The sequence below is a fragment of the Pseudomonas sp. GW823-FHT05G12 genome, assembly GCF_058795575.1.
Genome location: NZ_CM179501.1, coordinates 5,168,316 through 5,225,986, shown reverse-complemented (window position 1 = coordinate 5,225,986; position 57,671 = coordinate 5,168,316). Strand labels below are relative to the sequence as shown.

The window sequence follows — 57,671 nt, the reverse complement described above, 5'->3', positions numbered from 1 at the left end:
ACTTTGGTCTTGGGCAGTCCTCTCAGATAGGCATTTGGCAGCGGCAGTACTACAGTGGCAGTCCTGCACCCTCTACTGCCATCAAGCCAAGAAAGCCAATCGACGTGTCGAAGAAGATCAAGCCTGCCAAACCCACCGATACCAATGATGATCAGAAGTCTCGAGATCAGCTGATGGCTGAACTTGAGTACCTGCGCATGGAGAATGCTGTCCTAAAGGAGCTCAAGGCTCTGCGCGAGGAAAAGGAACGAACACGCGGGAAAAAGTCCTGATCGTTTCCAAACTCAAGCGCAGGTTTCCTTTGCCTGACCTCCTTCAGTTGGTCGAGCTGGCGCGCAGCACCTTCTACTACCAGCTCAAAGCTCAGCAGAAGCCAGACCGACATGCTGAGCTCAAGGCATTGGTGCATCGCGTCTATCACGAGTAGAAACGGCTTTATGGTTATCGCCGTATCGCACTCGTAATCAGGAAGGAAAAGCGGGTGAACAAGAAGGTCATTGAACGGCTGATGGCTGAGCAGGGATTGAAATCAGTAGTGCGCCCCAAGAAATATCGCTCCTATCGAGGTACCGTCGGCAAAGTGGCAGCGAATGTACTGGAGCGAAATTTTGTCGCTCAACGCCCAAACCAGAAGTGGGTGACTGACGTAACCGAGTTCAAAGTAGCTCAACAGAAGCTCTATCTGTCGCCCGTGATGGATTTGTACAACGGCGAAATCGTGGCCTACGAAATGGCCAGCCGCCCGTGCTATAGCCTGGTTGGGAACATGCTTGGCAAAGCGCTCGATTGCCTGGGAGAGAAACCGAAGCTCGTGCTGCATTCGGATCAGGGATGGCATTACCAGCAGGCGCAATACCGCCGTAAGCTAAGCGAATGCGGGGTAAAGCAGAGCATGTCCCGAAAAGGCAATTGCCTGGACAACGCGGCCATGGAAAGCTTCTTCGGCACGCTGAAATCTGAGTTTTTCTACCTGAAGCGTTTCGAGAGCATTGATGAGCTGAGAGCGGGTCTGGATGAGTACATTCACTACTACAACCATGATCGCATCAAGCTGAGGCTCAATGGCCTGAGCCCTGTGGAGTACAGGGCTCAGGCTGCAGCTTAAAACTGTCCAACTTTTGGGGGGCAGTCCAGGATAGGCGCCGGGCTTGAATCTGGTGCCATTCCTGTGGGAGCGGGCTTGCCCGCGAAGAGGCCGGAACAGGCTGAAGAGTAGTTACTCTTCCTTGCCCTTGTTCCGCACAGCCCGCTGCAGCTCGCGGTTGGAATCGCGTTCGCGCATGGTGTCGCGCTTGTCGAATTCCTTCTTGCCCTTGCCCAGTGCGATTTCGCACTTGATCAGGTGCTTGCTCCAGTACAGCGCCAAAGCCACACAGGTGTAGCCTTTTTGCGCCACGGCCGCTTCCACGCGCTCGAGCTCGCGCTTGTTCAGCAGCAGCTTGCGGGTGCGTGTAGGGTCGGCGATGACGTGGGTGCTGGCCGTGGTCAGCGGGGTGATGTGGCTGCCGAACAGCCAGGCCTCACCGTCCTTGAGCAGCACGTAGCTGTCAGTCAGGTGCGCCTTGCCGGCTCGCAGGCTTTTTACTTCCCAGCCGGACAGGACCAGCCCGGCCTCGAACTTGTGTTCGATGAAGTAATCGTGTCGCGCTTTCTTGTTTTGCGCGATGGTCCCGGTCGGATGTTTTTTTTGCTTAGCCATAGGGGCGGCATTATAGGCAAGTCCGCGCGTCGTCCGCTATGGGATTTCGGTGTGCTTGAGCCACTGGAATGAATACCGGACAATACAAACCCTGTCATACGCACAGAACCTGTTTTCGGCACGCTGCGAAGCGCCGCCACCCAGCCTTGGAAGTGACGCCTGGATGACTACCCATATTCAACGCTCCGCCCTGCTGCCATACCCCGCCCAGGCGCTTTACGATCTGGTCAACGATGTGGCCAGCTACCCTGAATTTTTGCCGTGGTGCTCGGCCTCGACGGTGATCGAAACCAGCGATACACACATGCGTGCCAAGCTCGAAGTGGCCAAGGGTGGCATGAGCCAGCACTTCGTGACGCGTAACGTGCTGGTGCCGGGGCAGTCCATCGAAATGAACCTCGAAGAAGGGCCGTTCACCCAGCTGCATGGTGTTTGGGTGTTCAAGGCGCTGGGTGAAAAAGCCTGCAAGATCAGCCTGGACCTGTCCTTCGATTACGCTGGGCCGATTGTGCGCGCCACGTTGGGCCCGCTGTTCAATCAGGCGGCCAACACACTGGTCGATGCGTTCTGCCAGCGTGCCAAGCAATTGAATGCCTGACGGATAAGGCGCAAACAAAAAGCCCGGACCAGGTCCGGGCTTTTTTGCATCTGCTGTTCCCGCTTAGCGGGTTTCCAGCGGTGCCGGGGTCGGGACCGGGGTGGTCTCGATGGTGTCGATCTCGCGCTGGATGGACTCTTCGGTCGAACCAGGCTTGGCCGGTTTTTCTTCAGGTTGCGCTGCCGGCTGTTCGGTCTGGCCTGGCTCGGTGGCCGGGCTGACGGTGGTGTCGCTGCTGCCGCCGAGGATTTCCTGATCGCGGCTTACGCCTGGCATGAAGTCGCCAGACAGGCTGACCAGTTGATCGCTTTCGTTGAAAAATACACTCATGCGTTCTTGCTGGCGCTTACCGCCACCAGGCTGCAGGCTGTACAGGTAATCCCAACGATTGGTGTTGAAGGTGTCCTGAATAAGCGGGTTGCCCATGATAAACCTTACTTGCCGGCGGGTCATTCCCGGGCGTAATTGGTCTATCATGTCTTGCGTGACGACATTGCCCTGCTGGATGTCGATTTTGTAAACCCCGGGAAACGAGCAACCGGCGAGTGCGAGCAGTCCCACTAGGGTGAGGCTGGTTAGCAAGAGCTTGGTGTTTTGCATCGGTGGGCGACTTCCACTATCTTGGCTGGACAACGTAAACCCCGATCATACCCGTATTAAGAGAAGCTGCGAAGCAGCATCGGCGAGAAAGCTGACCATGGTTGAAAATAGCGAATTGCGCAAAGCCGGTCTCAAGGTGACCCTGCCTCGAGTCAAGATCCTTCAGATGCTCGACTCTACCGAGCAGCGTCACATGAGTGCAGAGGATGTCTACAAGGCGCTGATGGAGGCTGGCGAGGATGTAGGCCTGGCCACCGTCTATCGCGTGCTGACCCAGTTCGAGGCGGCGGGTCTGGTGGTTCGCCACAACTTCGACGGCGGTCATGCAGTGTTCGAGCTGGCCGATGGCGGTCACCACGACCACATGGTGAACGTGGATACCAGTGAAGTCATCGAATTCATGGATGCCGAAATCGAGAAGCGCCAGCGCGAAATCGTGGCCGAGCATGGCTTCGAGCTGGTGGACCACAATCTGGTCCTGTATGTGCGTAAGAAGAAGTAACGGTTTTTCGTTATGGATAGCAAAGGCGACCTTCGGGTCGCCTTTGTGCTTTCTGGGGCTGAAAGATGTGTTGTCCGTGCCGGCCTCTTCGCGGGCGCGCCCGCTCCCACAGGTACACCTCAGGTTTCAGATCCTGTGATCACCCAGTGGGAGCGGGCGTGCCCGCGAATCGTCCTGGAAAAGCAAGGCTCAGGCCTTGCCGCTCACCACCATCTTGCGTGCATGGGCCAGGGACTCCTTGGTCAGGTCGATCCCGCCGAGCATCCGCGCCACTTCTTCCACGCGCTCACGCTTGCCAAGGCTAGCCACGGCGGTGTGGGTGGTGTCGCTGTTGCGCACCTTGTGCACGAACAAATGGTGATGCCCCTGCGCCGCCACCTGCGGCAGGTGGGTCACGGTCAGTACCTGGCCGCGTTCGCCCAGGCGCCGCAGCAGTTGGCCGACGATTTCTGCCGTTGGCCCGCCAATGCCCACGTCGACTTCGTCGAACACCAGGGTAGGAATGCGCGAGGTCTGCGCGGTAATGACCTGGATCGCCAGGCTGATACGCGACAGTTCGCCACCCGACGCCACCTTCGCCAGGGCCTTGAGCGGCTGGCCAGGGTTGGCACTGACCAGCAGTTCGATCTGCTCCAGGCCATGGGGTGACAGTTCGGTGCCTTCGTTCGCTGTCAGTTCGATGCAGAAGCGCCCGCCAGGCATGCCCAGGCGCTGGATTTCCTGCTCCACCGCGCCTGCCAGCTGCTGCGCTGCTTGCTGGCGCAGGCCGCTGAGTTCGCGTGCCTTCTCTTTATAGTGCTGGGCGTAGGCGGCAAGCTCTTCGCCCAGCCGCTCGATCGACTCGTCACTGGCGTTAAGGCCTTCCAGCTCCTCCATCAGTTGCTGTTGCAGGTGGGGCAGTTCGGTGGGGTGCACCCGGTGTTTGCGCGCCAGGGTGTAGATGGTGTCCAGGCGCTCCTCCAGGGCTTGCAGGCGCATCGGGTCGGCGTCGAAGTTGTCGAGGAAGCGGTTGAGTTCGCCCACGGCTTCCTCGACCTGAATCTGCGCGCTGGCGATCAGGTTGGCCGCTTCGCTCAGCGCCTTGGGCGAGTTGGTGGCGGCACCCAGGCGGTTGAGGCTGGAGGTGAGGGCGCTCAGCACATTGCCCGAATCACTCTCGCTGCACTGGTCGATGACCTGGCGGCAGATGCCGAACAGGGCTTCGGCGCTGGTCAGGTTCTTGTGTTCCTGCTCCAGCTGCTCCAGTTCGTGCTCGCCCAGGCCGAGGTTGTCCAGTTCTTCCAACTGGTAACTGAGCAACTGGTGGCGGGCGCGCTGCTCGTCGCCCGAGTTGGACAGGCGCTCCAGCTCCAGGCGGGTCTGGTTCCAGCGCTTGGCTGCAAGCTGTACCTGGCGGGCCAGGTCGACGGCGCCGGCATACTCGTCAAGCAGGCGACGGTGGGTGTCGGTCTTGAGCAGGGACTGGTGCTCGTGCTGGCTGTGGATATCGATCAGCAGTTCGCCCAGCGCCTTGAGGTCGCCGAGGGGGCAGGGCGTGCCGTTGATGTAACCGCGGCTGCGGCCTTCGGCGGTGATCACCCGGCGCAAGATGCACAGGCCTTCGTTGTCCAGGTCGCGCTCGGCCAGCCAGGCGTGCGCTTCGGGAATGTCCACCAGGTCGAAGGTGGCCAGGATGTCCGCCTTGTCGGTGCCGGGGCGCACCACGCCGCTGTCGGCACGGTCGCCCAGGGCAAGGCCGAGGGCGTCGAGCATGATCGATTTGCCGGCGCCGGTCTCGCCAGTGATGACGGACATGCCACGGGCGATTTCGAGGTCGAGGTGCTCGACGATGGCGTAGTTGTGAATGGACAGGTGCACCAGCATGGGGTCGGCTCCCGGAAATCAGGTCTGGTTATTTATACAGTACTTTTTTCGGGCCTGCCAATGCCCCTTCGCAGATTCTGTTGCAGCCTTGAAAACCACCTTGCCCCTTGAACCTGGTTTTTCCGGCCCCATATAGCCGACATCCAAGGCGAGCCTGGCTCGCAGTCCACAAAATTGCGCAGGAGAGACCCCATGGCTGATGAGCAGCTGAACGAGAAAGACCTTAACGTGGAAGAAACCGGTGCAGGCAATGCAGCTGATACCCGTGTTCTGGAGCTCGAGGAACAGCTGGCCGCAGCCAAGGACCAGGCGCTGCGCGCCGTTGCCGACCTGCAGAACGTACGCCGTCGTGCCGAGCAGGATGTGGAGAAAGCCCACAAGTTCGCCCTGGAGAAGTTCTCCAGCGACTTGCTGCCGGTGATCGACAGCCTGGAACTGGCCCTGGCTCACTCCAGTGCCGACGATGAGCACGTCAAGCAGATCCGCGAGGGTGTCGAGCTGACCCTGAAGATGTTCCAGGACACCCTCAAGCGCTACAACCTTGAAGCCGTCGACCCGCACGGCCAGCCGTTCAACCCTGAGCACCACCAGGCCATGGCCATGCAGGAAAACGCCGAGGTCGAGCCAAACAGCGTGTTGAACGTGTTCCAGAAGGGTTACCTGCTGAACGGCCGCCTGCTGCGCCCCGCCATGGTGGTGGTCAGCAAAGCGCCGAGCGCGGCGCAACCCTCGATCAATGAAAAGGCTTGAAATCCTTCGGGGCATCCCCATCTAGGTGTCAAGCCTTCAAGTATTACCGCAGTTGGCCAAAGTAGTCGCTGCTACCAAATTCAAGTTTCGGGAGAGTTAACATGGGTAAAATCATCGGTATCGACCTGGGGACCACCAACTCGTGCGTCTCCATTCTGGAAAACGGTAACGTCAAAGTCATCGAAAACGCCGAAGGTGCGCGTACTACCCCTTCGATCGTGGCCTACGCCAACGATGGCGAAATCCTGGTTGGCCAGTCGGCCAAGCGCCAGGCGGTCACCAACCCGCACAACACCCTGTTCGCAGTGAAGCGCCTGATTGGCCGCCGCTTCGAAGAAGATGTCGTGCAGAAAGACATCAAGCTGGTGCCGTACAAGATCGTCAAGGCGAACAACGGTGACGCCTGGGTCGAGGCTGCTGGCAAGGAAATGGCTCCGCCGCAGATCAGCGCCGAAGTCCTGAAGAAAATGAAGAAGACCGCCGAAGACTACCTCGGCGAGCCAGTCACCGAAGCGGTCATCACCGTTCCGGCCTACTTCAACGACAGCCAGCGTCAGGCTACCAAAGACGCCGGCCGCATCGCTGGCCTGGACGTAAAACGCATCATCAACGAGCCGACTGCCGCTGCACTGGCTTACGGTATGGACAAGGCCAAGGGCGACCACACCGTCATCGTTTATGACCTGGGTGGTGGTACCTTCGACGTTTCGGTCATCGAAATCGCCGAAGTCGACGGTGAGCACCAGTTCGAAGTACTGGCTACCAACGGCGACACCTTCCTGGGTGGCGAAGACTTCGACATGCGCCTGATCGACTACCTTGTCGACGAGTTCAAGAAAGAGTCGGGCATGGACCTGAAGAACGATCCTCTGGCCCTGCAGCGTCTGAAAGAAGCCGCAGAAAAAGCCAAGATCGAGCTGTCGTCCGCTCAGTCGACCGACGTCAACCTGCCGTACATCACTGCAGATGCCACCGGTCCTAAGCACCTGAACGTGAAGATCTCCCGCGCCAAGCTGGAGTCGCTGGTCGAAGACCTGGTCAAGCGTACCATCGAGCCTTGCCGCATCGCCCTGAAAGACGCCGGCATCGACGCCAGCAAGATCGACGACGTGATCCTGGTCGGCGGTCAGACCCGTATGCCGCTGGTGCAGAAAGAAGTGGCCGACTTCTTCGGTAAAGAAGCGCGCAAGGACGTCAACCCGGACGAGGCCGTCGCCATGGGCGCTGCCATCCAAGGCGCGGTACTGGCCGGTGACGTGAAAGACGTCCTGCTGCTGGACGTAAGCCCGCTGACCCTGGGTATCGAAACCATGGGCGGCGTGATGACCGCGCTGATCGAGAAGAACACCACCATCCCGACCAAGAAGTCGCAGGTGTTCTCGACTGCCGACGACAACCAGAGCGCCGTGACCATTCACGTGCTGCAAGGTGAGCGTAAGCAGGCTGCGCAGAACAAGTCGCTGGGCAAGTTCGACCTGGCTGACATTCCGCCAGCACCGCGCGGCGTGCCGCAAATCGAAGTGACCTTCGACATCGACGCCAACGGCATCCTGCACGTAGGTGCGAAAGACAAGGCCACCGGCAAGACTCAGTCGATCGTGATCAAGGCCAACTCCGGCCTGTCGGACGAAGAGATCGAGCGCATGGTGCGTGACGCCGAGGCCAACGCCGAGGAAGACCGCAAGTTCGAAGAGCTGGCTGCTGCCCGTAACCAGGGTGACGCGCTGGTACACTCGACCCGCAAGATGGTCGCTGATGCAGGTGACAAGGTTACCGCTGAAGAGAAAACCGCCATCGAGGCCGCCGTTGTTGCCCTGGAAGCCGCTGTCAAAGGCGACGACAAGGCTGCCATCGACGCCAAGGTTGAAGAGCTGTCCAAGGTCTCTGCCCCGGTTGCCCAGAAGATGTACGCCGAGCAGTCGGCTGAACAGCCTCAGGGTGGCGCGCAGCAGGCCGAGCCGGAAGCCAAGCACGATGACGTGGTTGACGCCGAGTTCGAAGAAGTGAAAGACAACAACAAGCAGTAATCCCTGCATGTTGTCGGCCGGTTCACCGTCGTTTGCCGGTGAGCTGGTAGGATGTCGCCGCGCGGGGGCTTGCTCCCGCGTTGGCGTATCTGGAATTCGAGAATTTTTACAGCATCTGTCAGCGGCTCTTGAGGGTCGCACGCGGGTGCTGATGGCGTGGCGCAGATGCCACACGCCCAACAAGGTGCAAATGACCTATGTCCAAGCGTGATTATTATGAGGTCCTGGGTGTCGAGCGCGGCGCCACTGAAGCGGACCTCAAGAAGGCTTACCGCCGTTTGGCGATGAAGTACCACCCGGACCGCAACCCGGGCGATAAAGAATCGGAAGACAAGTTCAAGGAGGCCAACGAGGCCTACGAAGTGCTGTCGGACGCGAGCAAGCGTGCGGCCTTCGACCAGTATGGCCATGCAGGTGTCGACCCAAGCATGGGTGGCGGTGGTGCCGGCTTTGGTGGTGCCAACTTCTCCGACATCTTCGGCGATGTGTTCAGCGACTTCTTCGGCGGCGGTGGTCGCGGTGGCGGTCGAGGCGGTGCCCAGCGCGGCAGCGACCTGCGCTACACCCTGGAGCTGAACCTGGAAGAAGCGGTGCGTGGCACCACGGTCAGCATCCGCGTGCCCACCCTGGTCAACTGCAAGCCTTGCGACGGTTCCGGTGCCAAGAAGGGCTCGACCCCGTCGACCTGCCCGACCTGTGGCGGCATCGGCCAGGTACGCATGCAGCAAGGCTTCTTCTCGGTGCAGCAAACCTGCCCGCGCTGCCATGGCCAAGGCAAGATCATTACCGACCCGTGCACTTCGTGCCATGGTGAAGGTCGTGTCGAGGAATACAAGACGCTGTCGGTCAAGGTGCCGGCAGGTGTCGATACCGGCGACCGTATCCGTCTGTCGGGTGAGGGCGAGGCCGGTACTCATGGTGGCCCGACTGGCGATCTGTACGTGGTGATCAGCGTGCGTGAGCACGAGATTTTCCAGCGCGACGGCAAGCATTTGTACTGTGAAGTGCCGATCAGCTACACCGATGCTGCCCTGGGTGGCGAGCTGGAAGTGCCGACCCTGGATGGTCGCGTGAAGCTGAAGATTCCGGAAGGCACCCAGACTGGTAAGCAGTTCCGTCTGCGTGGCAAGGGCGTTGCCCCGGTGCGTGGTGGTGGTGCGGGTGACCTGCTGTGCCGTGTGGCCGTAGAAACCCCGGTCAATCTCAGTCGCCGTCAGCGCGAGCTGCTCGAAGAGCTGCGTGATTCGCTGGAAGGTGACAGTTCCCACTCGCCCAAGGCCAGCGGCTGGTTCGATGGTGTGAAGCGCTTCTTCGGCGATCTCTGACAAGGAACAGGTTATGCGACGTATTGCAGTGATGGGCGCGGCGGGGCGGATGGGCAAAACCCTCATCGAAGCCGTGCAACAAACCCCGGGCGCGGGGCTGACTGCGGCGATCGATCGCCCTGACAGCTCGTTGGTCGGGGCTGATGCCGGAGAGCTGGCGGCACTTGGCCGAATTGGCGTGCTGTTGTCCGACGACCTGGCCAAGGTTGCCGACGAGTTCGATGTGCTGATCGATTTCACTCACCCCTCGGTGACCCTGAAAAACCTCGCGTTCTGCCGCAAGCACGGCAAGGCGATGATCATCGGCACGACCGGTTTTACAGTCGAAGAGAAGCAGTTGTTGGCGGAGGCCGGCAAGGACATTCCAATCGTGTTCGCCGCCAACTTCAGCGTGGGTGTCAACCTTAGCCTCAAGCTGCTGGATATGGCTGCGCGGGTGCTGGGCGATGATGTCGATATCGAAATCATCGAGGCGCACCACCGGCACAAGGTCGATGCGCCGTCGGGTACTGCACTGCGCATGGGTGAAGTGGTTGCCAATGCGCTGGGCCGTGATCTGCAGGAAGTGGCCGTGTATGGCCGTGAAGGGCAAACCGGCGCGCGTGATCGCAAAACCATCGGTTTCGCCACCGTGCGTGCCGGCGATGTGGTGGGCGATCACACCGTGTTGTTCGCTGCCGAAGGCGAGCGCCTGGAAATCACCCACAAGGCCTCCAGCCGCATGACCTTCGCCAAGGGTGCCGTGCGTGCGGCGCTGTGGCTGGACGGGCGTGAGCCGGGGCTGTACGACATGCAGGATGTGCTTGAGCTGCGTTAAGCCGTGAGTGTGGTGTGGGCTTCTTCGCGGGCTTGCCCGCTCCCACAGGTGCGGCGTTGCTCTTGGGCTGGTGCGATCCCTGTGGAAGCGCACCAGCCCGCGTAGAAGCCAACACAGATGTCAGTCTGTCGCATTGATGTGTTTTAGAGACACATCCACGGTAGACCGAAAACACACTTTTCTGTAAGCTACAGCTTTAGTGTGTCCACTAAAAGCGCGCAGCGAATTGAATTCAGCACATGAAAGCGGGGTGACGTGTCCATACGTCACTCCGCTTTTTTGCAACCTGCGATCGCCCTTTCATGCTTGATTTACGGGAGGTCTTCTTGACAAAGCCAGCCATACTCGCCCTTGCCGACGGCAGTATTTTCCGCGGTGAAGCCATCGGTGCCGACGGTCAGACCGTTGGTGAGGTGGTATTCAACACCGCTATGACCGGCTACCAGGAAATCCTTACAGACCCTTCCTACGCGCAGCAAATCGTTACCCTGACCTACCCGCACATCGGCAACACCGGTACTACCCCGGAAGACGCCGAGTCGAACCGCGTCTGGTCCGCAGGCCTGGTCATCCGTGACCTGCCGCTGCTGGCCAGCAACTGGCGTAATACCCAGTCGCTGCCTGAGTACCTCAAGGCCAACAACGTCGTCGCCATCGCCGGCATCGACACCCGTCGCCTTACCCGTATCCTGCGTGAAAAGGGCGCCCAGAACGGCTGCATTCTGGCGGGTGACAACATCAGCGAAGAAGCTGCCATCGCTGCTGCCCGCGGCTTCCCGGGCCTGAAGGGCATGGACCTGGCCAAGGTCGTCTCCACCAAGGAACGTTACGAGTGGCGCTCCAGTGTGTGGGAGCTGAAAACCGACAGCCACCCGACCATCGACGCTGCCGACCTGCCGTACCACGTGGTTGCCTTCGACTATGGCGTCAAGCTGAACATCCTGCGCATGCTGGTGGCCCGCGGCTGCCGCGTGACCGTGGTACCAGCCCAGACCCCGGCCAGCGAAGTGCTGGCACTCAACCCGGACGGCGTGTTCCTGTCCAACGGCCCTGGTGACCCTGAGCCGTGCGACTACGCGATCCAGGCGATCAAGGAAATCCTCGAAACCGAGATTCCGGTATTCGGCATCTGCCTCGGCCACCAGCTGCTGGCCCTGGCTTCCGGCGCCAAGACCGTGAAAATGGGCCACGGCCACCACGGTGCCAACCACCCGGTCCAGGACCTGGATACCGGTGTGGTCATGATCACCAGCCAGAACCACGGCTTCGCCGTTGACGAGGCGACCCTGCCGGGTAACGTTCGCGCCATTCACAAGTCGCTGTTCGACGGCACCCTGCAGGGTATCGAGCGTACCGACAAGAGCGCGTTCAGCTTCCAGGGCCACCCTGAAGCGAGCCCGGGCCCGACCGACGTCGCGCCTCTGTTCGATCGTTTCACCGATGCCATGGCCAAGCGCCGCTGAGCATCCTGCTTCAAGGCCCCGGGCCGGCACCTGCCGCGCCCGGCAGCGCCTGACCCAGATTGTTCAAAGCGGCTTGCCGACTGACCCCGGATTTGAGTGACCACCATGCCAAAACGTACAGACATCAAAAGCATCCTGATTCTCGGCGCTGGCCCGATCGTGATCGGCCAGGCCTGCGAATTCGACTACTCCGGCGCCCAGGCCTGTAAAGCCCTGCGCGAGGAAGGTTTCCGCGTCATCCTGGTGAACTCCAACCCAGCCACCATCATGACCGACCCGGCCATGGCCGACGCCACCTACATCGAGCCGATCAAGTGGCAATCGGTGGCCAAGATCATCGAGAAAGAGCGCCCGGACGCCGTCCTGCCGACCATGGGTGGCCAGACCGCCCTGAACTGCGCCCTGGACCTGGAGCGCCACGGCGTTCTGGAGAAGTTCGGCGTGGAGATGATCGGTGCCAACGCTGACACCATCGACAAGGCCGAAGACCGTTCGCGCTTCGACAAGGCCATGAAGGACATCGGCCTGGAGTGCCCGCGCTCCGGTATCGCCCACAGCATGGAAGAGGCCAATGCGGTCCTCGAGAAGCTCGGCTTCCCATGCATCATTCGCCCGTCGTTCACCATGGGCGGCACCGGCGGCGGTATCGCTTACAACCGTGAAGAGTTCGAAGAAATCTGCACCCGTGGTCTGGACCTGTCGCCGACCAAAGAGCTGCTGATCGACGAATCGCTGATCGGCTGGAAGGAATACGAGATGGAGGTGGTCCGCGACAAGAAGGACAACTGCATCATCGTCTGCTCGATCGAAAACTTCGACCCGATGGGTGTGCACACCGGTGACTCGATCACTGTTGCCCCGGCGCAGACCCTGACCGACAAGGAATACCAGATCATGCGCAACGCCTCGCTGGCGGTGCTGCGTGAAATCGGTGTGGAAACCGGCGGTTCCAACGTCCAGTTCGGCATTTGCCCGAACACCGGCCGCATGGTCGTCATCGAGATGAACCCGCGCGTGTCGCGTTCGTCCGCCCTGGCTTCCAAGGCCACCGGCTTCCCGATCGCCAAGATCGCCGCCAAGCTGGCCATTGGTTACACCCTCGACGAGCTGCAGAACGACATCACTGGCGGTCGCACCCCGGCGTCCTTCGAGCCGTCGATCGACTACGTCGTCACCAAGCTGCCACGCTTCGCCTTCGAGAAATTCCCGAAAGCCGACGCCCGCCTGACCACCCAGATGAAATCCGTGGGTGAAGTCATGGCCATCGGCCGTACTTTCCAGGAATCCCTGCAGAAAGCCCTGCGCGGCCTGGAAGTCGGCGCCTGCGGCCTCGACCCGAAAGTCGACCTGGCCAGCCCGGAAGCCGCCAGCATCCTCAAGCGCGAACTGACCGTGCCGGGTGCCGAGCGTATCTGGTATGTGGCTGACGCCATGCGTTCGGGCATGACCTGCGAAGAAATCTTCAATCTGACCGGCATCGACATGTGGTTCCTGGTGCAGATGGAAGACCTGATCAAGGAAGAAGAGAAGGTCAAGACCCTGGCCCTGTCGGCAATCGACAAGGACTACATGCTGCGCCTCAAGCGCAAGGGCTTCTCGGACCAGCGCCTGGCAGTGCTGCTGGGTATCACCGACAAGAACCTGCGTCGCCACCGCCACAAGCTGGAAGTGTTCCCGGTGTACAAGCGCGTCGACACCTGCGCCGCCGAGTTCGCCACCGACACCGCCTACCTGTACTCCACCTACGAGGAAGAGTGCGAGGCCAATCCGTCGACCCGCGACAAGATCATGATCCTGGGTGGCGGCCCGAACCGTATCGGCCAAGGTATCGAGTTCGACTACTGCTGCGTACACGCCGCCCTGGCGCTGCGTGAAGACGGTTACGAGACCATCATGGTCAACTGCAACCCGGAAACCGTCTCCACCGACTACGACACTTCCGACCGCCTGTACTTCGAGCCGTTGACCCTGGAAGACGTGCTGGAAGTCTGCCGCGTCGAGAAGCCGAAGGGCGTGATCGTTCACTACGGCGGCCAGACCCCGCTGAAGCTGGCCCGCGCTCTGGAAGAAGCTGGCGTGCCGATCATCGGTACCAGCCCTGACGCCATCGACCGCGCCGAAGACCGTGAGCGCTTCCAGCAGATGGTTCAGCGCCTGAGCCTGCTGCAGCCGCCAAACGCCACCGTGCGCAGCGAAGAAGAAGCTATCCGTGCTGCGGGCAGCATCGGCTACCCGCTGGTCGTGCGTCCGTCCTACGTGCTGGGCGGCCGGGCCATGGAGATCGTCTACGAGCTGGACGAGCTCAAGCGCTACCTGCGTGAAGCGGTACAAGTGTCGAACGACAGCCCGGTACTGCTCGACCACTTCCTCAACTGCGCCATCGAGATGGACGTGGATGCGGTGTGCGACGGCACTGACGTGGTCATCGGCGCGATCATGCAGCACATCGAGCAGGCTGGCGTACACTCCGGCGACTCGGCGTGCTCGCTGCCACCTTACTCGCTGAGCAAGGAAGTGCAGGACGAAGTCCGCGTTCAGGTCAAGAAAATGGCGCTGGAGCTGGGCGTGGTCGGCCTGATGAACGTGCAGCTGGCCCTGCAGGGCGACAAGATCTACGTGATCGAAGTCAACCCGCGTGCCTCGCGTACCGTACCGTTCGTGTCCAAGTGCATCGGCACGTCCCTGGCGATGATCGCAGCCCGTGTCATGGCGGGTAAAACCCTGAAAGAGCTGGGTTTCACACAGGAAATCATCCCGAACTTCTACAGCGTGAAGGAAGCCGTCTTCCCGTTCGCCAAGTTCCCAGGGGTTGACCCGATCCTCGGCCCTGAGATGAAATCGACCGGTGAAGTCATGGGTGTCGGTGACAGCTTCGGTGAAGCCTTCGCCAAAGCCCAGATGGGGGCCAGCGAAGTGCTGCCGACTGGCGGTACCGCGTTCATCAGCGTGCGTGATGACGACAAGCCACAAGTGGCCGGCGTTGCCCGCGACCTGATCGCCCTGGGCTTCGAAGTGGTTGCCACTGCCGGCACCGCCAAGGTTATCGAGGCGGCTGGCCTGAAAGTGCGCCGTGTGAACAAAGTGACCGAAGGTCGCCCTCACGTGGTCGACATGATCAAGAACGACGAAGTGTCGCTGATCATCAACACCACCGAAGGTCGCCAGTCGATCGCCGACTCCTACTCGATTCGTCGCAATGCGCTGCAGCACAAGATTTACTGCACCACTACCATTGCGGCTGGTGAAGCCATCTGCGAAGCGCTGAAATTCGGTCCGGAAAAGACCGTTCGTCGCTTGCAGGATCTGCATGCAGGACTGAAAGCATGAGCATTACCAAATACCCGATGACCGTCCAGGGCGCTCGCGCCCTGGAAGAAGAGCACCTGTTCCTGAGCAAGACCGAGCGCCCGCGCCTGAGTCAGGCCATTGGTGAAGCGCGTGAGCTGGGTGACCTCAAGGAAAACGCCGAATACCATGCCGCCCGTGAGGAGCAGGGCATGGTCGAAGCGCGTATCCGTGATATCGAAGGCCGTCTGCAGAATTCGGTGGTCATCGATGTGACCACCATCCCTCACACCGGCAAGGTGATTTTCGGTACCACCGTGGTACTGGCCAACACCGAAACCGATGAAGAGGTGACCTACCAGATCGTTGGCGAGGATGAAGCTGACGTGAAGCAGGGCAAGCTGTCGAGCGGCGCACCCATTGCCCGTGCCATCATCGGCAAGGAAGAAGGTGATACTGTCGTCGTCAAGACGCCTAGTGGCACGGTCGAGTACGAGATTGTCGAAGTCAAGCACATCTGACCGACGCCTGCGGGCGCCATCCCTCGAGGGGATCCTCTGGCAACTGGCCCAGGTTTTTTGGGTCGGTGGCCTGTGGGTGTTCCATGTGGGGCTGGTGCCTGCGCTCAAGGTCAGTGGCCTGGCCCCGCTGCTGGTGCAGGATATCGCCGGGCAGATCGACCGCTGGTTGATCGGCGTGGCGTTGCTTGGCTTGTTGACCCAGCTGGCAGTGCTGGCGAGGGTGGACGGCCTGGCGGCCTGGTGGCGGCAGTTCCGCGGCCAGATGCTGTTGCTCGGCTTCGGGGCCTGCGTGGGGTATTACACCTTGCGCTACGGTATTTCCGTGGGCGAGCGCTGGCAGATGTTCTGCTTCCTGGTGCTGGGCTTTTCCGGCATCGTGCTGGTGGCCCAGCCGGTACCGGTCAGGGCGCGTTCACCGCGCCACTGATCGGAGCTACCGTTACTTGTAACGGTGGATGTTGGACAGCTGCTTGTTCGGCTGTGGGTTCTTGCGGTAGATCAGGGCTTTCTTGCCGATGGTCTGCACCAGCTCGGCACGGCCGGCCTTGCACAGCTCGGCGATGGTCTCGGCGCGTTCTTCGCGGTCTTCCGAGCGAATCTCGACCTTGATCAGCTCATGGTCGACCAGTGCGCGCTCCAGTTCGGCGATCACGCCTTCATTCAAACCGTTGCCAGCAACGATCAGGACCGGCTTCAGGTCATGACCAATGGACTTGTATTGCTTCTTCTGCTCGTTATTGAGCGGCATAATCTGACCCTTTCCGTCTGATTCTGTAAAATTGACCGGCATTTTACCCGAGGGCCACCGGCTCCGCCCAGTCAATCACGACGCATATCATCGAGGTGCCCCGTGGTACAACGTTCCAAAAGCAGCGCAAACTGGCTGCGAGAGCATTTCAACGACCCTTTTGTGAAGCAGGCGCAGAAGGATGGGTATCGCTCGCGTGCGAGCTACAAACTGCTGGAGATCCAGGAGAAGGACCGCCTTATCCGCCCAGGCATGAGCGTGATCGACCTCGGCGCGGCCCCTGGTGGCTGGTCCCAGGTGACCAGTCGTCTGATTGGTGGCCAGGGTCGCCTGATCGCTTCCGACATTCTGGAAATGGACTCGATCGCCGACGTGACCTTCATTCAGGGTGACTTCACCCACGACGAAGTGCTGCAGCGCATTCTCGAAGCGGTCGGCGATTCGCATGTAGACCTTGTGATTTCCGACATGGCCCCCAATATGAGTGGTACGCCCGCGGTGGACATTCCGCGTGCCATGTTCCTCTGCGAGCTGGCCCTCGATCTGGCGACCCGCGTACTCAAGCCCGGGGGCGACTTCCTGATCAAGATTTTCCAGGGCGAAGGTTTTGACGTGTACCTGAAGGACGTGCGCAGCAAGTTCGACAAGGTGCAAATGCGCAAGCCGTCGTCGTCACGGGACCGTTCCCGCGAGCAATACCTGTTGGGCAGGGGCTTCAAAGGGTAATGAAAGGTGTGAAGCGGGGTGGTCGATAGTTAATTCCAATCGGCCACTGCGTCAGGATCGTCCGAACTTCGTGTAGTCTAGCTTTCACAAAGGGTTACAGACGGTGCCTGCGGCTGCGTAGGTAATGTAGTAAGTTAGGGCGATGAATATCATGCGAGGCACGGCTGCGTCGTGCGCCGGCCTCAGAGGGTAGCTAATTGAACGACATGGCAAAGAATCTGATCCTGTGGTTGATCATCGCAGCTGTCCTGGTGACAGTGATGAACAACTTCTCCAGCCCTAACGAGCCGCAGACCCTCAACTACTCCGACTTCATCCAGCAGGTCAAGGATGGCAAGGTCGAGCGTGTGACCGTCGATGGCTACATCATTACTGGCAAGCGCACCGATGGCGACAACTTCAAGACTGTGCGCCCGGCCATCACCGACAATGGCCTGATCGGCGATCTGGTCGACAACCACGTGGTCGTTGAAGGCAAGCAGCCTGAGCAACAGAGCATCTGGACGCAGTTGCTGGTGGCAAGCTTCCCGATCCTGGTGATCATTGCCGTGTTCATGTTCTTCATGCGCCAGATGCAAGGTGGCGCGGGCGGCAAGGGCGGGCCGATGAGCTTCGGCAAGAGCAAGGCACGCCTGCTGTCCGAAGACCAGGTCAAGACCACGCTGGCTGACGTTGCGGGCTGCGACGAGGCCAAGGAAGAGGTTGGCGAGCTGGTCGAGTTCCTGCGCGATCCGGGCAAGTTCCAGCGCCTGGGTGGCCGTATCCCGCGCGGTGTGCTGATGGTCGGCCCACCCGGTACCGGTAAGACCCTGCTGGCCAAGGCCATCGCGGGCGAGGCGAAAGTACCGTTCTTCACCATTTCCGGTTCGGACTTCGTGGAAATGTTCGTGGGTGTCGGTGCCAGCCGTGTGCGCGACATGTTCGAGCAGGCCAAGAAGCACGCCCCGTGCATCATCTTCATCGACGAAATCGACGCCGTTGGTCGCCATCGTGGCGCCGGCATGGGCGGCGGTCACGACGAGCGGGAGCAAACCCTCAACCAGTTGCTGGTGGAGATGGACGGCTTCGAGATGAACGATGGCATCATCGTCATCGCCGCCACCAACCGTCCGGATGTGCTCGACCCTGCGCTGCTGCGCCCCGGCCGCTTCGACCGCCAGGTTGTGGTTGGCCTGCCGGACATTCGTGGTCGTGAGCAGATCCTCAAGGTGCACATGCGCAAGGTGCCGATCGGCGAGAACGTCAACCCGGCGGTCATCGCGCGGGGCACCCCAGGCTTCTCCGGTGCCGACCTGGCCAACCTGGTCAACGAGGCTTCGCTGTTTGCCGCGCGTTCCAACAAGCGCCTGGTCGAAATGAAAGAGTTCGAGCTGGCCAAGGACAAGATCATGATGGGCGCCGAGCGCAAGACCATGGTCATGTCCGAAAAGGAAAAGAGAAACACTGCCTATCACGAGGCCGGCCACGCCATTGTCGGTCGCCTGGTGCCTGAGCACGACCCGGTCTACAAGGTTTCGATCATCCCGCGTGGTCGTGCCTTGGGTGTGACCATGTTCCTGCCGGAAGAAGACCGCTACAGCCTCTCCAAGCGTGCGCTGATCAGCCAGATCTGCTCGCTGTATGGCGGCCGTATCGCCGAGGAGATGACCTTGGGCTTCGATGGCGTGACCACTGGCGCGTCCAACGACATCATGCGCGCCAGCCAGCTCGCTCGTAACATGGTGACCAAGTGGGGCCTGTCCGAGAAGCTCGGCCCGCTGATGTATGCAGAGGAAGAGGGCGAGGTGTTCCTCGGCCGCAGTGCCGGTAGCCAGCATGCCAGCGTGTCCGGCGAGACTGCCAAATTGATCGACTCCGAGGTGCGCAGCATCATCGATCAGTGCTATGCCACTGCCAAGCAGTTGCTGATCGACAACCGCGACAAGCTCGAGGCGATGACCGAAGCGCTGATGAAGTACGAGACCATCGATGCCGATCAGATTGACGACATCATGGCTGGGCGCACACCACGTGAGCCACGTGATTGGGACGATGACAAGCACTCGGGCACGCCTGCGGCCCAGGATGAGCGTCCGGAATCGCCAATCGGCGGCCCAGCGGCTGAACACTAAGGGCATCTATGAGCTCAGTGCAGTACCCCACCCGGTTGCCTTGCGGCAACCGGGTTCTTGATTTGTCGCATACCCATGTCATGGGTATTCTCAATATCACCCCCGATTCCTTCTCCGATGGCGGTCGTTTCAGTCAGCGCGACGAGGCCCTGCGCCACGCCGAAGCGATGGTTGCCGCCGGCGCAACGCTGATCGACATCGGTGGCGAGTCCACGCGCCCGGGTGCGCGTGCAGTCTCGGTGACCGAGGAGCTGGAGCGTGTGGCGCCAATGGTCGAGGCCATCAATAGTCGCCTCGACGTGGTCATTTCGGTCGATACCTCCACGCCTGCTGTCATGCGTGAAGCCGCGCGCCTGGGGGCCGGGCTGATCAACGACGTGCGGGCCCTGGAGCGCGATGGCGCCCTGGACGCTGCGGCGGATACCGGTCTGCCGGTGTGCCTCATGCACATGCGTGGCGAGCCAGGCAACATGCAGGACGATCCGCAGTACCAGGACGTGACCGCCGACGTCACCCGTTATCTTGAACAGCGGATGGCCGCCTGCGCAGCAGCGGGCATCGACGCTGATAGAATCATCCTTGACCCAGGCTTCGGTTTCGCCAAGACACTGGCGCACAATCTGAGCCTGTTCAAGCACATGGAAGCGCTCTATCGCCTTGGGCGCCCACTGCTGGTGGGCGTTTCACGAAAGAGCATGATCGGCCTGACGCTGGAACGTCCGGTCGGCGAGCGCTTGTACGGCAGCCTTGCGCTGGCGGCGTTGGCCATGACCAAAGGGGCGAGCATCCTTCGGGTACATGACGTGGCCGAAACCGTTGATGTGGTACGCATGATCGCTGCGGTGCAAAACGCCGAATAAGAACATTGGAGTCCCTATGAGCAGAAAATACTTTGGTACCGACGGCATTCGTGGCCGCGTCGGCGAATACCCGATCACGCCTGACTTCATGCTGAAGCTTGGCTGGGCGGCCGGCATGGCCTTCCGCAAGCAAGGCCATTGCCGCGTGCTGGTAGGCAAGGACACGCGTATCTCCGGCTACATGTTCGAGTCCGCACTCGAAGCCGGCCTGTCCGCGGCAGGTGCCGATGTGATGCTGCTCGGGCCGATGCCGACACCGGCCATCGCCTACCTCACGCGTACCTTCCACGCCGAAGCCGGCATCGTCATCAGTGCCTCGCACAACCCGCACGATGACAACGGCATCAAGTTCTTCTCGGGTCAGGGCACCAAGCTGCCGGACGAGGTCGAGCTGATGATCGAAGAGCTGCTCGACCAACCGATGACCGTTGTCGAGTCGGGCAAGCTGGGCAAGGTTTCGCGTATCAACGATGCCGCCGGCCGCTACATCGAATTCTGCAAGAGCAGCGTGCCGAGCAGCACCAGCTTCGAAGGCCTCAAGCTGGTGGTCGACTGCGCCCATGGTGCTACCTACAAGGTTGCGCCCAGCGTATTCCGTGAGCTGGGTGCCGACGTGACCGTGCTGCATGCGCAACCGGACGGCCTGAACATCAACGAAGGTTGCGGCTCGACACACATCGAATCGCTGCAGGCCGCTGTACTGGTCGGGCATGCCGATCTCGGCATTGCCTTTGACGGTGACGGCGATCGCGTGCTGATGGTCGACCACACGGGCGCCATCGTCGACGGTGACGAGCTGCTGTTCATCATTGCTCGCGACCTGCAGGAACAGGGCAAGCTGCAAGGCGGGGTGGTCGGTACGCTGATGAGTAACCTGGGCCTGGAGCTGGCGCTCAAGGACCTGGACATCCCGTTTGTGCGGGCCAAGGTCGGCGACCGTTACGTCATGGCCGAGCTGTTGGAGCGTGAATGGCTGGTCGGCGGTGAAAACTCCGGTCACGTCGTGTGCTGCAACCACACCACAACGGGCGACGCGATCATTGCCGCGCTGCAGGTGTTGATGGCGCTCAAGCGCCGGGGCGAAACCCTGGCCCAGGCCCGTCAGGCCCTGCGCAAGTGCCCGCAGGTGCTGATCAATGTGCGCTTTGGCGCCAGCAAGGTCGACCCGCTGGAGCACCCCGCCGTCAAGGAAGCCAGTGCCAAGGTCACCGAAGCGCTGGCGGGGCGGGGGCGTGTGCTGTTGCGCAAGTCCGGTACCGAGCCGTTGGTGCGGGTCATGGTTGAGGGCGAGGACGAAAGCCAGGTGCGGGCCCATGCTGAAGCGCTGGCCAAACTGGTCGGCGAAGTTTGTGTCTGAAGGCGCTTGCCAGCGCAGATCTGGTTGGGTAAGATCTGCGCCCACTTTGACCGACGAGGTAAAGCATGCGTCGCCCTATGGTAGCTGGTAACTGGAAAATGCACGGTACCCGCGCTAGCGTCGCTGAGCTGACCAAAGGCTTGAGTAATCTCGCCTTGCCGAGCGGAGTGGAAGTCGCCGTATTTCCACCGGCCTTGTTCATCAATCAGGTGATTGATGGCCTGGCAGGTAAAGAAATTACTGTCGGCGCACAGAATTCTGCTGTACAACCCGAACAGGGTGCGCTGACCGGGGAAGTTGCTCCCGAGCAGCTGGTTGAAGCAGGTTGCAAGTTGGTGTTGATTGGCCATTCGGAGCGTCGCCAGATTATTGGTGAAACCGACGAAGTGCTCAATCGCAAGTTTGCAGCAGCCCAGGCCAAAGGCTTGAAGCCAGTGCTTTGCATAGGGGAAACCCTTGAGGAGCGCGAGGCTGGCAAGACGCTCGAAGTTGTCGGGCGTCAACTAAGCAGTATCATCGAAGCATTCGGTGTTAAGGCTTTTGCCGATGCAGTAATTGCCTATGAGCCTGTATGGGCCATCGGTACGGGCCTTACGGCCACGCCACAGCAGGCCCAGGATGTGCACGCCGCCATCCGCGGCCAGTTGGCGGCAGAAGATGCTGAAGTGGCTGCGAAGGTGCAGTTGCTATACGGCGGCAGCGTGAAGGCGGCCAATGCGGCCGAACTGTTCGGCATGCCGGATATCGATGGGGGTCTCATTGGTGGGGCTTCCCTGAACGCAGACGAATTCGGTGCAATTTGTCGCGCCGCAGGAAACTGAACAAATGCTGGAAACAGTCATCGTTGTTTTTCATCTGTTGGCAGCGCTGTCGCTTGTAGTGCTGGTTCTGTTGCAACAGGGTAAAGGTGCTGAAGCAGGTGCATCTTTCGGCGCGGGGGCCTCAAACACCGTGTTCGGGAGCCAAGGCTCTGCAACGTTCCTAAGTAAATTAACTGCTATACTCGCTGCCACTTTCTTTTTGACAGCACTTGGGTTAGGATACTTCGCGAAGCAACAAGCTCACCAGCTTAGCCAAGCAGGTCTTCCAGATCCAGCAGTGCTAGAAGTGAAAGAGCCGCAAAAACCGGCAGTTAATGATGATGTACCGGTGCTCCAACAGCAGAAGAGCGAAACCACCAATAATACGGGTGATGTACCTCCTCCGGCTCAAGAGCAGAAGTAACGGGTTTCAAGTAGTAGTATTGCCGAGGTGGTGGAATTGGTAGACACGCAACCTTGAGGTGGTTGTGCCCATAGGGTGTAGGGGTTCGAGTCCCCTTCTCGGTACCAATTAAAGCTTGAGAGCCCGCTTTAGCGGGCTTTCTTGTAGGTGAATGTTTGGATTTGACCCTCAACAGGGTTCGGTCTTATACTTTTGCCCCAGCTTTGTCGCGGGGTGGAGCAGCTTGGTAGCTCGTCGGGCTCATAACCCGAAGGTCGTTGGTTCAAATCCAGCCCCCGCAACCAGCTTCAGCGGAGCCCCTTTTCAGGGGCTTTTTGCTAACCGAACAGTTTCGGCGTCGTTGTCCTACGGCGCTTTCAGGGATGGGCGCTTCGCCCATTTTTTATTTGCACAGCATGCACGAGGGGGTTCAGGTGTCGAGCAAGCTAGAACAGTTGCAGGCCTTGTTGGCCCCGGTTGTCGAGGGTCTGGGCTATCAGTGCTGGGGGATCGAATACGTTTCCCAGGGTAAGCATTCGGTACTGCGCATCTACATCGACAAGGAAGGCGGTATTCTGGTGGACGACTGCGAAGCAGTCAGCCGTCAGGCCAGCGCAATCCTCGATGTGGAAGATCCAATCAGCAGTGAGTACACCCTCGAGGTGTCTTCTCCAGGCATGGATCGCCCACTGTTCACGCTGGAACAGTTTGCCTCGCATGCCGGCGAACAAGTGAAGATCAAGCTGCGCTCACCCTTCGAGGGTCGTCGTAACTTCCAGGGCCTTCTCCGCGGTGTGGAGGAGCAGGATGTGGTGGTCCAGGTGGACAACCAGGAGTTCCTGTTACCGATCGACTCGATCGACAAGGCCAATATTATTCCCAGTTTTGACTGAGACGTGCCGGGCCCGGCGGACTATCCGGGCCCAATGGCTTGCGCAAGGCGAGGCGTACGATGAGCAAAGAAGTACTGCTGGTTGTTGAATCGGTATCCAACGAAAAAGGTGTACCGCCCGGCGTCATTTTCGAAGCGCTGGAAGTGGCCCTGGCCACTGCAACCAAAAAACGTTTTGAAGACGAAGTCGACCTACGTGTGGAAATCAACCGCCACACCGGTAGCTACGAGACTTTCCGTCGCTGGACCGTGGTCGACGAAGCCGATCTTGATGATCCGGCGATCGAGACCTGGCTGGACAAGATCAAGGACACCCACCCTGAAGCCAAGGTTGGTGACGTGATCGAAGAGAAGATCGAGTCCATCGAGTTCGGTCGTATTGCCGCCCAGACCGCCAAGCAGGTCATCGTGCAGAAGGTCCGTGAGGCCGAACGTGCCCAGGTGGTCGATGCCTACCGTGAGCGCGTTGGCGAGATCATCTCCGGTACCGTAAAGAAGGTTACCCGCGACAACGTCATCGTTGACCTGGGCAACAACGCCGAGGCCTTGCTGGCTCGCGAAGACATCATTCCGCGCGAAACCTTCCGTGTTGGCGTGCGCCTGCGTGCGCTGCTCAAGGAAATTCGCACCGAAAACCGTGGCCCACAGCTGATTCTGTCGCGCACCGCGCCGCAGATGCTGATCGAGCTTTTCCGCATTGAAGTGCCGGAAATTGCCGAGGGCCTCATCGAAGTCATGGCTGCTTCCCGTGATCCGGGTTCGCGAGCCAAGATTGCCGTCCGCTCCAAGGACAAGCGTATCGATCCGCAAGGTGCCTGTATCGGCATGCGTGGTTCGCGCGTCCAGGCCGTATCCGGGGAGCTGGGTGGTGAGCGTGTGGATATCGTCCTGTGGGACGATAACCCGGCGCAGTTCGTCATCAACGCCATGTCGCCGGCTGAAGTCGCGGCGATCATCGTTGATGAAGATGCCCATGCCATGGACATCGCCGTCGCCGAGGACAACCTGGCCCAGGCCATTGGCCGTGGCGGTCAGAACGTTCGCCTGGCCAGTCAGTTGACCGGCTGGACCCTGAACGTGATGACCGAGAAGGACATCCAGGCCAAGCAACAGGCCGAAACCGGTGACATCCTGCGCAATTTCATCGAGGAACTGGAAGTCGACGAGGAGCTGGCCCAAGTGCTGGTCGACGAAGGCTTCACCAGCCTTGAAGAAATTGCCTACGTACCGTTGGAAGAAATGCTCAACATCGATGGCTTTGACGAAGACATCGTCAATGAGCTCCGCGCTCGAGCCAAGGACCGTTTGTTGACCAAGGCCATCGCTACCGAAGAAAAACTGGCAGACGCCCACCCGGCCGAAGACCTGCTCTCCCTTGAGGGCATGGACAAAGACCTGGCGGCTGAACTGGCGGTGCGCGGCGTGGTTAACCGCGAAGACCTGGCCGAGCAGTCGATCGACGATCTGCTCGACATCGACGGCATCGACGAAGAGCGTGCCGGCAAGTTGATCATGGCCGCCCGAGCCCACTGGTTCGAGTAATTAGGCGCGGCCTGAGGAGAGAAGTGCATGACGCAAGTCACGGTGAAAGAACTGGCCCAAGAGGTCGAGGCACCGGTAGAGCGCCTGCTGCAGCAGATGCGTGAGGCAGGTCTGCCGCACACCGACGCCGGTCAGGTAGTGACCGACAATGAGAAGCAGACCTTGCTGACTCATTTGAAAAGCAGCCACAAGAGCAAGGCGGAAGAGCCGCGCAAGATTACCTTGCAGCGCAAAACCACCAGCACCCTGCGTGTCGCCGGTAGCAAGAGCATCAGCGTAGAAGTACGCAAGAAGAAAGTTTTCGTTCAGCGCAGCCCTGAAGAAATCCAGGCTGAGCAGAAGCGTGAGCTGGATGAGCGCCGCGCGGCTGAAAATGCCGCTCGCGACAAGGTCGAGGCCGAAGTTCGCCAGCGCAACGAAGAGCAGGCTCGCCGTCAGGCCGCCGGCTCCGCAGCCGCCGCCCCTGCGCCTGCTGCCAAGCCAGAGCCGGCTCCTGCCGCTGCTCCGGTCGCTGCTCCGGTCGCTGCTCCGGCCCCGGTAGTCGCAGACGCCCCGGCCTCTGAAGACGCCGCAGCCCGTGCTGCCGAGCGCAAGAAAGACGAGACCCGTCGCAACGAAAGCCGTACCCGTGATGACGACCGTCGTCGTGGCGAGGCACCTCGCGTGTCGATCAAGGTCAAGGTCAAGGAGAAGGAAAAGGCGCCGACTCCGCGTGCCGCTCCGCGCACTACCGACGAAGAGAGCGATGGCGCTCGTCGTGGTCGTGGTGGCAAGAGCAAGCTGAAAAAGCGTAATCAGCACGGCTTCCAGAACCCGACTGGCCCCGTCATCCGTGACGTGACCATCGGCGAGACCATCACGGTCTCCGAGCTGGCCAACCAGATGTCCGTCAAGGGCGCTGAAGTGGTCAAGTTCATGTTCAAGATGGGGACCCCGGTTACCATCAACCAGGTGCTCGACCAGGAAACCGCTCAGCTGATCGCCGAAGAGCTGGGCCACAAGGTCACTCTGGTCAGCGATACCGCCCTGGAAGACTCCCTGGCCGAATCGCTGAAGTTCGAAGGCCAGACCGAGTCGCGTGCGCCGGTGGTTACCGTCATGGGTCACGTTGACCATGGTAAGACCTCGCTGCTCGACTACATCCGTCGTGCCAAGGTTGCCGCTGGCGAAGCCGGTGGTATCACCCAGCACATCGGTGCCTACCACGTGGAAACCGACCGCGGCATGGTCACCTTCCTCGATACCCCAGGTCACGCTGCGTTTACCCAGATGCGTGCCCGTGGTGCCAAGGCGACCGACATTGTCATCCTGGTGGTGGCGGCGGACGACGGTGTGATGCCACAAACCCGCGAAGCCGTTCAGCATGCCAAGGCAGCCGGTGTTCCGCTGGTCGTTGCGGTGAACAAGATCGACAAGCCAGGTGCTGACCTCGATCGCATCCGTAACGAGCTGTCCGTCGAAGGCGTTACCTCTGAGGACTGGGGTGGTGACACGCCGTTCGTCAAGGTTTCGGCGAAGATGGGTACCGGTGTCGACGAGCTGCTCGAAGCCGTTCTGCTGCAGGCCGAGATCCTCGAACTGACCGCTACCCCAACCGCGCCAGGTCGTGGTGTGGTTGTCGAATCGCGCCTGGACAAGGGCCGTGGCCCGGTGGCGACCATCCTGGTTCAGGACGGTACCCTGCGTCAGGGCGACATGGTCCTGTGCGGTTCCAACTATGGCCGCGTTCGCGCCATGCTCGACGAGAACGGCAAGCCTGTGAAGGAAGCTGGCCCGTCGATCCCGGTCGAGATCCTCGGCCTGGACGGTACTCCGGAAGCCGGTGACGAGCTGTCCGTGGTTGCCGACGAGAAGAAAGCCCGTGAAGTTGCCCTGTTCCGTCAAGGCAAGTATCGCGAGGTCAAGCTGGCCCGTGCTCACGCCGGCAAGCTGGAAAACATCTTCGAGACCATGGGTCAGGAAGAGAAGAAAACCCTCAACATCGTTCTCAAGACCGATGTGCGTGGTTCTCTGGAAGCGCTGCAGGGTTCGCTCGGCGGCCTGGGCAACGACGAAGTGCAAGTGCGCGTGATTGGTGGTGGCGTCGGTGGTATCACCGAGAGCGATGCCAACCTGGCGCTGGCTTCGAATGCAGTACTGTTCGGCTTCAACGTGCGTGCCGATGCCGGTGCGCGCAAGATCGTCGAGCAGGAAGGTCTGGATATGCGTTATTACAACGTGATCTACGACATCATCGAAGACGTCAAGAAGGCCCTGACCGGCATGCTCGGCAGCGATGTTCGCGAGAACATCCTGGGTGTCGCCGAAGTGCGTGACGTGTTCCGTTCGCCGAAGTTCGGCGCCATCGCTGGCTGTATGGTCATCGAGGGTACCGTGTACCGCAACCGTCCGATTCGCGTACTGCGTGATGACGTTGTGATCTTCGAAGGCGAGCTGGAATCGCTGCGTCGCTTCAAGGACGATGCTTCCGAAGTCCGTTCTGGCATGGAGTGCGGTATTGGCGTCAAGAGCTACAACGACGTCAAGGTCGGCGACAAGATCGAAGTCTTCGAGAAAGTCCAGGTGGCTCGTACCCTTTAAGGGCGAGCGAGCCGCAAGCGCCTGCTACAGGGCGGCTTGCGGTACCTCTTCAGGTAGCGCCCGGTCAGGCATTCGTCTGTCCGGGCGTTTGCCGCTTTAAGTTACAGGTAGCAAGAATGGCCAAAGAATATAGCCGTACCCAACGTATTGGCGATCAGATGCAGCGCGAGCTGGCCGAGCTGATCCGTCGCGAAGTCAAGGATCCGCGTGTCGGTCTGGTGACTATCACCGCCGTGGACGTGAGCCGTGACCTGGGCCATGCCAAGGTGTTCATCACCGTCATGGGCGAGGAAACCCCGGATGCCGTGCAGCAGTCGCTCAAGGCATTGAATAGCGCCGCCAGCTTCCTTCGTCTGCACCTGGGGCGTTCGATGCAACTGCGCAGCGTGCCGCAGCTGCACTTCCATTTCGATGAAAGTGTCAGCCGTGGTGTGCACCTGTCGGCGCTGATCGAGCGTGCAGTGGCCGAAGACCGCCTGCACAAGGATGCCGACGAGTCGGACACCAAGGAGTAAGCGGTGGCCCAGGTCAAACGTATCCGCCGCAATGTCAGCGGCATCATCCTGCTCGACAAGCCGCTGGGCTTTACTTCCAATGCCGCCTTGCAGAAAGTGCGTTGGCTGCTGAACGCGGAAAAGGCCGGCCATACCGGTAGCCTCGACCCGCTGGCGACCGGCGTGTTGCCGCTGTGCTTCGGTGAAGCGACCAAGTTTTCGCAGTACTTGCTGGATTCCGACAAGGGCTACGAAACCGTCATGCAGATGGGGCAGACTACCAACACCGGCGATGCCGAGGGTGAGGTGCTGCAGACCCGCGACGTGACCGTTGGTCGCGCCGACATCGAAGCACTGCTGCCACGTTTTCGCGGCCCGATCAGCCAGATACCGCCTATGTACTCGGCGCTCAAGCGTGACGGCCAGCCGTTGTACAAGCTGGCACGTGCAGGAGAGGTAGTGGAGCGCGAGGCGCGTTCTGTTACTATTAACCGCTTGGAGTTGCTCGAGTGCGAAGGTACCCGTGCGCGGCTGAGCGTAGGATGCAGCAAAGGCACCTATATCCGCACGCTGGTGGAGGATATCGGTGAAGCCCTTGGTTGCGGCGCCTATGTCGCCGAGCTGCGCAGGACCCAGGCAGGGCCCTTTGCGCTGGCACAGACGGTCACCCTCGAGGAACTCGAACAGGCCCATGCCGAAGGTGGCAACGAAGCGCTCGACCGCTTCCTGATGCCATCGGACAGCGGGCTGCAGGACTGGCCGTTGGTCAGCCTGTCGGAACACAGTGCGTTCTACTGGCTGCATGGCCAGGCGGTACGCGCGCCGGACGCGCCACAATTTGGCATGGTTCGGGTACAGGATCACAATGCACGCTTCATCGGTATCGGTGAAGTGAGCGAAGACGGGCGCATTGCGCCGCGTCGGCTGATTCGGTCGGAATGACCGAAACCGCGGGGTCAGGAAGTTGCCGAGCCCCACGGCATCAAGGGTGGCTGTCAGTAGGCACGGTCACACCTTTTTTATTAATACAGGGATTTGTCCCTGGCCTATTGGACCCCGCATGCGGGATCCGTTATCAGGAGAAGCCAAATGGCCCTCAGCGTTGAAGAAAAAGCTCAGATCGTTGCCGAATATCAGCAAGCCGCCGGCGATACCGGTAGCCCGGAAGTGCAGGTTGCTCTGCTGACCGCCAACATCAACAAGCTGCAAGGCCACTTCAAGGCCAACGACAAAGACCACCACTCCCGTCGTGGTCTGATCCGTATGGTCAACCAGCGTCGTAAGCTGCTGGATTACCTGAAGGGCAAAGACACCACTCGTTACAGCGCCCTGATCGGTCGCCTGGGCCTGCGTCGCTAATAGCGGCCTGGTCAGTGGTGTGCGTGGGGTGTCGCAGGCTTCGGCAGGGCTGTTTTGCAGCGCTGCCGTTGGGCACTTCACGCGTATCTCCGAGGTTGGCAGCCTGGCAATGCTGAGCGGTTTTTCCGCTTGGTGCCAGGCTCCCAGCCTCGTGTTGTATCTGGACGGTCAATGGGGCCGATTCCCCGTTCTGCCCAAGAATTCGCAAGAAACCAGTTCCCCCAAGAGCCACTGAAAAAGGTAGGAAACCGTGAACCCGGTAATCAAGACTTTCCAGTTCGGTCAATCGACCGTCACTCTCGAAACGGGCCGTATTGCCCGTCAGGCAACCGGCGCCGTGCTGGTTACCGTCGACAACGACGTCACCGTGCTGGTGACTGTGGTAGGCGCCAAACAGGCTGATCCAGGCAAGGGTTTTTTCCCGCTGTCGGTTCACTACCAGGAAAAGACCTACGCCGCTGGCAAGATCCCAGGTGGCTTCTTCAAGCGTGAAGGCCGTCCTTCCGAGAAAGAGACGCTGACCTCGCGCCTGATCGACCGTCCGATCCGTCCGCTGTTCCCGGAAGGCTTCATGAACGAAGTGCAGGTCGTCTGCACCGTGGTTTCCACCAGCAAGAAGACCGACCCGGACATCGCTGCGATGATCGGTACCTCGGCTGCCCTGGCCATTTCCGGCATTCCGTTCGAAGGCCCGATCGGCGCTGCCCGCGTTGCCTTCCACGAAAGCACTGGCTACCTGCTGAACCCGACCTATGAGCAACTGGCTGCCTCGAGCCTGGACATGGTCGTTGCCGGTACCTCCGACGCTGTACTGATGGTTGAGTCGGAAGCTCAAGAGCTGACCGAAGACCAGATGCTGGGTGCCGTACTGTTCGCCCACGACGAATTCCAGGCTGTTATCCAGGCTGTCAAAGAGCTGGCTGCCGAAGCTGGCAAGCCGACTTGGGACTGGAAACCTGCCGTTGCCAACACCGAGCTGTTCAATGCTATCCGCGCCGAGTTCGGCGAAGCGGTTTCGCAGGGTTACACCATCACCGTCAAAGCCGACCGCTACGCGCGTCTGGGTGAGCTGCGTGACCAGGCGGTTGCCAAGTTCTCCGGTGAAGAAGGCCAGCCTTCGGCTTCCGAAGTAAAAGAGATCTTCGGCGAAATCGAATACCGCACCGTTCGCGAAAACATCGTCAACGGCAAGCCACGTATCGACGGCCGCGACACCAAGACTGTACGCCCGCTAAACATCGAAGTCGGTGTGCTGCCGAAAACTCACGGTTCGGCACTGTTCACCCGTGGCGAAACCCAGGCCCTGGTCGTTGCGACCCTGGGTACTGCCCGTGATGCCCAGCTGCTGGACACCCTCGAAGGCGAGAAGAAAGACCCCTTCATGCTGCACTACAACTTCCCACCGTTCTCGGTAGGTGAGTGTGGCCGCATGGGCGGTGCTGGCCGTCGCGAAATCGGCCACGGCCGTCTGGCCCGCCGTTCGGTTCAGGCCATGCTGCCTGCTGCTGACGTGTTCCCGTACACCATCCGCGTGGTTTCGGAAATCACCGAATCCAACGGTTCCAGCTCCATGGCTTCGGTCTGCGGTGCATCCCTGGCCCTGATGGACGCCGGTGTGCCGATGAAGGCGCCGGTTGCCGGTATCGCCATGGGCCTGGTCAAGGAAGGCGACAAGTTCGCAGTCCTGACTGACATCCTGGGTGACGAAGACCACCTGGGCGACATGGACTTCAAGGTAGCCGGTACCGCCAAGGGCGTCACCGCGCTGCAGATGGACATCAAGATCAACGGCATCACCGAAGAGATCATGGAAATCGCCCTGGGCCAAGCCCTGGAAGCGCGCCTGAACATCCTCGGCCAGATGAACCAGGTCATTGGCCAGTCGCGTACCGAACTGTCGGCCAACGCCCCGACCATGATCGCGATGAAGATCGACACCGACAAGATCCGCGACGTCATCGGTAAAGGCGGCGCCACCATTCGCGCCATCTGCGAAGAGACCAAGGCTTCGATCGACATCGAAGACGACGGCTCGATCAAGATCTTCGGCGAAACCAAGGAAGCGGCAGATGCTGCCAAGCAGCGCATCCTGGGCATCACCGCTGAGGCCGAGATCGGCAAGATCTACGTCGGCAAGGTTGAGCGCATTGTCGACTTCGGCGCCTTCGTCAACATCCTGCCTGGCAAGGACGGTTTGGTGCACATCTCCATGCTGAGCGATGCTCGCGTCGAGAAAGTCACCGACATCCTCAAGGAAGGCCAGGAAGTTGAAGTGCTGGTACTGGACGTGGACAACCGCGGCCGTATCAAGCTGTCGATCAAGGACGTCGCTGCGGCCAAGGCCTCGGGCGTCTAAGCGACCGTCACGCAATAGAGAAAGGGCCCTTCGGGGCCCTTTTTTCATGGGGACGGGAACCTTTTGCGGACTTGCATCTTGCATGCAGGTTTACCGCGCAGATTGCAAAATGCACGACCACCGAAGTGATGGATATTTGTTAACTCATTGATTTAAAAGGAAATAATAGAAGCGGCAAAGCTGGCACAGCCCCTGCAACTACCTTCATACCTGACGCCAGGACATACGGCGCAGACCTTTCGAAAAACAGGAGTGACCCACATGAAGAAGTTCGCCATTGCTGCCGCTACTGCTACCGCTCTGACCCTGACCATGGCTAACGGTGCATTCGCCGCTGAGCCAACCCAGGCTCCAGTCATGTTGGCGGCCAACACCGTCGACAACGCCAAGCAAGAAGGCTCCGACACTTGGATCACTACCAAGGTCAAAGCTGATCTGCTGACTGAAAAAGGCATCCCAGGCAGCGACATCAAAGTCGAGACCAGCCAAGGTGTTGTTTCGCTGTCTTCTGATGTGAAGGTTACCGAATCGCAGAAAGCAGAAGCGGTGCGCATTACCAAGAACATCAAAGGCGTCAAGAGCGTAATGTCTGACGGCCTGAAAGCCGAATAAGGAATGTCCCGTCGGCCAAATGGATTTGGCCACTTTCATCGAAGCCCTGGCCCGTGCCAGGGCTTTTTCTTGCGCTCAATACACCGGGTTGCGCGCGATCACATCGCTTTCGAAGCATTCCTGCTCAAGGATCAGAGGCTCCACCAATGGACGGCTGTCGCGAAAATGCGCGGTCTGGGTATGCGCGTCATACGCCGCATCATCGCGGTAGATTTCGTACAGGTAGATCACCTCCGGGTCGGCCCGGTCCTGCGACACATCGAACACCAGGCAGCCTGGCTCACTCGCCACGGAGGCTGCAGCATTGTCCTTGATTGCACTGAGGAAAGCTTCGGCGCATCCAGGCTTCACTCGGGTCTTGATGAACAGGCTATACACAAATCTCTCCTTTTGTTTTAAATTCAATAATGAATTGTATACAAAAATGGAGCTTCGCCAATGTCCGAATTGCCCGCCCGTCCTGGCCGCCTGAACGGCCTGCGCCATATCGCCCTGCTGGTGCCCAACCTTGAGGAATGTGAGCGTTTCTACGTCGATGTGCTGGGCATGGAAGTGCTGAACCGCGCCAATGAGGATCTGGTGTACCTCACCTGCGGTAACGACAACCTGTCATTGGGGCGTGGGGCAGGGGCGGCCAACGGGTTGCAGACCCTGGATCACTACGGGTTCATTGTCGACAGCGTGGAGGAGTTGGAAGCCTGGTACCAGTACTTCAAGGCTCATGGCGTGACCTTGCTCGACCGGCCGTTCAACCATGGTGACGGCGCACGCAGCTTCCACCTGCTGGACCCGGCCGGGAACAAGGTTCAACCGCTGTATCACCCGGCGGTGTCGGGGCAGCGGTTGGTTTGAGGCCAGGCCTGCCAGAGGGGATTACTCGGCATCCAGGTGCATCGGTGTCACCACCCGGCCATCGCTTTGAGGCTGCCCCAGGCTGGTATCGATGAAGTACACCCGGTCGTCTTCCAGCTTGCCCTTGTCGACCAGGTAGTCCTTGATGCTGCTGGCCCGCTCCTGCCCCAAGGTACGCAGCAAGGCGGTGCTCTCGGCCCACGACTTGATCACGGCCTCGCGTAGCTTGGCGGCGCGCTCGTCACGGCCCAACTGCTCCCATTCGGCAGGCGGCTGCTGCTTCAGGCGGGTGCGGTAGATGCCTTCGAGCATCGCGGGCTTGTCGCTGTCGTCCACCACCAGCATCGAGGCATTGGCCGGCACCTTGTCACCCCGTCGCTGCAGGATCTTGTACCAGGTGGCCTGGTACTCACGCTCAAGGCGCTGTTGGGCAATCAGCGGGCCATCGCTGGCCTGGGCGCTGGTGCCTTCGATTTCCAGGCGCAGTTCCGGGCGCTCTTTCAGCGCGGATGCCAGCTTGTCCAGGGACGACTGGGCCTCGCTGCTGAGTTCGCTGGAGCCGGGGGCGAACGCCACGTTGCCAAGGTCTTCCGAGCTGCCGCCGCTGATCAGCCCGCCAATGAATTTGAATGGCGCCTGCGCCGCGCGCAGCACCAGGTTGCGCAGGGTTTGCCAAACAATCGGCATCACGCTGAATTGCGGGTTGTTGAGGTCGCCAGACACCGGCAGCTCGATCGAGATCTTGCCCTCGGTATCCTTCAGCAATGCCACCGCCAGGCGGATTGGCAGGTCGACCGCATCCGGGCTGTCGACTTTCTCGCCCAGCTGCAGTTGTTCCACCACTACCTTGTTCTCGGCCTTGAGTTGGCCGTTGGTGATCAGATAGTGCAGGTCCAGGTTCAGCCGGCCCTTGCGGATGCGGAAGCCGGCGAACTTGCCGGAGTAGGGCGTCAGCGTGGTCAGTTCGACGCGCTTGAAGCTGGTGGCAATGTCCAGGCTGGCCAGTGGGTTGAACGGGTTGAGTGCGCCCTTGATGGTAACCGGTGCGTAGCGGTCTACCTTGCCCTTGACGTCGACCTTGGCCGGCTGTGGCTTGCGGTTGTCGATGGTGCCGATCTGGCCGTTGAGTTGCTGGATGGCCGTGGCGAAGTTGGGGGTAAGCGACAGGTCGGCAAAGTTGGCCGAGCCGTCGTTGATGTCGATCTGCCCGATATGGATGCCAAGCGGCTTGTTGTTGCTGGCCGTGGTCGGCTTGGGCTGGCTGCTCGCCGGGGCGTCGGCCGGTTGCGGGATCAGCAGGTCATTGACATTGGTGGTGCGGTCTTCGTTGATGATGAAGCGTGCATAGGGCTGCAGCAGGGTCACCTTGTCGATCGACAGAGCATCGCCGTGCACGTAGGACAAGCCATCGACGTTCACCTGCTGCCATTTGACGAAGTCGCGGCTCTTGATGGTGTCGAGTGTGTGCAACTGGCTGACCTGCGCCTTGCCGGTCACATTGAAGGCCAGCGGCGCGGTGTTCTTCAGGTCGACCTTGAGGTCGCTGGAGAGCATGCCGCTGCGCAGCTCCAGCAGGATGAACGGGCTGATGTAGGCCTGGGCCACACGCAGGTCGATGTCGCGGGTGCTCACATCCAGCTTTGCCCATATCGGTGCCAGGTTGACCCGGCCTGCGGCCTGCAGCTTGCCTTGCTTGCCCACACCGGTATCGAGTTTGAGGGTGAAGGGCGACTGGTTGAGGCTGTCGAAACCTTGCAGGTCGGCGTTGAGGGGGCCAATGTCCAAGGCTACCGGTTCCTTCTGGCTGCGATCTGCCAGATGCACCAGGTAGTTGCGCAACTGCACGTCCTTGAGCAGCACTTGCCAAGGCTTGCTTGGCTCTTTGGCAGCTTTCTCTTCAGGCGTAGGTTCTGCGGCAGCCGGCTCGGCCTTTTCCTTCGGCGTGGCCTTGGCGGGTTGGCTGGCAAACAGCTTCTGCCAGTCGAGCTGGCCATCTTTTTCCAGCGCCGCCCAGGTTTCGAGCTTTTCGCTGCGGACCTTGCCCACGGTGACCTGCTGCTTGACCATATCGATGGAGGTTTCGCTAACCTCCAGGCTTGCCAGGCGTGCCAACGGTCGGCCATCCGGCGCCTTGATGGCGAATGGCGCGATGCGCACGGAGACGTTATCCAGCAGCAGTTCGGTCTGTTTGGCGAGGTTGAGCTTGTAATGCGTATCGAGGCTTACCACGCCGTCTTCCAGCACCAGTGGCACGGCATCGCGCACGTAGGGCCAGAACAGCTTCATCTTGCCGTCAGTGACCTTCAGTGTGCCTTCGGAGGCGATCGGCGACAGGCTCAGGGTGCCCTTCCAGTCGATGCGTCCGCCATTGGGGCCGCTGGCCACCAAGGTCATGTCGGCATTGTCGTTGGGCAGGGTGCTGAGGTTTTTCAGCTCCAGATTCATGTTGTCGTAGAGGAACTCGATCGGCTCGCTGGGCCGCAGGTCCTCGAAGTGCAGGTAGCCGTCGACGAGCTTGATGCTGCCAATACGCAGCGGGAACGGGTCGCTGGGCGGCTCTTCGGGTTTGGCTTCGCTGGCCGGTAGTTTGAACAACCCGGTCAGGTTGAGGGTACCGTCCTTGGCGAACAGCACTTCGTTGCGCGGCTTGTCGAGTTCCACCGCTTCCAGATGCAGGGCTTTGGTCCACAGGCTGTCGAGCGAGGCGTTAGCGTAAAGACGCTCGAAGCCGACCTGCTCCTTGCCCGGCTCGCCGATCTGCAGGCCCCACAGCGTCAGCTCGAGGCTGAAGGGGTTGAGTTCGATCCGTTCGAGGTGGGCCGGCACGGTGGCGTATTGGGCCAACTGCTGGTTGGCGATGCGCAGTGCGACACCGGGAAGAATGAGAAAGCCGAGCAGGCTATACAGGGCTACCAAGGCCACGATTGCGCCAGCGGCGCGAGTCAATCCTTTGTACATGTGTCGCTTCGTCAGTCTAAGCAGGAGTGCTTGGAGTATGGCACGTTAAATCAGTTCCGCAGGGGCCACCCTTTGCGCTCAATCAATGCCCATGCGCCGTTTGGCTCGGTGTGCCGAACCGTCGCGCATTGCCCAGCGCAGTACCGGCGCGGTGCGGCGCAGGCCCAGGCGGATCAGGCGCTGCTGCAGGGGCCCGTGCTGCAGGCCGAGCAGGGCCTGGGCCCAGCCGGGCAGCAAGTCGATACCCGCGTGCAGCATCAGTTTGCCAACCGGCTGTGCCAGGCGGCTGGGGGCAGGGGCGTCGAGCAGGATTCGTATCACCTCATGGCTGCGCGCATCACAATGCAGCTGCGGGCGTATGTGTTGCAGATAGTCTTCAACTTGCTGACACGAGCGCGGCACGTCACGGGCGCCAAGGCGCTCGGCGATCAGGGCGATTTCGTTGTAATAGGCATCCTGCTCGGCGCGTGGCAGGCGTGGGTTGCGGTAACGCAGGTGGGCAGCGAGGAAACGGCTGACCTCCGCTACATGCACCCAGGTCAACAGGTCCGGGTCGCTGGCCGCATAGGGGCGGCCATCTGGTGCCGTGCCGGTGACCTGCAGGTGAATGGTGCGCACTTTGTCGATCAGCCACTCGGCATCGCCCGTGGCGCCGAAGGTGGTGCCGGAAATGAACTGGCTGGTGCGGCGCAAGCGGCCGAGCAGGTCTTCACGAAAGTTGGAGTGGTCCCACACACCGGCCAGGGCCAGGGGATGCAACAACTGCAGCATCAGCGCGCTGATGCCACCGACCAGCATGCTCGGAAAGTCGCCATGTACCCGCCAGCTGATGCTGTGCGGGCCGAACAGGCCGGGGTCGCCCTTGGGCGATTCCAGGTCGAGCTGGCCGAGGGCCAGCCCGGTGAGGCTCATGACCTGGGTTTCGATGCGGCGACGAAGGGCTTCCATGGCGACCTGCTGTGCAGGGCGGCCATGATGGGTGGCCGCCGGTTACTGGTTGAGGCGTTTGTCGATCAGGCCCTGTACCACGCTTGGGTCGGCCAGGGTCGAGGTATCGCCCAGGTTTTCCGGCTCATTGCAGGCGATTTTGCGCAGTATACGCCGCATGATCTTGCCTGAGCGCGTCTTGGGTAGCGCTGGCGCCCACTGAATCAGCTCAGGCTTGGCGAAGCTGCCGATTTCCTTGCTGACCAGGGCCAGCAGCTCGGCCTTGAGCGTATCATCTGGCGTCACGCCATTCATGGTCGTGACGAAGGCGTAGACGCCTTGGCCCTTGAGGTCGTGGGGGTAGCCGACCACCGCGGCTTCGGCCACGCTGTCATGCAGCACCAGTGCACTTTCCACTTCAGCGGTGCCGATGCGGTGCCCGGACACGTTGATCACATCGTCGATGCGCCCGGTGATCCAGTAGTCGCCGTCGGCATCGCGACGGGCACCGTCGCCAGTGAAGTAGTAGCCGGGCAAGGGCTTGAAGTAGGTGTCGACCATCCGTTGGTGGTCGCCGTAGACGCTGCGGATCTGCCCGGGCCAGCTGGCTTTGATCGCCAGCACGCCGGCACCGGGGCCTTCGATCAGTTTGCCTTTTTCGTCCAGCAGCACCGGTTGCACGCCGAACATCGGCTGGGTGGCGCAGCCGGGTTTGAGTGACTGTGTGCCGGGCAGTGGGGTGAGCATGATGCCGCCGGTTTCGGTCTGCCACCAGGTATCCACAATCGGGCAGCGCTTTTGCCCAACCTCCTCGAAATACCATTCCCAGGCTTCCGGGTTGATCGGCTCGCCGACGCTGCCCAGCAGACGCAGGCTTTTGCGTGAGGTGCTCTGCAGTGGCGCGGAGCCCTCACGCATCAGTGCGCGCAGGGCGGTCGGGGCGGTGTAGAAGATGTTCACCTGGTGCTTGTCCACCACCTGCCAGAAGCGCGAGGTATCCGGGTAGTTGGGCACGCCTTCGAACATCAGCGAGATTGCGCCATTGGCCAGCGGGCCATAGACGATGTAGCTGTGGCCGGTCACCCAGCCGACATCGGCGGTGCACCAGAACACCTCGCCGTCACGATAATCGAACACCACCTTGAAGGTCATCGTTGCCTGCAGCAGGTAGCCGCCGGTGGTATGCAGCACCCCTTTGGGTTTGCCGGTGCTGCCGGAGGTGTAGAGGATGAACAGCGGGTCTTCGGCCTCCATCGGTTCTGGGGGGCAGTCGTCGCCGGCATCCTTTGTCGCTTCGTGATACCAGAGGTCGCGGCCCTCGGTCCAGGCAACATCGCCGCCAGTGCGGCGCACCACCAACACGCTACTGACCGCTGGGCAGCTGGCCAGGGCCTTGTCGACGTTCTGTTTCAGCGGGATGCGTTTGCCGCCACGCACGCCTTCATCGGCGGTGATCACGGTGCGGCAGTCGGCATCGAGAATGCGGTCTCGCAGCGCATCGGGGGAGAAACCGCCGAACACCACCGAGTGGATGGCGCCGATGCGGGTGCAGGCGAGCATGGCGAAGGCGGCCTCGGGAATCATTGGCATGTAGATGCACACCCGGTCGCCTTTCTTCACACCGCGCGCTTTCATTGCATTGGCCAGGCGGCAGACCTGACGGTGCAGTTCGCGGTAGGTGATGGCCTTGGAGTCCTTGGGATCGTCGCCTTCCCACAGCAGGGCCGTTTGCTCGCCGCGCTGGGCCAGGTGACGGTCGATGCAGTTGTAGCTGACGTTGAGTTGCGCACCGTCGAACCAGCGGGCCTTGCCGGTATGCAGGTCGCATTGCTGCACGCTTGACCACGGTTTGATCCAGTCCAGGCGTTTGGCCTGTTCGGCCCAGAAGGTGTCTGGGTCTTCGACCGACTGGCGGTAGAGGCGGCGGTAGTCTTCGGGGGTGAGGGCGGCGGACTGGCTGACGGCCAGGGCCTGGGGGTATTTGCGGATATCGAACATGGCGGGTGGTCCTGCTCTTGTAAGGGGCGATGGACTGCAACGGCTATTCGATAGGACAGTGTAGCTGGGAGCGGTGTTCAACCTGGGCCGGCCTCTTCGCGGGTAAACCCGCCCCTACGAGGTAATGCGTAGTCTCGTAGGAGCGGGTTTACCCGCGAAGAGGCCGGCACAAGCTTCGGATCAACCGCGGTGACGGCCGCGGAAGTAGTTGATCAGGCCTTGGGTAGAGCCATCTTCGGCACTGTCTTCCAGGCTACCGACCAAGCGCTGGTAAACGCCCTTGCCCAGTTCCTTGCCCAGCTCGACGCCCCACTGGTCGAAGGCGTTGATACCCCAGATAACGCTCTGTACGAACACCTTGTGCTCGTACATCGCCACCAACGCGCCCAGGCGGCGCGGGCTGATGCGCTCGACCACCAATGTGTTGCTCGGGCGGTTACCCGGGATCACCTTGTGCGGGGCCAGCTTTTCGATGTCTGCTTCGTTGAGGCCTTTAGCGCGCAATTCGGCTTCGGCTTCCTTGCGGGTTTTGCCCAGCATCAGCGCCTGGCTCTGCGACAGGCAGTTGGCGTACAGCCACTGGTGGTGGTCGGCCACCGGGTTGAAGCTCACCACCGGCACGATGAAATCGGCCGGAATCAACTGGGTGCCCTGGTGCAGCAACTGGTGGTAGGCATGCTGGCCGTTGCAGCCCACGCCGCCCCAGATCACCGGCCCGGTGTCGGTCTTCACCGGGGTGCCGTCTTGCAGCACGCTCTTGCCGTTGGATTCCATGTCCAGCTGCTGCAGGTGCTTGGTGATGTTGCGCAGGTAGTGGTCGTACGGCAGGATCGCGTGGCTGTTCGCGTCCCAGAAGTTGCCATACCACACGCCCAGCAGGGCCAGTAGCACCGGCATGTTCTTGTCGAACGGTGCGGTCTGGAAGTGCTGGTCCATGGTGTAGGCGCCGGACAGCAGTTCCTTGAAGTTGGCAGTGCCGATGGCCAGGGCGATCGGCAGGCCGATGGCCGACCACAGCGAGTAGCGCCCTCCCACCCAGTCCCACATCGGGAAGATGTTTTCTTCGCGGATACCGAACGCTACAGCAGCGGCCTTGTTGCTGGATACGGCAATGAAATGGCGGTACAGCTCGGCTTCCGAGCCGCCTTGGGCCAGGTACCAGGTCCGCGCGGCCATGGCGTTTTTCAGTGTCTCGAGGGTGTTGAACGACTTCGACGAGACGATGAACAGGGTGGTTTCGGCGCGCAGGTTGGCCGACAGCTCGTGAAACTCGCTGCCGTCGATATTGGCCAGGTAGTGGCAGCGCACGCCGCGCTGGGCGTAGGGTAGCAGCGCTTCGGAAACCAGCTCGGGGCCGAGGAACGAACCGCCAATGCCAATGTTGACCACGTCGGTGATCGGCTTTTCGCTGTAGCCGCGCCACAGGCCATCGTGAATGCGACCAACCAGTTCGGTAATCTGGTTGAGCACCTTGTGCACTTCCGGCATGACGTTCACGCCGTTGACGCTGAGTTTGTCACCTACAGGCCGGCGCAAGGCGGTGTGCAGCACCGGGCGGCCTTCGGAGGCGTTAATGATCTCACCACCGAACATCGACTTGATGGCGTCCTGCAGGCCCACTTCATTGGCCAGGTTGACCAGCAGATCGCGGCTTTGCTCGGTGATCAGGTTTTTCGAGTAGTCGAGGAACAGGCCGCAAGCGCTGAGGGAAAACTGGTCGAAGCGCTTGGCATCGGCGGCGAAGGCTTCGCGCATGCTGAAGCTTTGCATGGCGTCGCGGTGTTTCTGAAGCGCCTGCCAGGCGGGCAGGGCCGTCACATCGTGGGGTGTACGGTAATACGCCATTGCGCGGGGTTCCCTTGGTGCGTGGTGAGGGCTTGGACACGGCAGTCGTTGCCGGGTTCAGGCTGGCACCATTATAGGCAAAGGCCACGTGCTGGGAATGGGTATGGCAGGGGGATTTTGGTGGGGCATTGCAAGCAAGCCCGCCCCTACAGATAAACGCGCAGGAGCGGGCTTGCCCGCGAATGGGCTGCAAGGCAGCCCAAGACCGTTATGCGGTCTTCTCTTCCAAATGCAGGTAGAGGTTGTCGATCAACCGTGTGTTACCCAGGTAAGCTGCCGCAATCACCACCAGGTCTCGATCATCGATTACTGCCGGGCGCAAACTTACGGCATGGCGTACTTCCAGGTAATCCGGACGGAAACCCGCTGCGCTCAGTTGCGCCTGGCCTTCAGCGACCAGCGCGGCAAAATCCCGCTGGCCACGGCCGATGCCCGCTGCAATGTGCTGCAGTGTGCGGTACAGCGCTGGCGCAGCAGTACGCTGCTCTGGCGTGAGGTAGCCATTGCGCGACGACAGCGCCAAGCCATCTTCGGCACGCACGGTGGGTTCGCCGATGATCTGGATCGGCATGTTCAGGTCGCGCACCATGGCGCGGATCACCGCCAACTGCTGATAGTCCTTCTCGCCGAACACGGCAAGGTCTGGCTGGACCATGTTGAACAGCTTGTTCACCACGGTGGCCACACCCTCGAAATGCCCAGGCCGGCTGGCGCCGCACAGGCCTTCGGAAAGCTGGGGCACGCTGACGCGGGTTTGCACGCTCATGCCGTCGGGGTACATCTCTTCCACCGTGGGTGCGAACAGCAGGTTGCAGCCGGCCTGCACCAGGCGCTCCTGGTCGGCTGCCAGGGTGCGTGGGTATTTGTCGAGGTCTTCGTTGGCGCCGAACTGCAGCGGGTTGACGAAGATACTGGCGACCACGAAGTCGGCGCGCTGGGCAGCCTTGGTCACCAAGGCCGCATGGCCGCTGTGCAGGTTGCCCATGGTCGGCACGAAACCGATGCGTTTGCCCTCACCGCGCGCGCGGGCCACTGCCGCGCGCAGTTCGCGGACGGTCTTGACTGTATTCATGCACTGAACCCGTGTTCGCTGCCTGGGAAACTGACTTGCTTGACCGCCTCGACGTAAGCGACGAGGGCGCTATGGATATCCGGTTGGCCCTGCATGAAGTTCTTCACGAACTTCGGTACCCGGCCGCTCAGCGACAGGCCGAGCATGTCGTGCAGTACCAGTACCTGGCCATCGGTGGCGCTGCCGGCGCCAATGCCGATTACCGGGATGCCAACGGCATTGGTGATTTCCGCCGCCAGTTCGCTGGGTACGCACTCGAGCAGCAGCATGGCCGCACCGGCCTGTTCCAGGGCAATGGCGTCGGCGCGCATCTGCCGGGCCTGGGCCTCCTGGCGGCCCTGCACTTTGTAGCCGCCCAGCACGTTGACGGTTTGCGGGGTCAGGCCCATGTGCGCGCACACCGGCACACCACGTTCGGCCAGCAAGCGGATGGTTTCGGCCAGCCAGGCTGCGCCTTCGATCTTGACCATGTGGGCGCCGGCCTGCATCAGTGTGGCGCTGTTGGCAAAGGCCTGCTCGGGGGTGGCGTGGGCCATGAACGGCAGGTCGGTGAGGATCAGCGCGCCGTCGTTGCCGCGTTTGACGCTGGCGGTGTGGTAGGCCATCTCCGCCGTGGTGACCGGCAAGGTGCTGTCGTGGCCCTGCAGGACCATCCCCAGCGAGTCGCCCACCAGCAACACTTCAACGCCAGCCTGGCTGGCGGCCTTGGCGAAGGTCGCGTCGTAGCAGGTCAGCATGGTGATTTTTTCACCCTTGGCCTTGAGGCCGTTAAGGGTGGTAAGGGTTACTTCAGGCATGTAGGAAATTCCTCGTTCAGGCGCTGTAAAAAACGACTGCATTCAACGCGTGTAGTCATCTTCCGGAGCGGCACATCATCGCGCGTGATGTTCGGGCACAGGTCCGTCCGGGCCTAAATACGGGTATGCGGCACTTTGGTGCCACACGGGACGCCTATAGTCGTGAGCGAGGTGTGGGAAGTCAATCACCCTGTTACCGCATTGTTACGATCAGGGTGTTACTGGCGTTACCGAGGTGGCGATGCAGGCTGGAACGCCCGGTCTACAGGCGTTCCAGGCCGACGAACGGGCATTCGTCGAGCAGTTGCGCGAGGGCGCGACCATCGGCCAGGCGGAAATCCCCCGGTACCAGTTCGGCCAACGGATACAGCACGAACGGGCGGGCATGCATGTGGTAATGCGGCACTTTCAGGCGTGGCTGGTCGAGCACCTGGTCACCGAACAGCAGGATGTCCAGGTCCAGCGTGCGTGGTCCCCAGCGCTCTTTGCGCACGCGGCCCTGGTCGTTTTCGATGGCCTGCAGCGCATCGAGCAATGCCAGTGGTGCCAGGGCGGTGTCCAGGGCGGCGACAGCATTGGTGTAGCGCGGTTGGCCGGGCAGCAGCGAATCGCTGGTGTACAGGGCCGAGGCGGCTACCAGGCGCGTGGCTTCGACCTGGTCCAACGCCTGAAAGGCGCTACGCAGCTGCTCGGCAGGTGCGTCCAGGTTGCTGCCCAGACCTACGTAGGCGCGAATGGTCACTCGAACGCCTCGTCGCCACTGCGCTTGCGTTTGCTGCTGCTGCGCTTGCGCTTGCGCGGGCCGGCGCTTTCGTCACGGCTGCCAAGCTCGCGGATCATCTCGCGGCGCTCGCTGTCGTTTGCGTCCTGGTAATCGGTCCACCACTGGCCCAGGTCGTCGGTTTCTTCCCCGGCGCTTTCACGCAGCAGCAGGAAGTCGTAACCGGCGCGGAAACGCGGGTTGTCCAGCAGCATGTCGGCGCGCTTGCCGCTGCGGCGCGGCAGGCGCTCCTGCATGTCCCAGATCTCGCGGATCGGCAGGGTGAAACGCTTGGGGATGGCAATGCGCGCGCACTGCTCGGCGATCAGGTCGTGGGCCGCACCGTTCATGGCCGGGATCGGCGGCACGCCCTGGTTCTGCAGGTGCAGCACACGGGCCGGCAGGGCTGGCCAGAGCAAAGCAGCAAACAGGAAGGCTGGCGTCACCGGCTTGCCCTGCTTCACGCGCAGGTCGGTGTTGTTCAATGCCTGGCTGATCAGCGTGTGGGTGTAGGTCGGCCGCTCGTCCAGCGCGTGGGCACTGGCCGGGAACAGCGGTTCGAACAACTCCAGGTCAACCAGCATTTCGAAGGCAATGGCACCTTGGCCGCTGAGGAACAGCTTGAGGCATTCCTCGAACAGGCGCGCGGGTGGAATCTCGCGCAGCATCGGGGCCAGACCGCGAATCGGCAGGTAAGTGTGCTTTTCGATGCCAAAGTCGAGCTTGGCAGCAAAGCGCACCGCGCGCAGCATGCGCACCGGGTCTTCCTGGTAGCGGTGGGTCGGGTCTCCAATCAGCCGCAGCAGGCGATTGCGCACGTCGTGCACACCGTTGGCGTAATCGAGAATGCGCTCGCTGACCGGATCGTAGTACAGGGCGTTGATGGTGAAGTCGCGGCGTTGCGCGTCCTCTTCCAGAGTGCCGTACACGTTGTCTCGCAGAATGCGGCCACTGGCGTTATGCGACGAACGGTGGGCATCGCCCTGGTCGTCCTCGGAGTGGTGGGCGCGGAAGGTGGCGACTTCAATGATCTCACGGCCGAAATGCACATGGACCAATTTGAAGCGACGACCAATGATGCGGGCGTTGCGGAACTCGGCACGGACCTGTTCGGGGGTGGCGCTGGTGGCGACGTCGAAGTCCTTCGGCGTGATGCCCAGCATCAGGTCGCGGACACAGCCACCGACCAGGTAAGCCTGGTAGCCGGCGCTTTGCAGCCGCTCCACGATGTTCACCGCATGACGGCTGAACTGGTGGCGCTGCAGCGAGTGCTGGCTCTTGTTGATCACCTCGGGCGTGGTGCGCCTGTGGTGCGGGCCCGGTACGGGCGGGCGGAAAGACTGGAACAGCTTCTTCAGCATGGGATGCACTGTGTGAAGGAATGTTCGGCCAAGAATAGGAGAATGGCCGCATGATGGGCGGGGATTCTAGCATTTACTCGGGGAATGGTGTAGGCGGGTAGCAGGATGCCTGCCAGAAGGGTAGAAACGACAAGGGGAGCCTAAGCTCCCCAAGAAGTCGTTGCGTGCTCTTATTGTTTTTTTGCTGGGCTTCTTGTTTTTGTTGAGTGCCCTGCCCACAAATCTCGAAACTTGTGGACGACCCCCAAACCGGGGGTAAAGAGCAAACGGATTGCTTTGGCCGCTGATGACACGTTGATCTGTCGATCCAACCAGTTCAGGCGCTGCTTTTAGTGCAGTTTTTGTTGTTCTCTGCCTGGTTGTGGGGCAAGCCCCAAACACGCATCCTCTCCAAAAGAATCAGTTAGCTGCGCCTCCGCCATCTTGTTTTTATTGTGCGTGAGCCGTTTCGTCTTGTTCTTATTCTGAGTTGCAGTGCTTGTTATTGTTCTTGTACCAAACATATAGCAGGTGCCGTGCCAACTTTTCAAAACTCAATAAAATCAAGGGGTTGAGCGGGTTCTGCAGTTTTTGGCAGGTCGAAAATGTCGCAATTTCGTTACCGTACGCCTCGGGGACTGTTACGGCGGAAAGCTTGGGTAACAGATTTTTACGGGAGGTGAGGTGTTACCTGGGGTGTTCGCCGTGACACGTTCAGCGCCTGTGAGACCGAGCGCCGCCCGCGCGGCGCTTCGCGGCTAAAGCCGCTCCTACATTTGTTCGGGCCAATTTTTCTGTGGGATTTGCGCGCGAATGCCTTGGCGCATGGCTCGAGATTGCGTCGTACAACAAGGCGGTCGCGCGCGCGTGGCACAGGAGGGACTGGCCCGAAACAAATGTAGGAGCGGCTTTAGCCGCGAAGCGCCGCGCGGGCGGCGCTCGGTCTCACCGACGCCGCATAGGCTGCGGCGTGCGGTGCGCAGGTGGGTTATTCGCTGGTAGCGTTGCTCTTGCGCCGTGGGATGCCCAGGCGCTGACGGCGTTCCCACAGGCACTTGCGGCTGACGCCGAGCTTGCGTGCCAATTCGGTCTCGGTCATGTGGTCCTGGTGTTCAAGCACGAAGTGCTGGAAGTAGTCTTCCAGCGACAGGTCTTCGGTCGGCTCGTGGCTGGCATTGCCCCCGTTGGCCACCACCAGGGCATTGTCGAGGATGTCGTCCTCTTCCAGGTCGCTCAGCTCGATGTCGATGCCCAGCAGCTCGGCGGAAATTTCTGCGCTCTCGCTGAGGATCACCGCGCGCTCCACGGCGTTTTCCAGTTCACGCACGTTACCGGGCCAGCTGTAGTGACGAATGGCTTGCTCGGCCTCGGCCGAGAAGTGCAGGTCGTCGCGGCCGATGCGAGCGCTCTGGCGGGCGAGGAAGACGTTGGCGATCTCGTTGACGTCGCTGCCACGCTCGCGCAGAGCCGGCAGCTTTAGGGCGATGACGTGCAGTCGGTAATACAAGTCTTCACGGAACTGGCCGGCCTTGGCCAGGTTTTTCAGGTCGCGGTGGGTCGCGGCGATCAGGCGCACATCGACCTTTTGCGACTGCACCGAACCTACCCGGCGTATCTCGCCTTCCTGCAGCACACGCAGCAGGCGAGCCTGGGCTTCGAGCGGCAGTTCGCCAATTTCATCGAGGAACAGCGTACCGCCATCGGCGGCCTCCACCAAGCCGGCGCGCCCGGCGCTGGCGCCGGTGAACGCGCCTTTTTCGTGGCCGAACAGTTCGGATTCGATCAGTGTTTCGGGGATGGCCGCGCAGTTCACCGAGATCATCGGTGCCTTGGCCCGGCGAGACAGGTTGTGCAGGGCGCGGGCCACCAGCTCTTTACCGGTGCCCGACTCGCCCTGGATCAGCACATTGGAGTCGGTAGGCGCGACCTTGCGGATCTTGCTGTACATGTCCTGCATGGGCTGGCACGAGCCGATGATGCCGATCTCGCCATTGGCCGTTGCCGCGCTGCCTTTGTCGGACGCTGTAGCCTTGCCATTGCTGGCGCGGGGCTCGGCAGGCGGTGCAGCAGCGGGGGCGTTCTGCCGGTCACGCAGAATACGCGCTACTGCCTGCAGCATCTCGTCGTGGTCGAAGGGCTTGGCGATGTAGTCCACCGCGCCCATTTTCATCGAGTCCACCGCTGAGCGCAGGCTGGCGTAACTGGTCATGATCAGCACCGGGGTGCCCTGGCCGAGCTTGATCAGCTCGGTGCCGGGCGCGCCTGGCAGGCGCAGGTCGCTGACGATCAGGTCGAAAGTGGCAATGCTGAAGCGTTCCTGGGCTTCCTGCACCGAGCCGGCCTCGCTGACCTGGTACTGGTTCCGCTCAAGCAGGCGACGCAGGGCCGAGCGGATGATGGTTTCGTCTTCGACGATCAGAATGTGCGGCATTGATTCAATTCTCTCGACGGTCTCGAATTTCAGGGGACGTCGCTACGACATGCCGGGGCAGGGTCACGCGGATCCGGGTGCCACGTTGCCGTTCGATATCGGCCGGGCTGTCGATGGTGATTTGCCCATAATGCTCTTCCACGATGGAATAGACCAGAGCGAGCCCCAGTCCGGTTCCTTCGCCCGGGTCCTTGGTGGTGAAGAAGGGTTCGAACAGGCGGTCCATGATGTTCTTCGGAATCCCGCTGCCTTCGTCTTCGACGATCAGGTCGACGGTGTGCTCGTTAACCTCGCTGCGCACGCGCACGGCGCTGCCGGGCGGCGAGGCATCGCGGGCGTTGGAGAGCAGGTTGATCAGCACCTGGGCCAGGCGCTGCGGGTCACCTTCGGCCCAATGGTCCGGGTCGCAAAGGTTGAAGAACTGTACTTCGAAATTGCGCCGGTTCAACGCCAGCAGACCGATGGCATCTTGTGCCACTTCAGCCAGGCACACGGGCTCCTCGCTGTTCTGGTGGCTGCCGCCGGCATGGGCGAAGCTCATCAGCGACTGGACGATGCGCGATACGCGCTTGGTCTGGTCAAGGATCTGGCTGGACAACTCGATGATTTCGCCATCGTCTTCGCGTTCCTCGCGCAGGTTTTGCGCCAGGCAGGCGATGCCGGTGATCGGGTTGCCGATCTCGTGGGCCACGCCGGCGGCCAGGCGGCCGATGCTGGCCAGGCGCTCGGAGTGCACCAGCTTGTCTTCCAGTGCCTGGGTTTCGGTAAGGTCTTCCACCAGCAGTACCAGCCCGCTGTTACCGGGGGCCAGAGGCTCGTCGATGGCTGCCTTGTGCAGGTTCAGCCAGCGCGGCTGGCCGTCCAGCGCCAGGCGCTGCTTGTGCAGGTGCTCGTCGGGCACGTTGATGAAGCCTTGCAGCAGGCCGCGCCAAGGCTCGTCGATGGTGACCAGGCGCGAGCCGACCACATGCTTGGCGGCGATGCCGGTGAGCTCTTCCATGGCCTTGTTCCACATCAGGATTTCCTGGTCCTTGGCCAGCGAGCAGACGCCCATGGGCAACTCCTGCAGGGTCTGGCGATGGTAGCGGCGCAAGGCATCGAGCTCGGCGGCCAACCCGGTCAGGCGCGAGTGGTAGTCTTCCAGGCGGCTTTCGATGAAGTGGATGTCTTCGGTCACGTAGTTTTCGTTACCGGACTTGTACGGCAGGAAAGTCTCGACCATGTCCTGGGCCACGCTCGGCCCCATCAGGCCGGACAGATTGGCTTCGATGCGGTCGCGCAGGCGGCGCAGGGCATAGGGGCGGCGTTCGTCGAACGGCAGGTAGAGGTCGCGCAGCGCTTGCTCGACTTCCTTTTGCGCGGCCTTGGCGCCCAGCGGCTTGGCCAGCTGGGTGGCGAATTCCTGCGGCGAGGCGGCGTGCAGCTCGCGGCGCTGTGGGCGGCGCACGTTATCCACGGCACAGGCTTCGGCCGCGCTGACTTCTTCGTTGCTGGCGTTGGTGAACAATGAGATCAGGGTGAACAGCAGCACGTTGGCCGCCAGCGAGGCGATGGCTGCCATGTGCCAGCTGGTATCGTCCAGCACATAGATCATGTCCAGCAGCGGGATGTAGAAGCCCTGCAAGTTGCCGAGAAGCGGCAGCAGCATGGTCACCATCCACACCAGGGTGCCGGCCAGCAGCCCGGCGATGAAACCGCGGCGGTTGGCGGTTGGCCAGTAGAGTACCGACAGCACCCCGGGCAGGAACTGCAAGGTGGCGACGAAGGCGACGATGCCCAGGTTGGCCAGGCTCTGGTGGTAGTTCTGGCTCAGGTAGAACATGAAGCCGGCGGTGATGATGGCGACGATCAGTGCACGGCGGGTCCACTTCAGCCAACGGTAGATGTTGCCCTCGGCCGGCGGCTGGTAAAGCGGCAGCACCAGGTGGTTCAGGGCCATGCCCGACAGCGCCAGGGTGGTGACGATGATCAGGCCGCTGGCTGCCGACAGGCCGCCAATGTAGGCCAGCAGTGCCAATGCCTGGTTGTTGGCGGCGATGCCCAGGCCCAGGGTGAAGTACTCGGGGTTGGTGCTGGCGCCCAGGCGCAGGCCGGCCCACAGCACCAGCGGCACGGCAAGACTCATCAGCAGCAGGAACAGCGGCAGGCCCCAGCTGGCGCTGACCAGCGAGCGCGGGTTGAGGTTTTCGGTAAAGGCCATGTGGTACATGTGCGGCATGACGATGGCCGAGGCGAAGAACACCAGCAGCAGGGTGCGCCATGGGCCTTCCTGCAGGGGGGTGTGCAGGGCGGCGAGGGCGGTCTGGTTCTGCAGCAGCCAGACTTCCAGCTCGTGCGGGCCGCCGAATACGCCATACAAGGCATACAGGCCGATACCGCCCAGGGCCAGCAGCTTGATCACCGACTCGAAGGCGATGGCGAATACCAACCCCTCATGTTTCTCGCGCGTGGCGATGTGCCGCGAGCCGAAGAAGATGGTGAACAGAATGATCAGCGTGCAAAAGGCAAAGGCCACCCGGGCCTTGACCGGTTCACCGGTAAGGATGCTGATCGAATCGGCCACCGCCTGGATCTGCAAGGCCAGCAATGGCAGCACGCCAATCAGCATGATGATGGTGGTCAAGGCCCCGGCCCAGGTACTGCGGAAGCGGAAGGCCAGCAGGTCGGCCAGCGATGACAGCTGATAGGTGCGGGTGATCTTGAGGATCGGGTAGAGCAGCACCGGCGCCAGCAGGAATGCGCCAGACACCCCCAGGTAACAGGCAAGGAAGCCGTAGCCGTATTGGTAGGCCAGGCCAACCGAGCCATAGAAGGCCCAGGCACTGGCGTAGACGCCCAGCGACAGGGTGTAGGTAAGTGGGTGGCGAATGATCGAACGCGGGATCAGCCCGCGCTCGCTGATCCAGGCCACGCCGAACAGCACCATGAGGTACCCGGCGCTGATCAGGATCATCTGGGTCAGGCTAAAGCTCATCGGCATCTCGTTGGCTCTGCAGGATGAAGGTGACGACGATCAGGATCAGCCAGAGCAGGTAGGGGCGGTACCAGGCTCCGGTCGGTTCGATCCACCAGTCCATGATGGCTGGGGAGAACAGGTAGATCCCCACGACCAGAAGCAGGACCAAACGATAGATGTACATGCTGGCCTCGATGGTTGGGTGCTACGGGCTTGAACTTATTATTGGCGCAAATGGCAGGGGGGATGCTAGCGGGAATCCACAGCGTTCGCCAAGGGTTTGAATTTACTGGGCTTTTGTTTTTGAGAGGTGGAATGAATGTGCCGGCCTCTTCGCGGGTGAACACGCACCTACAGGTAAAGCGTTGCCTCTAGGTTTATTGAGGACCCTGTGGGAGCGGGCGCGCCCGCGAAGAGACCGGTAAAGTTTCAGCGCAGATCAGCCTCTGGCACGGTGGTCCGCTGCGCGATCGCTTCCGGCCGCCATTGCGTGCGCGCGACTGCCAGCACCTCTGCCGGCGTCGCCAACAGCAGTTCCGGGTCTGTCTTCTGCCCCAGCGCCCGCAATGCCCGCAGCAGCAGGGGGGTAGCATGCTCCGCCTGCAGTGGCGGCGAACGGTACGACTTGCCCAGCTTGTGCCCATCCGGCTGCACGATCAGCGGAATATGCAGGTAACGCGGCTGTGAGAAGCCCAGCAGTTCCTGCAGGTACAGCTGGCGCGGGGTGTTGTCGAGCAGGTCGGCACCACGCACGATGTCGGTAACACCCTGCCAGGCATCGTCCAGCACCACGGCCAGCTGGTAGGCGTACAACCCGTCACGACGCTGGATGACGAAGTCACCCACCTCACGCCCCAGGTGTTGCTGGTACTCACCCTGCACTCGGTCGGTAAAGCGGTAGATCAGCTCCGGCACCCGCAAGCGGATGGCTGCCCCTTCACGGGCATGTCCGGCGTTGCGGCAAAAGCCTGGGTAGATGCCGTTGTAGCTTTCCAGCTGCTTGCGCGAGCAGGTGCATGCGTACGCCAGGCCCATGTTGAACAGGCGGTCTACCACGGCAGCATAGGCATCGTGGCGCTGGCTCTGGAATACCACCTCGCCATCCCAGTGCAGGCCGTAACGTTCCAGCGTCTGGAGGATGGCATCGCGGGCGCCGGGCATCTCCCGGGGCGGGTCGGTGTCTTCCATGCGCAGCAGCCAGCGGCCGTTGACGGCGCGGGCATCGAGCCAGGAGGCGAGGGCGGCGACCAGCGAGCCGAAGTGCAGGAAGCCGCTGGGGGTGGGGGCGAAGCGCCCGATGTAGCTGGAGTCGGTCATGGTCAGGCTGGGCATATAAATGAAACGGGGCGCATGATGCGCCCCGTTCAGGTGGAAGAAAGATCAGCCTTTGCCGACCGTTTTTTCCTTTTTCTCGGCAATTTCCTTGCAGTCGAAGCACAGGTCGGCGGTAGGGCGGGCTTCCAGGCGGCGCAGGCCGATCTCGATGCCGCACGACTCGCACCAGCCGTACTCTTCGTCCTGAATCTTCTGCAGGGTTTTATCGATTTTCTTGATCAACTTGCGCTCGCGGTCGCGGTTGCGCAGTTCGAGGGCGAATTCCTCTTCCTGGGATGCGCGGTCTGCGGGATCTGCAAAGTTGGCTGCTTCTTCTTTCATATGGTCAACGGTCTTGTCGACGCCGACCATCAGCTCTTGCTTCCAGCCAGTGAGGATCTTGGTGAAGTGCTTGCGCATGGGCTCACCCATGTACTCCTCACCCTTGGTCTCCTGATAGGGTGCAACCCCATAAAGATTCTGGTTGGCTTTTTGCTTTTCTAGGGTGGACATGAATAGACCGCCTCTCACTCATCTGATCCAATGCGCAGGATGCTCCATCTCCGGCGACCGCCGGCCCTGCGACTGCGAGCCGCCGAACTTACCAGATAGATCGGGGGTGCGCTACCCCGCCCGATCCTGCTAATTGACACCGGCCTGAGCGGTACGTTCGGTGGTGTGCAGAGGTAGAATCTCCAGTTTAGACCCATTTGAGAGAAGGTCATGGCCCAACCCTACAGTGCGCGCAGCCGCGCCATCGAACCTTTCCACGTCATGGCGCTGCTGGCCCGGGCCAACGAGCTGCAGGCGGCCGGGCACGATGTGATCCACCTGGAAATCGGCGAGCCGGACTTCACCACGGCCGCACCCATCGTCGCGGCCGGCCAGGCCGCGCTGGCCGCAGGGCACACTCGCTACACCGCCGCACGCGGTCTGCCGGCACTGCGTGAGGCAATTGCCGGTTTTTATGGGCAGCGCTATGGCCTGAACATCGACCCGGAACGCATCCTTATTACCCCCGGTGGCTCCGGCGCGCTGCTGCTGGCCAGCAGCCTGCTGGTGGACCCGGGCAAGCACTGGCTGCTGGCCGATCCGGGTTACCCGTGCAATCGCCACTTCCTGCGCCTGGTCGAGGGCGGGGCCCAATTGGTACCGGTGGGCCCGGATGTGAACTATCAGCTGACTGCCGACCTGGTTGAGCGCTACTGGGACAAGGACACCGTCGGAGCCCTGGTCGCTTCGCCGGCCAACCCGACCGGTACCGTGCTGGGGCGCGAGGCGTTGGCCTGCCTGGCCAGAACCACCCACGAGCGGCATGGCCATCTGGTGGTGGACGAGATCTACCACGGCCTCACCTATGGCATGGACGCGCCGAGCGTGCTGGAAGTCGACGACTCGGCATTCGTCCTGAATAGTTTTTCCAAGTACTTCGGCATGACCGGTTGGCGCCTTGGCTGGCTGGTGGCCCCGCCCGGTGCGGTCGCGGACCTGGAGAAACTGGCGCAGAACCTGTACATCAGTGCGCCGAGCATGGCGCAGCATGCCGCGCTGGCCTGTTTCCAGCCCGAGGCGCTGGCCATTTTCGAGGAGCGCCGCGCCGAATTCGCCCGCCGTCGCGACTACCTGCTGCCCGCCCTGCGTGAACTGGGCTTCCGCATTGCCGTCGAGCCGCAAGGTGCGTTCTACCTGTATGCCGATATCAGTGCTTTCGGCGGGGATGCGTTCGCATTCTGCCGACACTTCCTGGAAACCCAGCACGTGGCGTTCACGCCGGGCCTGGACTTCGGTCGCCACCTGGCCGGGCACCATGTGCGCTTCGCTTATACCCAGAGCCTGCCGCGCCTGGAAGAAGCGGTGCAGCGTATTGCCCGTGGCCTGCAGAGCTGGCAAGGCTGATGCGTTTTTCTCCTTCACTCGAGCAGGGCCGCCTGTTGCGTCGCTACAAGCGCTTTCTGGCCGATATCGAACTGGCCAGCGGCGAGCAGATGACTATCCACTGCCCGAATACCGGCTCCATGCTCAACTGCATGCGTGAAGGTGGGCAGGTGTGGTTCAGCCGCTCCAACGACCCCAAGCGCAAGCTGCCAGGGACCTGGGAAATCAGCGAAACCCCCCAGGGGCGGTTGGCCTGTGTGAATACCGGGCGGGCCAATGCGTTGGTCGAAGAGGCCCTGCGCGCCGGCACAATCACTGAACTGGCCGGTTTCACTGCACTCAAGCGCGAAGTGGCCTATGGCGAGGAAGGCAGCCGTATCGACTTTCGCCTGGAATTCGAGGGGGCTCCGGCTTATATCGAGGTCAAGAGTGTGACGCTGGGCTACCCCGACACTGCAGTTGCGGCCTTCCCTGATGCGGTGACTCAACGCGGTGCGAAACACCTGCGCGAGCTGGCAAAGCTGGCCCGGCAGGGCGTGCGGGCCGTGCAGCTGTATTGCGTGAACCTGACCGGCATCGACGCTGTGCGCCCGGCTGAAGAAATCGATACGGCCTACGCCCAGGCGCTGCGCGCTGCCGTAGCGGACGGGGTGGAGGTGCTGGCCTATGGCACTCGGCTGGACGCCGAGGGTATCGTCATCGATCGCCGCTTGCCGGTGCTGCTGACCCCATGAACCAGATGCCCTGGCTGTCTTCGTGGCAGCCCAGGGGCTGCAGCTGCTCACCCTCACAGGGGCCTGCCACGCATTCGCCGCTTTCTATCAGGAACAGGGCACCGTGATGGGCGCAGTGGATGAGGCTGGCGCTGTCATCCAGAAACGCGTCCTCTGCCCAGTTCAGCGGGATGTCCCGGTGCGGGCAGCGGTTGCGGTACAGGTACACCTGGCCTTGGCGACGCACGCCGAACAGTTCGAGGCCGTCTACGCTGAAGGCGCGGCTTTGGCCCTCGGCCAGGCCGAGGGATGTACAAAGGAAGTGCATGGCGAGGATGACCCGTGAAACACGTGATGGCTTGACGCTCCAATGCGAATAATTATCAAATTGATCGCATTCGCTGCGCCTGGCTGCCTATGGTGCGCAGTTCCGCTGCTCGCCACAAGGCGTGTAGCCCGTCTTCAGAAGGAACCCGATGATGCGCCGTCCAGCTGCTTTTCTCGCTCTGTGTGCAAGCCTTGTGCTCTCTACCCAAGCCTTGGCAGCCGAGCTGCCGCAACGCTGGGTCAGCGCGGGTGGCGCCTTGAGCGAGTGGATAACCGCATTGGGAGGTGAAGCGCGCCTGGTCGGTGTGGACACTACCAGTCAGCACCCGGCCTCGTTGAAAGCCTTGCCCAGTGTGGGGTATCAGCGGCAGCTGTCGGCCGAAGGCATCCTCAGCCTGCGCCCGGATGTGCTGGTGGGCACCGAGGAAATGGGGCCGCCACCGGTACTGGCGCAAATCCGCAAGGCCGGCGTGCGGGTCGAGTTGTTCTCCAGCAAGGCCGAGCTGTCGGCAGTGGATGAAAACCTCAGGCACCTGGGGCAGTTGCTCGGTGCAGAGCAGCAAGCGTCCGCGCTTGCAGCGGACTACCGCCAGCGGCTCGATGCGTTGCAGGCCAACGTCAAGCTGGCCCAGGCCGGGCAGCAGGCTCCCGGGGTGTTGCTGCTGGTCGGCCATGCCGGGGCCAAGCCGCTGATCGCCGGGCAAGGCACTGCCGGTGACTGGCTGCTGAGCCAGGCGGGTGGGCGTAACCTGGCCGCGCACCCAGGCTACAAGAACTTCTCCAACGAAGCGTTGGCGGCGCTTGACCCGGATGTGATCGTGTTTTCCGACCGGGCGCTGGCCGATGAACAGGCCTTGCAGGCGCTGTTGAAAGAAAACCCCGCGCTGGCTGCCTCGCGGGCCGTGCGTGAGAAACGCCTGGTCTCCTTGGACCCGACGCTGCTGGTCGGCGGGCTCGGGCCTCGGCTACCGGCGACCTTGCAGTCGCTGGCAGCCACCTTCTACCCGGCTGCTCAGGCCAGCTTCGCGCAATGAAACAGCGGGTCTCGCCACGTACGTTGTTCATTAGCCTGAGCCTGCTGTGCCTGTTGGCGATCTGGCTGTCACTGGCGCTGGGGCCAGTCAGCCTGCCAATGTTCGATACGCTGCGCGCTGGCCTGCGCCTGTTGGGGCTGCCCGTTTCCGAAGATGGCCTGCAGCAGGCCGAGATGATCCTTGGCCAGATCCGTCTGCCCCGTACCTTGTTGGGGTTGGCTGTGGGCGCGGTGCTGGCGCTGTCCGGGGTGGCGATGCAGGGGCTGTTCCGCAACCCGCTGGCCGACCCCGGGCTGGTAGGGGTTGCCGCCGGCGCCGCGATGGGGGCAGCGGTTGCCATTGTTGGCGGTGCCTGGTTTGGCGGCATGCCGGATGCTTTCGCGCCTTATCTGCTGTCGTTCTGCGCGTTTGTCGGCGGGCTTGGGGTAACTGCGCTGGTCTACCGCCTGGGGCGCCGCGATGGCCAGACCAACGTCGCCACGATGCTATTGGCTGGCGTGGCCATGACCGCACTGGGGGGCGCGGCCGTGGGGCTGTTCTCTTACCTGGCCGATGACGCCACCTTGCGCACGCTGACGTTCTGGAACCTTGGCAGCCTCAATGGCGCCAGCTATGAGCGGCTGTGGCCATTGTTGCTGGTGGCGACAGGGGTAGCGGTGTGGCTGCCGCGCCGGGCCAAGGCGCTGAATGCCCTGTTGCTGGGTGAGTCGGAGGCGCGTCACCTGGGCGTTGACGTGGAGCGGCTCAAGCGTGAGCTGGTGTTCTGCACGGCGCTGGGCGTGGGGGCGGCAGTGGCGGCAGCCGGGTTGATCGGCTTCATCGGTCTGGTAGTGCCGCACCTGGTACGTCTGCTGGCCGGGCCTGATCACCGTGTGGTGCTGCCTGCCTCGCTGCTGGCCGGCGGTGTACTGATGTTGTTCGCCGACCTGGCGGCGCGGCTGCTACTGGCGCCTGCCGAGCTGCCGATTGGTATCGTCACGGCCTTCATTGGTGCGCCGTTCTTCCTGTTCCTGCTGATGCGAGGGCGCGGCTGATGTTGCATGTAGAGGGCCTGTACCTGCGCAGGGGCAGCAATGAGGTGCTGCACGACATTCACCTGCAGTTGCCTCCGGGGCAGGTCGTGGGTGTGCTCGGTCCCAACGGTGCCGGCAAGAGCAGCCTCCTGAGTGTGCTGTGCGGTGAACTGGCGCCCGACCGCGGGCGGGTAACGCTGCAGGGCCGCCCGCTGGCCGATTGGGCCGGACAGGAACGGGCAAGGCGCCTGGCAGTGTTGCCGCAGGTGTCCAGCCTGGGTTTCTCGTTTCGGGTGGAGGAAGTGGTAGGCATGGGGCGCATGCCTCATGGCACCGGTCAGCGGCGCGATGCGGAAATCGTCGAAGCGGCGTTGCGGGCGGCAGATGCCTGGCACCTGGTAGAGCGCAGCTACCTGGCGCTTTCCGGTGGCGAGCGGCAACGGGTACACCTGGCCCGCGTGCTGGCGCAACTATGGCCGGGGGAGGAGGGCAGCACGTTGTTGCTCGACGAACCGACCTCGATGCTCGACCCGCTGCATCAGCACACCACCCTGGAAGCCGTACGCCGCTTCGCCGACTGCGGTGCTGCAGTGTTGGTGATCCTGCATGACCTGAACCTGGCAGCACGTTACTGTGACCGTATCCTGTTGCTGGAACAGGGGCGCTGCCACGCGTTTGCCACGCCCGAAGAGGCACTGACCCCAGCGGCACTGAAGGCGGTGTACGGTATTGACGTGTTGGTGCAGGCGCACCCCGAGCGCGGGCACCCGCTGATCATCACCCGTTGATGTGCTCAACGCGTGCATGGCCTTTGTGAAAGTGGCCTTGTCTTGCGACCGGCCCGCCCCCGGTGCAGGCCATTTAAAGTGTGGATGACATGGAGTAACTGCCGATGCGACACCCGATGCTGTCCGGTTTCTCGCTGTGCCTGGTACTGGCGATAGGCGGCTGTCAGGCCAGCCTGCCGCCGTTGCCCGCCTGGCAGAGCAGTGAAGGTCGCACGCACGCCGAGCTGGGAACGATTGTCGACCTGTCCAATGAGCAGGTCATAAGCCCTGAAACGCTGGTGCAGCGCCTGGCTGATGCGCCCCGAGTGCTTGTCGGCGAGAAGCATGACAACCCTGACCATCACGCGCTGCAACTGTGGCTGCTGCGCGCTCTTCAAGGCC

50 protein-coding genes, 2 tRNA genes and 1 pseudogene (2 of these 53 cut by a window edge) are annotated in these 57,671 nt (G+C 61.6%); 34 read left to right on the top strand and 19 right to left on the bottom strand.

The window, feature by feature from the left end:
* Positions 1–1,105, top strand: a pseudogene (locus AC3RCM_RS23890) (IS3 family transposase); it begins 250 nt to the left of the window's first position.
* Positions 1,106–1,216: 111 nt separating this feature from the next.
* Here the strand turns inward: AC3RCM_RS23890 and smpB are convergent.
* Positions 1,217–1,699, bottom strand: a complete 483-nt coding sequence (smpB, locus tag AC3RCM_RS23885; RefSeq protein ID WP_003249914.1) for an SsrA-binding protein SmpB — start codon at positions 1,697–1,699, stop codon at positions 1,217–1,219.
* 163 nt (positions 1,700–1,862) lie between these two features.
* Here smpB and AC3RCM_RS23880 point away from each other — a divergent pair, with 163 nt between their 5' ends.
* Positions 1,863–2,297, top strand: a complete 435-nt coding sequence (locus AC3RCM_RS23880; RefSeq protein ID WP_014592414.1) for a type II toxin-antitoxin system RatA family toxin — start codon at positions 1,863–1,865, stop codon at positions 2,295–2,297.
* A gap of 63 nt (positions 2,298–2,360) precedes the next feature.
* On the opposite strand, the gene AC3RCM_RS23875 is transcribed toward AC3RCM_RS23880, so the two are convergent.
* Positions 2,361–2,897: an outer membrane protein assembly factor BamE gene (locus AC3RCM_RS23875; protein ID WP_010955369.1), complete on the bottom strand. Its 537-nt coding sequence runs from the start codon at positions 2,895–2,897 to the stop codon at positions 2,361–2,363.
* Between the two features lie 97 nt (positions 2,898–2,994).
* On the opposite strand from AC3RCM_RS23875, the gene fur reads away from it, so the two are divergent.
* Complete coding sequence (fur, locus tag AC3RCM_RS23870; protein ID WP_003249922.1) at positions 2,995–3,399, top strand: ferric iron uptake transcriptional regulator; 405 nt, start codon at positions 2,995–2,997, stop codon at positions 3,397–3,399.
* A 189-nt stretch (positions 3,400–3,588) separates the two neighbouring features.
* Here the strand turns inward: fur and recN are convergent, their stop codons facing one another.
* On the bottom strand, positions 3,589–5,262 hold the full coding sequence (gene recN, locus AC3RCM_RS23865; protein WP_064493339.1) for a DNA repair protein RecN: 1,674 nt from the start codon (positions 5,260–5,262) through the stop codon (positions 3,589–3,591).
* A gap of 192 nt (positions 5,263–5,454) precedes the next feature.
* Here recN and grpE point away from each other — a divergent pair, with 192 nt between their 5' ends.
* From grpE to AC3RCM_RS23825, 8 genes are all read left to right on the top strand, one after another.
* Positions 5,455–6,012 (top strand): nucleotide exchange factor GrpE, encoded by a 558-nt coding sequence (gene grpE, locus AC3RCM_RS23860; protein ID WP_010955367.1) that lies wholly within the window; start codon positions 5,455–5,457, stop codon positions 6,010–6,012.
* A gap of 101 nt (positions 6,013–6,113) precedes the next feature.
* On the top strand, positions 6,114–8,039 hold the full coding sequence (dnaK, locus tag AC3RCM_RS23855; RefSeq protein ID WP_010955366.1) for a molecular chaperone DnaK: 1,926 nt from the start codon (positions 6,114–6,116) through the stop codon (positions 8,037–8,039).
* A 197-nt stretch (positions 8,040–8,236) separates the two neighbouring features.
* Positions 8,237–9,364, top strand: coding sequence for a molecular chaperone DnaJ (gene dnaJ, locus AC3RCM_RS23850; RefSeq protein WP_020193785.1), 1,128 nt, complete (start codon positions 8,237–8,239; stop codon positions 9,362–9,364).
* A gap of 13 nt (positions 9,365–9,377) precedes the next feature.
* Entirely contained in the window at positions 9,378–10,181 is an 804-nt protein-coding gene (gene dapB / locus AC3RCM_RS23845; RefSeq protein WP_003249933.1) for a 4-hydroxy-tetrahydrodipicolinate reductase, read from the top strand.
* 326 nt (positions 10,182–10,507) lie between these two features.
* A complete protein-coding gene (gene carA / locus AC3RCM_RS23840; RefSeq protein ID WP_003249935.1) occupies positions 10,508–11,644 on the top strand; it encodes a glutamine-hydrolyzing carbamoyl-phosphate synthase small subunit in 1,137 nt (378 codons plus the stop codon).
* Positions 11,645–11,749: 105 nt separating this feature from the next.
* A complete protein-coding gene (gene carB, locus AC3RCM_RS23835) occupies positions 11,750–14,971 on the top strand; it encodes a carbamoyl-phosphate synthase large subunit (protein ID WP_010955363.1) in 3,222 nt (1,073 codons plus the stop codon).
* Between the two features lie 2 nt (positions 14,972–14,973).
* Positions 14,974–15,450 (top strand): transcription elongation factor GreA, encoded by a 477-nt coding sequence (greA, locus tag AC3RCM_RS23830; protein WP_024717413.1) that lies wholly within the window; start codon positions 14,974–14,976, stop codon positions 15,448–15,450.
* Positions 15,428–15,877 (top strand): hypothetical protein, encoded by a 450-nt coding sequence (locus tag AC3RCM_RS23825; RefSeq protein WP_012053750.1) that lies wholly within the window; start codon positions 15,428–15,430, stop codon positions 15,875–15,877. Before greA ends, AC3RCM_RS23825 begins: the two co-directional genes overlap by 23 nt.
* Before the next feature lie 12 nt (positions 15,878–15,889).
* Here AC3RCM_RS23825 and yhbY read toward each other — a convergent pair whose 3' ends face one another.
* Entirely contained in the window at positions 15,890–16,198 is a 309-nt protein-coding gene (gene yhbY, locus AC3RCM_RS23820) for a ribosome assembly RNA-binding protein YhbY (RefSeq protein WP_003249945.1), read from the bottom strand.
* Between the two features lie 102 nt (positions 16,199–16,300).
* Here yhbY and rlmE point away from each other — a divergent pair, with 102 nt between their 5' ends.
* From rlmE to AC3RCM_RS23740, 16 genes are all read left to right on the top strand, one after another.
* Entirely contained in the window at positions 16,301–16,924 is a 624-nt protein-coding gene (gene rlmE, locus AC3RCM_RS23815) for a 23S rRNA (uridine(2552)-2'-O)-methyltransferase RlmE (RefSeq protein WP_003249947.1), read from the top strand.
* A 206-nt stretch (positions 16,925–17,130) separates the two neighbouring features.
* Positions 17,131–19,035, top strand: a complete 1,905-nt coding sequence (gene ftsH / locus AC3RCM_RS23810) for an ATP-dependent zinc metalloprotease FtsH (RefSeq protein WP_012053749.1) — start codon at positions 17,131–17,133, stop codon at positions 19,033–19,035.
* 8 nt (positions 19,036–19,043) lie between these two features.
* A complete protein-coding gene (folP, locus tag AC3RCM_RS23805) occupies positions 19,044–19,895 on the top strand; it encodes a dihydropteroate synthase (RefSeq protein WP_019438969.1) in 852 nt (283 codons plus the stop codon).
* A 16-nt stretch (positions 19,896–19,911) separates the two neighbouring features.
* Complete coding sequence (gene glmM / locus AC3RCM_RS23800) at positions 19,912–21,252, top strand: phosphoglucosamine mutase (protein WP_020193783.1); 1,341 nt, start codon at positions 19,912–19,914, stop codon at positions 21,250–21,252.
* A 65-nt stretch (positions 21,253–21,317) separates the two neighbouring features.
* The gene (tpiA, locus tag AC3RCM_RS23795; RefSeq protein ID WP_003249956.1) at positions 21,318–22,073 is read left to right on the top strand and encodes a triose-phosphate isomerase; all 756 of its coding nucleotides are present in this window, start codon (positions 21,318–21,320) and stop codon (positions 22,071–22,073) included.
* Between the two features lie 4 nt (positions 22,074–22,077).
* Complete coding sequence (secG, locus tag AC3RCM_RS23790; protein WP_020193781.1) at positions 22,078–22,476, top strand: preprotein translocase subunit SecG; 399 nt, start codon at positions 22,078–22,080, stop codon at positions 22,474–22,476.
* A 21-nt stretch (positions 22,477–22,497) separates the two neighbouring features.
* A tRNA-Leu gene (locus tag AC3RCM_RS23785) sits at positions 22,498–22,583 on the top strand.
* Positions 22,584–22,683: 100 nt separating this feature from the next.
* Positions 22,684–22,760 (top strand) — tRNA-Met (locus tag AC3RCM_RS23780).
* Positions 22,761–22,889: 129 nt separating this feature from the next.
* Complete coding sequence (gene rimP / locus AC3RCM_RS23775) at positions 22,890–23,348, top strand: ribosome maturation factor RimP (protein ID WP_003249960.1); 459 nt, start codon at positions 22,890–22,892, stop codon at positions 23,346–23,348.
* Between the two features lie 59 nt (positions 23,349–23,407).
* Positions 23,408–24,889, top strand: coding sequence for a transcription termination factor NusA (gene nusA / locus AC3RCM_RS23770; RefSeq protein ID WP_003249963.1), 1,482 nt, complete (start codon positions 23,408–23,410; stop codon positions 24,887–24,889).
* Positions 24,890–24,916: 27 nt separating this feature from the next.
* The gene (infB, locus tag AC3RCM_RS23765) at positions 24,917–27,469 is read left to right on the top strand and encodes a translation initiation factor IF-2 (RefSeq protein WP_492629183.1); all 2,553 of its coding nucleotides are present in this window, start codon (positions 24,917–24,919) and stop codon (positions 27,467–27,469) included.
* A gap of 116 nt (positions 27,470–27,585) precedes the next feature.
* Positions 27,586–27,984 carry a 30S ribosome-binding factor RbfA gene (gene rbfA / locus AC3RCM_RS23760; RefSeq protein ID WP_003249967.1) on the top strand — a complete coding sequence of 133 codons (399 nt, stop codon included), beginning with the start codon at positions 27,586–27,588 and terminating at the stop codon, positions 27,982–27,984.
* Between the two features lie 3 nt (positions 27,985–27,987).
* Positions 27,988–28,905, top strand: a complete 918-nt coding sequence (gene truB / locus AC3RCM_RS23755) for a tRNA pseudouridine(55) synthase TruB (RefSeq protein ID WP_003249968.1) — start codon at positions 27,988–27,990, stop codon at positions 28,903–28,905.
* Between the two features lie 147 nt (positions 28,906–29,052).
* Complete coding sequence (gene rpsO / locus AC3RCM_RS23750) at positions 29,053–29,322, top strand: 30S ribosomal protein S15 (RefSeq protein ID WP_003249971.1); 270 nt, start codon at positions 29,053–29,055, stop codon at positions 29,320–29,322.
* Between the two features lie 250 nt (positions 29,323–29,572).
* Entirely contained in the window at positions 29,573–31,678 is a 2,106-nt protein-coding gene (gene pnp, locus AC3RCM_RS23745; RefSeq protein ID WP_064493341.1) for a polyribonucleotide nucleotidyltransferase, read from the top strand.
* A 261-nt stretch (positions 31,679–31,939) separates the two neighbouring features.
* Complete coding sequence (locus AC3RCM_RS23740) at positions 31,940–32,290, top strand: BON domain-containing protein (protein ID WP_003249976.1); 351 nt, start codon at positions 31,940–31,942, stop codon at positions 32,288–32,290.
* A gap of 75 nt (positions 32,291–32,365) precedes the next feature.
* On the opposite strand, the gene AC3RCM_RS23735 is transcribed toward AC3RCM_RS23740, so the two are convergent.
* Positions 32,366–32,668, bottom strand: coding sequence for a heme-binding protein (locus AC3RCM_RS23735; RefSeq protein WP_064493342.1), 303 nt, complete (start codon positions 32,666–32,668; stop codon positions 32,366–32,368).
* Positions 32,669–32,728: 60 nt separating this feature from the next.
* On the opposite strand from AC3RCM_RS23735, the gene AC3RCM_RS23730 reads away from it, so the two are divergent.
* Complete coding sequence (locus AC3RCM_RS23730) at positions 32,729–33,142, top strand: VOC family protein (RefSeq protein ID WP_010955354.1); 414 nt, start codon at positions 32,729–32,731, stop codon at positions 33,140–33,142.
* 21 nt (positions 33,143–33,163) lie between these two features.
* Here the strand turns inward: AC3RCM_RS23730 and AC3RCM_RS23725 are convergent, their stop codons facing one another.
* The 13 genes from AC3RCM_RS23725 to dksA form a co-directional block, all read right to left on the bottom strand.
* Positions 33,164–36,100, bottom strand: a complete 2,937-nt coding sequence (locus tag AC3RCM_RS23725) for a DUF748 domain-containing protein (RefSeq protein WP_492629182.1) — start codon at positions 36,098–36,100, stop codon at positions 33,164–33,166.
* 78 nt (positions 36,101–36,178) lie between these two features.
* Positions 36,179–37,048: an oxygenase MpaB family protein gene (locus AC3RCM_RS23720; protein ID WP_010955352.1), complete on the bottom strand. Its 870-nt coding sequence runs from the start codon at positions 37,046–37,048 to the stop codon at positions 36,179–36,181.
* Between the two features lie 42 nt (positions 37,049–37,090).
* Positions 37,091–39,025 (bottom strand): acetate--CoA ligase, encoded by a 1,935-nt coding sequence (acs, locus tag AC3RCM_RS23715; RefSeq protein WP_492629181.1) that lies wholly within the window; start codon positions 39,023–39,025, stop codon positions 37,091–37,093.
* Between the two features lie 180 nt (positions 39,026–39,205).
* Entirely contained in the window at positions 39,206–40,870 is a 1,665-nt protein-coding gene (pgi, locus tag AC3RCM_RS23710) for a glucose-6-phosphate isomerase (protein ID WP_492629180.1), read from the bottom strand.
* A 208-nt stretch (positions 40,871–41,078) separates the two neighbouring features.
* Positions 41,079–41,942, bottom strand: a complete 864-nt coding sequence (gene panC, locus AC3RCM_RS23705; RefSeq protein WP_014592398.1) for a pantoate--beta-alanine ligase — start codon at positions 41,940–41,942, stop codon at positions 41,079–41,081.
* A complete protein-coding gene (gene panB / locus AC3RCM_RS23700) occupies positions 41,939–42,739 on the bottom strand; it encodes a 3-methyl-2-oxobutanoate hydroxymethyltransferase (RefSeq protein ID WP_003249992.1) in 801 nt (266 codons plus the stop codon). Before panB ends, panC begins: the two co-directional genes overlap by 4 nt.
* Before the next feature lie 262 nt (positions 42,740–43,001).
* Positions 43,002–43,481 (bottom strand): 2-amino-4-hydroxy-6-hydroxymethyldihydropteridine diphosphokinase, encoded by a 480-nt coding sequence (gene folK / locus AC3RCM_RS23695; RefSeq protein ID WP_104887044.1) that lies wholly within the window; start codon positions 43,479–43,481, stop codon positions 43,002–43,004.
* The gene (locus AC3RCM_RS23690; RefSeq protein ID WP_020191715.1) at positions 43,478–44,860 is read right to left on the bottom strand and encodes a polynucleotide adenylyltransferase PcnB; all 1,383 of its coding nucleotides are present in this window, start codon (positions 44,858–44,860) and stop codon (positions 43,478–43,480) included. The genes folK and AC3RCM_RS23690 overlap by 4 nt, the downstream gene beginning before the upstream one ends.
* Before the next feature lie 967 nt (positions 44,861–45,827).
* Positions 45,828–47,270 carry a sigma-54-dependent transcriptional regulator gene (locus tag AC3RCM_RS23685; RefSeq protein WP_409322465.1) on the bottom strand — a complete coding sequence of 481 codons (1,443 nt, stop codon included), beginning with the start codon at positions 47,268–47,270 and terminating at the stop codon, positions 45,828–45,830.
* A gap of 4 nt (positions 47,271–47,274) precedes the next feature.
* The gene (locus AC3RCM_RS23680; protein WP_165366975.1) at positions 47,275–50,250 is read right to left on the bottom strand and encodes a sensor histidine kinase; all 2,976 of its coding nucleotides are present in this window, start codon (positions 50,248–50,250) and stop codon (positions 47,275–47,277) included.
* The gene (locus AC3RCM_RS23675; protein WP_003250005.1) at positions 50,234–50,410 is read right to left on the bottom strand and encodes a hypothetical protein; all 177 of its coding nucleotides are present in this window, start codon (positions 50,408–50,410) and stop codon (positions 50,234–50,236) included. The genes AC3RCM_RS23680 and AC3RCM_RS23675 overlap by 17 nt, the downstream gene beginning before the upstream one ends.
* 245 nt (positions 50,411–50,655) lie before the next feature.
* Complete coding sequence (gene gluQRS / locus AC3RCM_RS23670; protein WP_064491453.1) at positions 50,656–51,543, bottom strand: tRNA glutamyl-Q(34) synthetase GluQRS; 888 nt, start codon at positions 51,541–51,543, stop codon at positions 50,656–50,658.
* A 63-nt stretch (positions 51,544–51,606) separates the two neighbouring features.
* Entirely contained in the window at positions 51,607–52,053 is a 447-nt protein-coding gene (gene dksA, locus AC3RCM_RS23665; protein ID WP_003250009.1) for an RNA polymerase-binding protein DksA, read from the bottom strand.
* Positions 52,054–52,263: 210 nt separating this feature from the next.
* Here dksA and AC3RCM_RS23660 point away from each other — a divergent pair, with 210 nt between their 5' ends.
* Positions 52,264–53,436, top strand: a complete 1,173-nt coding sequence (locus tag AC3RCM_RS23660) for a pyridoxal phosphate-dependent aminotransferase (protein ID WP_010955343.1) — start codon at positions 52,264–52,266, stop codon at positions 53,434–53,436.
* A complete protein-coding gene (gene sfsA / locus AC3RCM_RS23655) occupies positions 53,436–54,149 on the top strand; it encodes a DNA/RNA nuclease SfsA (RefSeq protein ID WP_003250012.1) in 714 nt (237 codons plus the stop codon). The genes AC3RCM_RS23660 and sfsA overlap by 1 nt, the downstream gene beginning before the upstream one ends.
* Here the strand turns inward: sfsA and AC3RCM_RS23650 are convergent.
* Positions 54,112–54,456: a Rieske (2Fe-2S) protein gene (locus AC3RCM_RS23650; protein WP_492629179.1), complete on the bottom strand. Its 345-nt coding sequence runs from the start codon at positions 54,454–54,456 to the stop codon at positions 54,112–54,114. The genes sfsA and AC3RCM_RS23650 overlap by 38 nt on opposite strands.
* Positions 54,457–54,604: 148 nt before the next feature.
* On the opposite strand from AC3RCM_RS23650, the gene AC3RCM_RS23645 reads away from it, so the two are divergent.
* From AC3RCM_RS23645 to AC3RCM_RS23630, 4 genes are all read left to right on the top strand, one after another.
* Positions 54,605–55,489: a heme/hemin ABC transporter substrate-binding protein gene (locus AC3RCM_RS23645; protein WP_492629178.1), complete on the top strand. Its 885-nt coding sequence runs from the start codon at positions 54,605–54,607 to the stop codon at positions 55,487–55,489.
* 50 nt (positions 55,490–55,539) lie between these two features.
* Entirely contained in the window at positions 55,540–56,523 is a 984-nt protein-coding gene (locus AC3RCM_RS23640) for a FecCD family ABC transporter permease (RefSeq protein ID WP_161775158.1), read from the top strand.
* Complete coding sequence (locus AC3RCM_RS23635; RefSeq protein ID WP_003250021.1) at positions 56,523–57,290, top strand: heme ABC transporter ATP-binding protein; 768 nt, start codon at positions 56,523–56,525, stop codon at positions 57,288–57,290. The genes AC3RCM_RS23640 and AC3RCM_RS23635 overlap by 1 nt, the downstream gene beginning before the upstream one ends.
* A gap of 104 nt (positions 57,291–57,394) precedes the next feature.
* Positions 57,395–57,671: the beginning of a ChaN family lipoprotein gene (locus tag AC3RCM_RS23630; protein ID WP_492629177.1), read on the top strand. Its footprint extends 608 nt past the window's final position; the window shows 277 of its 885 coding nt (coding positions 1–277); it begins with the start codon at positions 57,395–57,397; its stop codon lies off the right edge, out of view.

Bases quoted from the DNA above. Each gene is read 5' to 3' on its own strand.
- panC (WP_014592398.1), bottom strand. From the start codon at position 41,942: ATGAATACAGTCAAGACCGTCCGCGAACTGCGCGCGGCAGTGGCCCGC.
- smpB (WP_003249914.1), bottom strand. From the start codon at position 1,699: ATGGCTAAGCAAAAAAAACATCCGACCGGGACCATCGCGCAAAACAAG.
- AC3RCM_RS23660 (WP_010955343.1), top strand. From the start codon at position 52,264: ATGGCCCAACCCTACAGTGCGCGCAGCCGCGCCATCGAACCTTTCCAC.
- panB (WP_003249992.1), bottom strand. From the start codon at position 42,739: ATGCCTGAAGTAACCCTTACCACCCTTAACGGCCTCAAGGCCAAGGGT.
- gluQRS (WP_064491453.1), bottom strand. From the start codon at position 51,543: ATGACCGACTCCAGCTACATCGGGCGCTTCGCCCCCACCCCCAGCGGC.
- AC3RCM_RS23635 (WP_003250021.1), top strand. From the start codon at position 56,523: ATGTTGCATGTAGAGGGCCTGTACCTGCGCAGGGGCAGCAATGAGGTG.
- recN (WP_064493339.1), bottom strand. From the start codon at position 5,262: ATGCTGGTGCACCTGTCCATTCACAACTACGCCATCGTCGAGCACCTC.
- fur (WP_003249922.1), top strand. From the start codon at position 2,995: ATGGTTGAAAATAGCGAATTGCGCAAAGCCGGTCTCAAGGTGACCCTG.
- sfsA (WP_003250012.1), top strand. From the start codon at position 53,436: ATGCGTTTTTCTCCTTCACTCGAGCAGGGCCGCCTGTTGCGTCGCTAC.
- AC3RCM_RS23685 (WP_409322465.1), bottom strand. From the start codon at position 47,270: ATGCCGCACATTCTGATCGTCGAAGACGAAACCATCATCCGCTCGGCC.
- dnaJ (WP_020193785.1), top strand. From the start codon at position 8,237: ATGTCCAAGCGTGATTATTATGAGGTCCTGGGTGTCGAGCGCGGCGCC.
- folP (WP_019438969.1), top strand. From the start codon at position 19,044: ATGAGCTCAGTGCAGTACCCCACCCGGTTGCCTTGCGGCAACCGGGTT.
- AC3RCM_RS23875 (WP_010955369.1), bottom strand. From the start codon at position 2,897: ATGCAAAACACCAAGCTCTTGCTAACCAGCCTCACCCTAGTGGGACTG.
- tpiA (WP_003249956.1), top strand. From the start codon at position 21,318: ATGCGTCGCCCTATGGTAGCTGGTAACTGGAAAATGCACGGTACCCGC.
- AC3RCM_RS23880 (WP_014592414.1), top strand. From the start codon at position 1,863: ATGACTACCCATATTCAACGCTCCGCCCTGCTGCCATACCCCGCCCAG.
- rbfA (WP_003249967.1), top strand. From the start codon at position 27,586: ATGGCCAAAGAATATAGCCGTACCCAACGTATTGGCGATCAGATGCAG.
- AC3RCM_RS23645 (WP_492629178.1), top strand. From the start codon at position 54,605: ATGATGCGCCGTCCAGCTGCTTTTCTCGCTCTGTGTGCAAGCCTTGTG.
- nusA (WP_003249963.1), top strand. From the start codon at position 23,408: ATGAGCAAAGAAGTACTGCTGGTTGTTGAATCGGTATCCAACGAAAAA.
- AC3RCM_RS23720 (WP_010955352.1), bottom strand. From the start codon at position 37,048: ATGGAAGCCCTTCGTCGCCGCATCGAAACCCAGGTCATGAGCCTCACC.
- ftsH (WP_012053749.1), top strand. From the start codon at position 17,131: ATGGCAAAGAATCTGATCCTGTGGTTGATCATCGCAGCTGTCCTGGTG.
- pgi (WP_492629180.1), bottom strand. From the start codon at position 40,870: ATGGCGTATTACCGTACACCCCACGATGTGACGGCCCTGCCCGCCTGG.
- AC3RCM_RS23730 (WP_010955354.1), top strand. From the start codon at position 32,729: ATGTCCGAATTGCCCGCCCGTCCTGGCCGCCTGAACGGCCTGCGCCAT.
- grpE (WP_010955367.1), top strand. From the start codon at position 5,455: ATGGCTGATGAGCAGCTGAACGAGAAAGACCTTAACGTGGAAGAAACC.
- acs (WP_492629181.1), bottom strand. From the start codon at position 39,025: ATGTTCGATATCCGCAAATACCCCCAGGCCCTGGCCGTCAGCCAGTCC.
- glmM (WP_020193783.1), top strand. From the start codon at position 19,912: ATGAGCAGAAAATACTTTGGTACCGACGGCATTCGTGGCCGCGTCGGC.
- AC3RCM_RS23675 (WP_003250005.1), bottom strand. From the start codon at position 50,410: ATGTACATCTATCGTTTGGTCCTGCTTCTGGTCGTGGGGATCTACCTG.
- AC3RCM_RS23690 (WP_020191715.1), bottom strand. From the start codon at position 44,860: ATGCTGAAGAAGCTGTTCCAGTCTTTCCGCCCGCCCGTACCGGGCCCG.
- dnaK (WP_010955366.1), top strand. From the start codon at position 6,114: ATGGGTAAAATCATCGGTATCGACCTGGGGACCACCAACTCGTGCGTC.
- AC3RCM_RS23725 (WP_492629182.1), bottom strand. From the start codon at position 36,100: ATGTACAAAGGATTGACTCGCGCCGCTGGCGCAATCGTGGCCTTGGTA.
- AC3RCM_RS23680 (WP_165366975.1), bottom strand. From the start codon at position 50,250: ATGCCGATGAGCTTTAGCCTGACCCAGATGATCCTGATCAGCGCCGGG.
- AC3RCM_RS23650 (WP_492629179.1), bottom strand. From the start codon at position 54,456: ATGCACTTCCTTTGTACATCCCTCGGCCTGGCCGAGGGCCAAAGCCGC.
- carB (WP_010955363.1), top strand. From the start codon at position 11,750: ATGCCAAAACGTACAGACATCAAAAGCATCCTGATTCTCGGCGCTGGC.
- dapB (WP_003249933.1), top strand. From the start codon at position 9,378: ATGCGACGTATTGCAGTGATGGGCGCGGCGGGGCGGATGGGCAAAACC.
- infB (WP_492629183.1), top strand. From the start codon at position 24,917: ATGACGCAAGTCACGGTGAAAGAACTGGCCCAAGAGGTCGAGGCACCG.
- rpsO (WP_003249971.1), top strand. From the start codon at position 29,053: ATGGCCCTCAGCGTTGAAGAAAAAGCTCAGATCGTTGCCGAATATCAG.
- secG (WP_020193781.1), top strand. From the start codon at position 22,078: ATGCTGGAAACAGTCATCGTTGTTTTTCATCTGTTGGCAGCGCTGTCG.
- yhbY (WP_003249945.1), bottom strand. From the start codon at position 16,198: ATGCCGCTCAATAACGAGCAGAAGAAGCAATACAAGTCCATTGGTCAT.
- dksA (WP_003250009.1), bottom strand. From the start codon at position 52,053: ATGTCCACCCTAGAAAAGCAAAAAGCCAACCAGAATCTTTATGGGGTT.
- AC3RCM_RS23740 (WP_003249976.1), top strand. From the start codon at position 31,940: ATGAAGAAGTTCGCCATTGCTGCCGCTACTGCTACCGCTCTGACCCTG.